The organism is Vibrio sp. YT-16, assembly GCF_033337405.1.
In the GTDB taxonomy this organism is placed as follows: Bacteria; Pseudomonadota; Gammaproteobacteria; order Enterobacterales; family Vibrionaceae; genus Vibrio; species Vibrio alginolyticus.
The window spans coordinates 57,672-114,174 of sequence record NZ_JAWOQQ010000011.1 but is presented as its reverse complement, the minus strand read 5'-3'; the positions used below and the strand labels follow the sequence as shown (position 1 = coordinate 114,174).

Genomic DNA, 56,503 nt, shown 5'->3' with positions numbered 1-56,503 from the left:
TACATATTCTCTGACAGCATCGCCTTATTCAGGCATATTCCAAAGGTATCGCGTTCCATGTTTGGTGTTCCTTCTAACTATAAATGCACCTCTGTTTATAGTTTTCCAGTTTTCAGATGGTGTCTAAGTGTTTGTCATATAGTCAGTATTTGTGTTTTGTTTTATTTTTGTCCAAACCACTGACATCAATGTTGAGCTTTTAATAGACTTCCAGCTTCACTGCTTTCAAACCGAAACTCTCATTGGTTTCGTTGATTAAAAATTATACGTTGTAAAATCTAAAAACGCCTCAAAAACCGCTAAAATCGATGTGATCGCGATCATGATTTTAAGGGCAATTTATGTATGGAATTGAGTATCAGAGAGGAATGCTAAATTTGGTGAATGGTTGTAATTTTATGTTTCAGCTCGTCGATTAATTAACCGTAAACTCTGCGGTTTGTTTGCCTTCCTCACAGATTTATCACCGCGACAACGTCATGCTGTTAACTGAGTGTTAACGTTACGCTCAAGAGTGAATCACAAGGATGTATCAATGAGTTGGAAAACCATCAGCTTTCGTAAGCGGATGCTCATTATCATGACGCTATCGGGGTTGATAGAGCTGTTATTGCTTGTCGCCGCGGGGTTCACTTATCTCAAAATCAATCAAGAGCAAGAAATGGGAGAAAAAGCACTGGGTGTTGCCCGTTTTTTAGCGGACTCAGCGGTTGTTCGTGAAATGATCGAAACCCAAAACCCCCAGCCATACCAACTTCGCTTTAGAGAATTAACCGAAGCCATAGGTGCTGCATTCATCGTTATTGGCGACCATAAGGGAGTACGCTTAATCCACCCTGTTGATGAGCGGTTGGGCAAGCCAATGAGAGGTGGCGACAATCGTCGAGCGCTAGAACAGGGGTTGTCTTATGTTTCGACGGCACAGGGCTCGTTAGGTTATTCAGTTCGTGGTAAAGCTGCGATTTTTGACGAGCAAGGGAACATTATTGGTGTGGTTTCAGTTGGCTATTTGCTCGACCGACTGCAAGACCGCATCGAACCATTTTTGGCCTTTTTGATTTTAATGGTCATCGTAGTTGTCGTCGCTAATGCCATTGTATCTAATTATGCGTCGAGAAAGTTTCAGCGCGCCATTTTAGGCTTTGAACCTGAAGAGATAGGGCGGTTGTACGGCGAATTAGAAGTGACGATGAGCACCATCAAAGAGGGCGTGTTAAGCATTGATGCCCAAGGGATACTTCGCTCGATAAATCGTAGTGCCTGCCAGATTCTCGGTATTGATAGAGAATCAGCGCTCAATAAACCTTTGACTGACACGCTGCGTGATAGCGATCTATATACAGTGTTAGAAAGCGGGCAGGAAGATCATGATATTGAAATATTCCTTAATCATAAGCGCCTGATTGCAAATCGCTCTCCAATTTATGTTGATGGAAAAATCGTGGGGGCGGTATCGAGTTTCCGTTTAAGGGATGAAATCAATGATCTAACCGAGCAGCTATCACAAACCAAGGAATATGCAGATTTGTTACGTTCGCAGACCCATGAGCATCGAAATAAGCTCAACACCATTAGTGGGCTAGTACAAATGGGTGAACTTGATGCGGTGCAAAAGTTAATTGGACAAGAAACCGCACACTATCAAGCAATGATTGAGTTTTTAAGAGATACCGTTAAAGACCCGCTAATTGCAGGTATGTTGCTTGGAAAAACTGAACGTGCTCGCGAGTTAGGCTTACAACTGGTGGTTGAGGAAGGCAGTCGTCTTGAGCCCCTGCCTGAGTGGCTAAATTCGGAAGACCTTGTCACAATTTTGGGTAATTTGATTGATAACGCTTTCGATGCCACGTTAACTTCAATTCGCGATGAATCAAATGTTGCGTCAGAACGCAGAAACATTGATGTGTCCGTTAGCGATTACGGAAATGAAGTGATACTTGAGGTGATAGATCATGGCTGTGGCCTCCCAAAAACAGTGGATCCACAAACATTATTTACAAAAGGCGTTTCGACGAAATCTCGTCAAAATCGAGGAGTTGGGTTACACCTTGTCAATCAGCTTGCTACTCGATATCACGGCCATGTTGAGATGATACCCAATACAAATTATGGGACAAGAATAACGGTGTACTTACCCAAGGAAGAACAATTATGAGTATGGCGACTCGCGTAATGATCATTGAAGATGATCTGGCTATTGCTGAGCTGCACCACAAATACTTAAGCCAACTGACAGGTTTGGAAGTGGTTGGAATTGCGACCACGAGAATGGAAGCGGAAATGCAACTCGACATTCTTAAGCCAGATTTACTATTGATGGATGTCTATCTTCCCGATGGCACAGGGCTTGAGATACTAAATACACTGCGTGCAAGTAACCAAACGTGTGATGTCATTTTGATTACAGCCGCAAGGGATGTCGATACGTTACAACAGGCGATGAGGGGTGGCGTTGTCGATTACCTGTTAAAACCAGTGATGTTTCCACGCTTAGATGCCGCACTGAAAAAGTATGTGTCCCAACGCCAACAACTAGACATCGTAGAGAGTTTGGATCAGAACCTCGTTGATAAAATGCTGCAGTCTCACGCCAATCAAGACAACTTGCCGAACCGATTACCAAAAGGGATTGATGGTGTAACCCTAGACAAGATCAGAGAGTTGTTCCTAAATGGCAGTGCGCTGACCGCTGATGAGGCAGGTGAAAAAATCGGAGTGAGCCGAACAACGGCAAGGCGCTATTTGGAGTATCTGATCAGCACTGGTGAACTAGAGGCTGATTTAAACTATGGCTCTGTTGGTAGGCCAGAAAGGTGCTATAAAAAAGTGACGCGGTAGCGTTTATATTGATGCTCTATGCAAAATAAAAAGCGATGGCTTATTGTAGAAACCATCGCTTTACAAATTACGGCTGTTCCGTTCTAAGAGGTTAGAAGTTGTATTCTAACTTCGCTTCGATAGAGCGCTCAGCGCCAAACCAACAGTTATTTTTGTCGTAACAAGAATAGTATTCTTTATCGAATAGATTGCTTGCAGAAAGCGTGACGCTAGCCCCTTTCATTGATTCAGATACCGTTGAGAAATCGTAACTTGCTGCTAAATCAAACAAGGTGTAGTCCGGTACTTTTTGACTATTCTGTGCATCAATTTGTGCTTCTCCGACATAGCGAACGCCAGCACTGGTACGAAGGCCTGAAAGATTTCCTTCAAAGAAGTAATTTGCCCATAGAGAGGCCGTTTGCTCAGGTACCCAAACCGGCGTTTTACCTTCTTGGTTGTAATAACTGTCCTCGGTAATCTCCATATCGGTATATGTATAGCCTAGAGTGAAATCAGCTTGTGCTGTAGCTTGCCATTTTGCCTCAAGTTCAATACCTTGTGATACCACTTCGCCCGCTTGATAGTTCGGTGCATAAGGATTATTCGGATCGGTCAAGATCGCGTTTTTCTTCGTGATATGGAAGAGTGCTAAGTTACCTGAGATATCACCAGATAATGGTGCGTATTTAAAGCCTAACTCCCATTGATGTCCGGTTGATGGCTCAAATGCTTTACCAGAAGAGTCGGCACCCGCAATTGGCTCAAAACTTTCCGAGTAAGTAAGGTATGGCGAGAGACCAAAATCTAGCTCATACAAACCACCGACTCGGAAAGATACGTTGGTATCGTCTAACTCTTCCTTGCTCTTGGATACTGTTCCTAGATAATCGCTAACGGCGTCTGTATTTGAATCGTATTTATCCCAACGAAGACCTGCAATCATTACAAGTTGCTCGTAACGAACTTGATCTTGGAAATAAACGCCAATCTGCTTCGTTTTGATATCCAAGTTTTGTTTGTATTGGAAATTCAGTGCATTACGATCAATGCTGTTGTGGTCAGGATTAAAAATGTCCTGAGTTAGCGAATACCCAAGCGTGTCTTTGTATTTTACATCTGAATCTAGATACTGATAATCAAGCCCGAACAATAAGTTATGTTCAAAATTTCCTGTTTTAACGTAGCCAGATAGTTGGTTGTCAATCACAAAGGATTTGGACTTTTCATCGGTTAAATAGGCATTTCGACCAACGGTACGGTTATCCGCTTCAAGTGCACCGTTATATGTGTTTTCCTGATAGGCATCGGCGGTCATGTAGCGGGCATTCTGTAGAAATTGCCAATTGTTGTTAAAGTCGTGTTGGACTTTGTAACCCATCATCAGAACTTCGCGTTCGTAAGTGTTCCAGTCCTCATCCCCTAAATAAGTGCTTGGTGACATCGAGCCAAGTGGGTTTTTAATCACTGAGCCAGACGCAGGCACAGTCGTGTAGATACCTGCTGATGGATCATTTTGATAGTAAACATTCACGTTCACTAATGTGCTTTCTGTCGCTTGCCAATTGAAAGATGGGGCGAGTACATAACGTTCGTCTTCAGACGTATCGGCTTGACCATCTCGCTGTTTTGCCAGGCCGACGATACGGTAATCCACATTAGAATCACCAATTTGTCCTGTGGTGTCGAACGTCAGTTCTTTTAGGCTGTTAGTCCCAGTACTAATCGATACAGAGTGCGAGGGTGTTGACTGAGGCGCCTTGGCGATAATATTGACCATACCTCCTGGTGGAATATTGCCGTAAAGAACAGACGTTGGCCCTTTAAAAACCTCGATTTGCTCAAGAGCAACGGAGTCGACCTGCGGTTGAAGGTTCCAACCGTTGTACAGCAAAGGAAGACCATCATAAAAGTTGGTGTAGTTAATAAAACCACGAATATTGAATAGGTCAAGTCGGGAAACGGCACCACCACGCAATTCTGTATTTACGCCAGGCGCATAACGCAATGCTTCGCTCACCGAGTTTACGCCGCGTAGGTCCATGTCATCTTTAGTGATTACCGTGATCGCTTGCGGTGTTTCCTCCGGTTCTAAAACGGTTTTAGTTGCGGTGTTTCGGTATGTTTCTCCTAGCACCGTAATCGTTTCGTGTTGGGATACGCTCTCAGTCGCATTGGCGTGGCCAGCGAGCAATGCGGATACGACGATAGCAACCGCTGAACGATGAAATCGAATCGGACTTTCCATATTTATAAATTCCACTACTTTTTCTATTTATTGATAATGATTGTTATTTGTATTCTATATTCAAAGAAATAGGAAAAGTTAACAATTTGGTGCAAAACACTAATCTTTGGAACTTATTCTTCTGTTCTTAGGTTTTAAAGATAGCGAGTCGTTTGGCTCGACAGGAATCCAATACTGCATTTGTGCTTGTTCGCTATCAACATCATAACCTTCTGGATAAAGCTCTAACTCATAACCATCGATAGCATGATAATTAGAGTAGGGTAGCCAATGTAAAATAAACCATTCCAGCGTTGAGGCGAGCTCTGATGCTTTGCCTATGTGTGTAATGACGGCGTAGGTTTGCTCAGGAACAGCCAAGAGGTCTAACCCCGAGTTGGAAGAGTTCGTTGATCTTGGTGCGTTTGCTGTTGGACTGCACTCATAACCTGCCCAATACTCAAGTTGTTGGTTGTTTGAATACGCTTGAGTCACATCAATCACGCCAAAGTAACTACTTTCCGAATTGTTAAGGTTTTCAGATGAATAAAGACGTGACCAAAGTGACGGTACTTTGGATTGGAAATCGGGCGTAGCGGAAAACAATCCGTGAATAGGTTCATGATAACCAGCAAGTTCAAAAGCCGGTTTTGTTTCTATTCGAACTTCAATAAAGCGCTGATGTTTTTTCTCTTCTTCTGGTGTCTTACGCAGCGTCAAAGGTTGCCTCAACCCGGAGAGTTGTTGCGTTTTTCGATATTCGCGGGGGCTTTTTGAAAACATATTCCTGAACGCTCGGCTAAATGCGTGTTCAGATGTAAATCCCATTTCTATCGCTATATCTAACGAGCGGTCAGAAGTATGGATTAAGCGCTCAGCCGCAAGGCTAAGTTTAAGCTCTCTGATGTAGTGAGCGACGGATACGCCAGTGTGTTGTTGAAATACGCGTTGCAGTTGCCAGCGCGACCAACAACTTGCTTTCGATATTTCATCTACGCTCAGAGTGCTGTCTAAGTTGGTGTGAATGTAGTCAAGCACCGATTGTATTCGGTTTATGGGATGTGGGTTAATGGCGCTTGATTTCATGGCGTTCTACTTTCACATTAATAGTGATTTCATTATCTTTAATTGAGTATCATTATCAATAGGGTGATGAAATAAAAAGTAAGTAACACAGATCACGATAAAACTGTAATGGATTGCAAGGATGAGTAATTATTGCCCATATTAGAGTTTTTGCTTAAATTTTGGAGCGTTCAGATGAAACTTTTTTTATCAATAAAATACAATCGCTTATGACGTTTTGTGCAACTTATTTAAACGTTTGCACTGGCAAGTGTTGATGTAAATCAAATAGTCGTAGACAATATTGCCCCGTGTCGGACTCTCCTCCAGCGAGTACAGTGTGTACTTTTGAGACATAAGTGACTTAAATGACCTCAATACGTCGTGTTTTCAAGAATCGGAAATGCAACTTCTTGAGGTTCTTTGGGCCCATAGACTTTACCTATCAACGTAATAGGTAAGACCAATTTTCTATTTTGAGGTGCCATTGATAGGGTTGGCTCATTCTCTAGCCGTATCCGGGCACACAATAAGTACCTCGTTTTTAAGGGAAAGATGATGGTAATACCAGAAAACAGCAGCATCGTTATTTTTGGTGCTTCAGGTGACCTTACGTACCGTAAGCTCATTCCTGCTTTATACCACCTCTACGCGAACAAGCAGCTTCCAGAGAATTTTGCCATTCTGGGTGTAAGTCGCACTGAATACAGTGATGAGTCTTACCGCGCGAAGCTGAAAAAATCGCTTCAGGAAATGGAAAAGACTGAGCCAGAAACGCTTGATGCATTTATTAACCATCTGCACTACCAAGCAATTAATACTTCTGACACACAAGATTACGGTAAGCTATCTTCTCGCTTAGACCAACTTGCGGACGAATATCAATTCGAGCAACGCAATACGCTTTTTTACTTAGCAACCCCACCAAGTTTATACAGTGTGATCCCTGCAAGTCTTGCAGCACATGGTCTTAACAGTGAAGAGGATGGCTGGAAACGCCTGATCATTGAGAAACCATTCGGCTATGATCTTGAATCGGCGCGTATTCTGGACAAAGAAATTCACGAGCACTTCCAAGAGCATCAAATCTACCGAATTGACCATTACTTAGGTAAAGAAACGGTACAAAACCTACTTGTGCTTCGTTTCTCTAATGCGATGTTTGAGCCGCTTTGGAACCGTAACTTCATTGATTACGTTGAAATCACAGGCGCAGAATTCCTTGGCGTAGAGGAGCGTGGTGGTTACTACGACAACTCTGGTGCTGTGCGCGACATGTTCCAAAACCACTTGCTACAAGTATTAGCAATGGTAGGTATGGAACCACCAGCGCAAATCAATGCAGACTCGATGCGTGATGAAGTGGTAAAAGTGCTTCAATGCCTAAAGCCATTAGACGAAAACGCTCTGCGCAACGATCTAGTATTAGGCCAATACACGGCGTCTGAAGTCCGTGGGCAAAGCCTACGCGGCTACCGTGAAGAGCCGGGAGTTGCAGACGATTCTCGTACAGAGACTTACATCGGTTTGAAAGCGTACATCAACAACTGGCGTTGGAATGGCGTGCCATTTTACGTGCGTACTGGTAAGCGTCTTCCAACACGCGTTACTGAGGTGGTTATCCACTTTAAACAAACACCGCATCCTGTGTTTGGTCAAAACGCACCAGAAAACAAGCTGATCATTCGTATTCAACCAGACGAAGGCATTCAAATGAGCTTTGGCTTGAAAGAGCCAGGCGCAGGCTTTGAAGCGAAGGAAGTGAAAATGAACTTCCATTACGCTGACCTGCAAGAAACGCAAATGCTAACGGCATACGAGCGTCTTCTACTTGATGCTTTGAATGGTGATGCTACGCTATTTGCACGTAGTGATGCGGTGGAAGCGTGCTGGCAATACGTACAGCCAATCTTAGATTTTAAGCAAGATCCACAATCCCTCTTCGGGTACGCATGCGGCACTTGGGGGCCTAAAGAGTCAGATGACTTGTTACAGCGTGATGGCCGTGCTTGGCGTTTCCCATGTAAAAACTTAACAGATACGGATTACTGTGAACTATGATCAACCATAAGATCTACCAAACAGCAGAACAGGTAGTTGAAAGCCTAGCTAACGATATGAAAGCGTTTAGCGAAATGGGCAGACCTGTTCACATCTCTCTTTCTGGCGGCAGCACTCCTAAAATGCTGTTTAAACTACTGGCTTCAGAGGCTTACGCAACCTCCATTCAATGGGAAAACCTCCACTTTTGGTGGGGTGACGAACGTTGTGTTGCCCCTGACGATGCAGAAAGCAACTACGGTGAAGCGAACACATTGTTGTTTAGCCAAGTAAATATTCCTGCAGAAAACATTCACCGCATCCGTGGCGAAGATGAGCCTAAAGCAGAAGCCGAGCGCTTTGCAAAAGAGATGGCAGAGGTAATCCCGAATGAAAACGGCACACCTGTGTTTGACTGGATCTTATTAGGCGTTGGTGCAGATGGTCATACAGCTTCTCTGTTCCCTGGCCAAACGAATTATGATGATGCGAACCTATCTCTTGTGGCGTCGCATCCTGAATCGGGCCAACTTCGTGTGTCGAAAACCGCACGCGTATTAGAAGCAGCGAAACGCATTAGTTACTTAGTGCTTGGTGCAGGAAAAGCGGACATTGTTGAAGAAATTAACAGTTCACCAGCACACGCACTGCCATACCCAGCGGCTAAGATTCAAGCGAAATCGGGCCTAACGGAATGGTATTTAGATTTAGACGCGGCAGCAAAAATTGCTTAAGACGCTGCTCGTCGATGAAATAAAATTGGAGAGAAACAATGAAAGGTGATATCGGTGTAATTGGCCTAGCAGTAATGGGTCAAAACCTTATCCTAAACATGAACGATCACGGCTTTAAAGTGGTTGCTCACAACCGTACTGCTGCTAAAGTAGACGAGTTCCTGGAAGGTCCAGCAAAAGGCACGAACATCATCGGTGCATACTCTCTAGAAGAACTAGTAGAGAAGCTAGAAACGCCGCGTAAAGTAATGTTGATGGTTCGCGCTGGTGACGTTGTAGACAAGTTCATCGAAGCGCTAGTACCTCTGCTAGACAAAGGCGACATCATTATTGACGGTGGTAACACTAACTACCCAGATACAAACCGTCGTGTTGCTGCACTACGTGAAAAAGGTATCCACTTCATCGGTACTGGTGTATCTGGTGGTGAAGAAGGTGCGCGCTTCGGTCCATCTATCATGCCTGGCGGTGCTGCTGAAGCATGGGAAGCGGTTAAGCCTATCTTCCAAGGTATCGCTGCGAAAACTGACGCTGGTGAGCCATGTTGTGACTGGGTTGGTAACGACGGTGCTGGTCACTTCGTTAAGATGGTACACAACGGTATCGAATACGGTGACATGCAGCTTATCACAGAAGCTTACCAGTTCATGAAAGACGGTCTTGGTATGTCTGCTGACGAGATGCAAGCAGTATTCGCTGATTGGAACAAGACTGAACTAGACAGCTACCTTGTTGAAATCACGGCTGACATCCTTGGCTACAAAGATGAAGACGGTGAGCCTCTCGTTGAGAAGATCCTAGACACAGCAGGCCAAAAAGGTACTGGTAAATGGACTGGTATTAACGCACTAGACCTAGGTATTCCACTAACACTTATCTCTGAGTCTGTATTCTCTCGTTGTCTATCTGCACTGAAAGACCAACGTGTTGAAGCTGAATCTCTATTCGGTAAGACAATCACTCCAGTTGAAGGCGACAAGCAAGAGTGGGTTGATGCACTACGTCAAGCGCTACTAGCTTCTAAGATCATCTCTTACGCTCAAGGCTTCATGCTAATGCGCGAAGCATCGAACGAGAACGGTTGGGACCTAAACTACGGTAACGTAGCCCTAATGTGGCGTGGTGGTTGTATCATCCGCTCTGCGTTCCTAGGCAACATCCGTGATGCGTACGAAGCGAATCCAGACATCGCATTCCTAGGTTCTGATGAGTACTTCAAAAACATCCTACAAGGCAGCCTAGCAGCATGGCGTAAAGTAGCAGCGAAGTCTCTAGAGTCTGGTATCCCAATGCCATGTACGATTTCTGCGCTATCTTTCCTAGACGGTTACACAACAGCTCGTCTACCAGCGAACCTGCTTCAAGCTCAACGTGACTACTTCGGTGCTCACACTTATGAGCGTATTGACCGTCCACGTGGTGAATTCTTCCACACTAACTGGACTGGTACAGGCGGCGACACAGCGTCTACAACTTACGACGTGTAATCGTTTTAAGTAAACCGACTAAATATAAAGATATAAAGGGATGCCCAAGTGGCATCCTTTTTTGTGTCTGTAAGATATTGGTAGATTTAAAAGTTACATTAAACGTTGATTCGTCACGCACTTCTCAGAAATGGGAGAGCATGCATTTGCTAGCAGTTTAATATTTCTCTTCGAAGAGTGAAGCTAAGCCGCTCTCTGCCGTCTCCTCAACTATAAGGTAATAGAAATGACACAACAGAAGCATCCATTTCACACAGCTTTCGTGTTGCTTATGTTCATATTACTGATTACTTACTCCATCTATCGCCTTTATCATCATTTCGTTTTCGAATCTCTACCGCTTCAGCTCAGTAGTGGTTTTCAAGTGGTCTACATTGATGCGTCATATGTTTTAAGTATCGCAAGCTTACTCTTGTGCCCTACATTATTGGTCTATATTTTATTTGATCGAATGACTCAGTTAGTCAAAGTGCCGATTAAAGTGATAACTATAACAATTGTCTTGTCCCTTATCGTTGCTATTCCAGGTCAAATTTTTGAATTTGGGCGATTGAAGTATATTGCAGAAAATAATGGTTACTCAGCGTGTCCACCTTTCACAATTGCATCAAGCGGAATGTTTGTAGAAGCTATGGTAAAAGAAGAAAAATACTGTATAGAACCAGAAATTAATCGTATTGGTATGTATGGTTATTTTCACGAACTCGAACGGATTGATAACTATATCAAGTCACACAGAAATGACATTCAATAGAAAAGAGCGCCTAGGCGCTCTTTTCAGTGGTCGTTTTCTTGTTTTGATAAAACCTGTCTTTTAGGTAGAGAATTGCACTGACCACAAGAGCCACTAAAGAAACAGTAAATAGGGCGTACATGCTGAGAATCCATGCGAATGTGGCCGTCAAGAATGCGATGAAGGAAAACATCCTGCTGAAAGACATCACATGGCCAAGTTTGTTACTTTTCATAAACGCCTCCCGAAGCTAAGTGGGGATAGACAATTGTGGTCATATGCCACACTTTTAATTGTCTGCTCTTTTGGGGCGTTTCACACAAAAAAGTGGCTAAAGATTTCTCAAAAAAGGTGAAATATTGAACTGGTAGACAAATCGTTAAACTGAGTTGCACAGATATGACTTCGGTTGTCTATCACTTCAAAGTTTTTAACTACGCAGATTAAGGGCATGTAGCGTTATTATTATCGTATTCGAACTCTACGATACACAATTGCAAGTGAACCTACACTCGTAAGCTCATCCCTGTCGTCAGTTACAGTAAAAGCTTTTTTCTCTTTTTAACAATACCTTAGTAATTACGGGCAACTAAATCCGTTTTTCGATCGAAACTCAGATTGCACAAAAGGTGAAAAAGAGTGCTAGGTAAGCCTTTAAACTACGCCTATAATTATCGCCCACATGGAGGATGTTTATTATATGAACATCCTTTATTTTTTGAAACTAGCAACAAGGATCCAGTAAAACATGTTTTTCTGGTTTTGTTTACGTCGACCAAGAAGGTAATTAACACAGCAAATTGAGGTTCTAAGATGACTCTTAACAAGTACTTTGTTTTCATTCCAGCAGAATTGGAACAGGAAATGCACAAGGACAATCAAGTGATCTCTGAGAAGGAAACTCAACGTCAGGCATTAGTAAAACAGGCGCAACAACAAGGCGGCCTGTAAGCTAGGTTTCAAAGAGAAAGAGCACCGCAACGGTGCTCTTTTTGTATCTGAGGTCGTAGAATTAACTTAATATGCCAAGGCTTTTCAACTTTCTGTAAATGGTATTTCGGCTCACACCAAGCATACGAGACGTTTTGCTAATGTTCCCCTGATTGGCTTGATATGTTTTGAGCAACTTATCTTCGACGGTTGCACGCAGTTCTGAAGTTGGTTCAGCGGATGCTGCCCCTTCTTGAGCTTGGCTGAGTTTCTTACTTAGGTGGGCTGGGACGTGTGTGAGTTCCAATATTTCTTCACCTTGCGCCATTAAGGCGGATACTTTGATTAAACTATCGAGTTCACGCAAATTTCCTGGCCATGAGTAAGACAGCATCAGAGAAAGGAGGTGAGGGCAAAGCTGTTGTTCAGATTCGGCGTGACGCCGATGAATGTTCTCAATCAGTTGTCGTTTGTCATCACGTTCCTCAAAGCGAGGTAGCTCAATGATCAAGCCATTAAGGCGATAATACAAATCTTGGCGGAACAATCCTTCGCTGACCAAATGTTCCAGATCTTTATGCGTGGCTGCAATGATTTGCGTATCGACTTGAATACTTTGGTTGGAACCCACGGGAAGCACGGTTTTATCTTGCAATACATGGAGCAATCGGCTTTGAGCTTCCAAGGGTAAATCTGCGATTTCATCTAGAAACAAAATCCCTTTGTGTGCTTGGCGAATTTTTCCCTGATAGCCTTTGCTGTTTGCGCCAGTAAAGGCACCGGCTACGTAGCCAAATAATTCAGATTCAACCAGATCTTTTGGTAGCGCTCCGCAGTTGACGGAAACTAACGGTCCCGTTTTTCTCTGGCTGTTTTTATGGAGCGCTTTCACAAACTCGTTTTTGCCAACACCAGTCTCTCCGAGAATCAACAAACTGATATCTTTATCGATGACGCGATTGGCTTGCTGCCAACAGTGCTCAACAGCGGAGTCGCCATAATGAAGATCATTGGACGCCGCTACAGCACGAGACTTGACCTTGCTATCTTTATCGGTAAGCGGTTTTGTTTTGAAAACGAAAGGGTGCTCATTTCCCCGAGTGGATAGAATGTCGTCTAAGGATTGCCCAATGATACTTTTTTGCGCAAAAAGTTGAGAGGCTACTTGATTGTGAGCCAAAACTTGTCCGTCTTCATTTGCAATGATAATTCCTTGCCAACCACTATTCAGTAAACCTTTTTCGCACGCTAAATCCACACGAATATGCCCTTGTGGAATCAAGTTAAGTAGTTGATTCTCCACTTGCTGGACCATGTTTTGTACTAGTACTTGCGTTGAGAAGTCATGTCTCTTTTGCTCGCTCGTAATATCTAATACGCCAATGAGGTTACCAAGATGATCGAAAATAGGATTAGCCGAACAGCTAATAAAACGATGGTGTTGGATAAAGTGCTGATCACCAATAACAGAAACGGGCTTTGCTTCAACCAAGGCTGTACCAATCGCGTTGGTGCCTTTGACCTTTTCTTGCCAGCATGCACCAGAGCTTAGCGAGATTTCCGTTAACTTTTCACGAAATCTAGGCTGTCCCCAACTGCCGATGATGACACCATCTGAATCCGTCAAAATTAAGCGACTGTCGCTATGAGCAAATAGCTGATTAAACAAAGGGAGCGCAAATTGAGTGACTGCCTCTAGCAAAAAATTGAGTTGGTGACGCCTATCTTGGAGCGTCGCTGGCGTTACTCGAATATCTTCAGGGCGTCGACGCTGTTTTAAACCCGCTTGTTCACTTCTGACCCATGAAGTTGAAAGCCAATTGTTATCGCTAATATGTTGAAGTTCCATGACTGTACCATTTTGTCACAGTGAGGGTGTGCCATTTTGGAACACTTGAACATTGGTGTTCACACCATACATCCGCTCAAACATCGCTCACTTGGTTTGTTATCGCTTGGTAATCATAGTTTTACATTTAATTAACAACAAGTATGGCGTAGTTGGCGTGTGACTTGCGTAATGCTCTTTGTGAACAGTGCGATACGACACTGCAATAACACATTGAACGAGAAACAAAAGGAAGAGTTATGATCTATGCACAGCCAGGTAGTGAAAATGCCATTGTTAACTTTAAATCGCATTACGATAACTTTATCGGTGGGGAATGGGTAAAACCAACGGGTGGTGAGTACTTTGACAATATCTCACCAATCAACGGACAAGCGTATTGTAAAGTTGCTCGCTCTGGCGAGGAAGATATTAATTTAGCACTGGATGCCGCGCACAACATCAGAGCAAAATGGGCCAAAACCAGCGTGACAGAACGTTCGAACATCTTGCTGAAAATTGCTGACCGTATTGAGCAGCATCTAGAAGAGCTTGCTGTTGCAGAAACTTGGGAAAACGGCAAACCAGTTCGCGAAACCTTGGCGGCAGATTTACCTTTAGTAGTGGATCACTTCCGTTACTTCGCTGGCTGTATTCGCGCACAAGAAGGCAGTGCGGCAGAACTGGATGAGCACACCGCAAGCTACCACTTCCCAGAACCGATTGGTGTGGTTGGTCAAATTATTCCGTGGAACTTCCCAATGTTGATGGCGGCTTGGAAACTAGCGCCGGCACTAGCGGCAGGTTGCTGTGTGGTATTGAAGCCAGCAGAGCAAACCCCAACATCCATTCTGGTTCTGATGGAAAAAATCGGTGACCTTCTTCCTCCTGGTGTCATCAACGTTGTAAACGGATATGGTTCTGAAGCGGGTCAAGCATTAGCAACCAGCAACCGCATTGCGAAACTCGCTTTTACCGGGTCTACGCAAGTTGGCAACCACATTCTGAAATGTGCAGCAGACAACTTGATCCCATCGACAGTTGAGTTAGGTGGTAAATCTCCAAACATCTACTTCTCAGATATCTTCGATTACGAAGATGAGTATCTTGATAAGTGTATCGAAGGTACGTTACTTGGTTTCTTCAACCAAGGTGAAGTTTGTACTTGTCCATCTCGCGTACTGGTTCATGAAGCGATTTATGACAAGTTTGTAGAGAAACTGACGGAACGTGCACAGCTGATTAAACAAGGTAATCCGCTCGATACCGATACTCAAGTTGGTGCTCAGGCTTCTCAAGAACAGTTTGATAAGATTTTAAGTTACCTGGAAATCGGCCGTGAAGAAGGCGCAAAAGTGGTCTTTGGTGGTGGAGTGTCAGAACAGCCAGAGTCTATCAACCAGGGGTACTACATTCAGCCAACCATGTTGGAAGGCCACAACAAGATGCGAATCTTCCAAGAAGAAATCTTTGGCCCAGTGATTGCTATCACCAAATTCAAAGATGAGGCAGAAGCGTTGGAAATCGCAAACGACACCGAATATGGCTTAGGCGCAGGTGTTTGGACACGTGATGCGAACGTCGCATATCGTATGGGCCGTAATATTGAAGCTGGTCGAATCTGGATTAACTGTTACCACGCTTACCCTGCACACGCAGCGTTCGGTGGTTACAAAAAATCGGGTATCGGGCGTGAAACGCACAAGATGATGCTGGACCACTACCAGAATACTAAGAACTTGCTGATTAGCTACAGCATCGACCCGTTAGGCTTCTTCTAGTGAAACTAAGTAATTAATAAAGAAAAAGCAGTATGAATCAAAACCCCGAATCTTCGGGGTTTTTTATTAGCGTGAGCTTGTCGGCTGAAGGTTAACTTAGATGTTTAACCCGTTTATATTGTGATATCAGGAACGTTGAATTATCGCCACTTTTCGTTCCATAAGCTTTTCTACGGCGGCGTTTTGCTTGTCAATATTGAGTTGCGGATCAAAGTCCAAAACGCGATTGCAAGATTCGAGACTGGCAAATTGATTTAAACATTCACCAAGCTCTCTTTTAGAGCTTGTTCGCGTCATACTGCTTTCTGATGAGGAGAGTAGGGTGACTTTACGGCCATGAAACGTTCCTTGCGGCACTGCATCACTTTGCTGCGCTTGTTGAACGTCATGAACCGATGAATTGGTGTATGTGGAGTGGATGTCATTGGACATAAAGACACCTAAACTCTCAAGTCTAAAGTTTGTGGCATCAGTGGTGCCTCATCAATGGTTACATGAGAAGACAATAACGCTTCCCACGACTCGCTGTGCGTCAGCAATTCTGCTAAAGCTGTTTCAAAATATTCGTAATCCAGTCGCCTAATGTTAATGAGTCGGTTTAAACATAGGACATGTCGGTGGTTATCTAAACTAAAAAATAACTGGTGCTCAGGCCAGTGATAATTAAAGGCCAAGAAAGAGCGATAGAGATCGGAATTTACAATTTGAAGGCCAACAATCTCAGCTTCGAGCTGCAGAGTTGTCGATTCTGGATGAAAGATGATATGCACCCTTAGATTATCATCAAAGGCTAAGCTTACTTCATTTTCCGTTAGATGCAGTGCAGGCAAGCCTATTTGATGAGCAAACTTTAGCAAAATCTCATCGATAGTTTGGCGTGCTGACATAGGAATAGTCCCTTTTGAAATTTTATCAAGGAAAATATTAGATGTATCTCTTCATGTTTATCAATATTAGTCGGTTGTTATTATATTTTGGCTTTTAAATGTGTTGAGAGAAATAGAAAGGCAAAAGTAAATGTGTTCAGATGCATATCTCAATGGCAATGAGATATATGAATATCATTTTTCTCTAATAAACTTCAATTAAGGAAGGAATGAAAGTGAGCAGAAACTGCTTTTGAAATTACAGTCCATGTTAACTACGTGTTGTTGAAAAATGCGATTTATTGTCCGCTTGTAGTATAAATATAAGTTGATCTTTTATATTTTTACATAAAGAATTGTGTGAATTTCAAATGAGCTAGATTATATAAAATAAGTTTATGGGGTCATAATGAACAATTCTATATGGGCTGGTTTTATTGGGTTATTCATACTGAGTGGGTGCAGTCAGACTGTGTCCGTTAATGGGGTGGATGGCTTTGATACACAGAGTCAGGCATCAGTCTATGGTTGGGTTTCTGTCGACGGCTACTTTCCACCTTCGATTACTTCTCTTGAAGTGGAAATATGTAAAATTATTGATAATCAATGCCTTAAATCGGCATCTCAGAGCTACCAAGGTGTTCAGTTGCCTGTGCAGTATTCGTTTTTAATTGCACCAATTCAAGCTGGTGAAGGAAAAATGAAGATTATTGGAAAGCTTTATTCAAACGGTGATCTCGTTGCGGAAAAAGAAAAGAACTATTTATTTTTTGAGGGAAATAAACAAGAAAACTTGATTCTTGTTCCAAAAATAAACAGATAAAATTTTAAATACTACATTTTTATTAGAGCTTTCTAATTTATAGAAATAAAGACTATATCTTTCCTGTTGTGAAAGGTTTGTTGTCTTTTATAAACATTAATTACATGACTTTGAAGTCATCGGGTCAGTTGTTTTTTAGACTCATACTTGTTGCAAAAACAGTATTTTTTATGATTATATCTCGCTCCTTGAACACGTTGGCTTGGCGTTTTAGGCTATAAAATATACATTTTTATGATTTTGGAAATTTAATTTTGTTCTCGAAACGATGCCGAAATCTATTTAATTGTATTCTAATGTATAACAAAACAACCAAACTTAAATAACGAAATGATATTTAAGTTTTGGCTAATGATAAACGCTATCTGATAAAAATAATAAAGACGGACAGCAGAAATTTACTAAGTCAAACTTTTACCTTTAGGTAAAGGTAATGCTTGGGTTATTCGCTAATTATTCGGGGGGTATGGTAAGTGATAGAACTTCTATGCTCTTTTCTTTGCTTCTTTAATTCATACAGCAGTACTTAGAAATAACAACAATCAAAGTAGTGCTTTGAAAGTTTCTCAACATTTGCACTGAGAAACTCAAAATAATGAAGGGTAGAAAATGGATGTGTCAGGCCAACTAAACTCAGAAAGGGTCGACTCGAGTTCACGAAAAATTCGTAGTTTTTCCTGCTATGAAAAATCTGACGAAGTATTTCACTCAGACCAGTCTCACATTGTTGTCGTTCACAATGGTCAGCTTCGAGTTCAAACAGGTGATTGCACAATCGATGTTGCTGCAGAAAATGGGGTATTTCTATCCCAAGGAGATTACTTGTTAGAGTACTCTCCGCTAGATGGGGCATACAAAGCGTCGATTATTGCCTACGACAATGAACTCGTTAGTCAGTTGCTGCAAAAACACAGTGATCTCTTGATGATGCTGCCTAAGGTAGACAAAGTTTGTTCTGGTTTGTTTACTTTTGGTTTGAACATACTCGTTGAACAAGTGCTTTCCAGCATGCAGACGCTTGAGCAACAAGCGTACCCTGATGCCATTATGTGCCTAAAATACGAAGAACTACTCATTCTCTTGCTACACAGCAAAGGAGGAGAATCACTGTATGCGTTGCTGTCACAACAAACAAACCGTACGTCGGAACGGTTACGTCGATTTATGGAGCAGCATTACTTAAAAGAATGGAAGTTGACAGACTACGCGCAGGAGTTTGGTGCCAGCTTAACCACTTTTAAAGAGCTTTTTAATGAGCACTATGGCATTTCTCCAAGAGCTTGGATCAGTGAGCGTCGACTACTGCATGCTCATAAACTGCTGTTGACGAGCAAGATGAGCATCGTAGATGTGGCGATGGAGGCAGGGTTTTCCAGTCAGTCTTACTTTACGCAGAGTTACCGTCGTCGTTTTGGAACGACCCCAAGCCGCGTACGTTCGGGAGACGATCAAGTGGCTATCGCGAAATGAAATGACTTGGGACTAAAATTTTCTGACTAATTTTGAAAGTCACTCACCAGTGTAAATTCTATTATGTATCGTGTAACAACGAACGATTAAAAATTATTACATCTCTTTCTTTCTGGATTGTTCGAAAGGGGTGCGGAGACGAACATAAATGAAAAAGCAGCATTGGCGACGCCGTTCGCTTTTTCCAGACAGCATAGTGACACAGCGGAAAGTGACTGTTTTACAAAGAGGAGCTCGTTATGAAAGCGCCTCGAAACCTACGCAGGATCTCAATGTTGTGCACGTCAATCACCGACAATTGTTGAGTGAAGGCGTCATAAATTATGAGCAGTTATCTTTACTTCAACGCTTGTTGGATAGAAATGTCGTCGATAGCCTATGCGCTAGCCAGTTAGTTAAAACGTATCAAAAACTTGGTGCTTCGATAGACCGGTTTGCCATGCGTTTATTTTTGGAAATTGGATCGCAGCTCAGTGATAGCAGCACAATCACAACGTTCGAACAAAGGCTGGACTACATCAACTCTCGTCTGGGCTTTCGCTTTAATTTGGCTGTCCCAAAAACGTTGATGCTTTGTTTCCATTTATCACTCAACGAGTGGATTAACCGACAAGTCGATCAAAGTGCTCTTCATGCTTCGATTAAAGTTGAACAACTTATCAATCAACTCGATATTCAGAAGGAATATTGGTCGAAGCTATCAGGGGAAGACACCAGTGCCGTCTTTGTTCAACAGCAACTCGATCTTATTAAGAGCCAGCAGCATCAACTTAAAAAGCAACTTGGGACGTTAAGCGAACAACAGTTGCAAGTGATTGAATGTCATCGTTTGTTAATTGAGAAGTGGCAACCGTCTTTAGACGAGCTGAAAGGGTTCGCGGAGTACACCTCTACAACCGAACAATTTATTTCTGAGTGGAAAAATTGGTGTTCGGAAGTGCGACTTGAAGCCCCTGAGCTGAACGAAGTTTGGGATGCATGCGATGTGGTTTACAACGACCAAAATGCGGTTGCGAAAGTATGGCAATGGTTCAAGAACATGCAAACTGTTGGTGATATCGATCACTACTATTTTGATACTCAAAGTGGTCAGTGCGGCCAGGCTTGCAATCACCTCAGCCAGATCTAAATAGGGCGTTAAATGTTAGATAAGATGATGAAATCTTTAGCGGAAGCGCTAAAGGTAGGGGATTTTATTGCCTCAGAAAATGGTTCTTACAACATCGAGGTTGACCAGTTATCACTGACCATCAAGCAACATGCGTCATGGATTTTATGGGAAGCGACGTTACCCTTCCAGTTTAAAGAGCATCTAGATTATCAACAAGAACAAGCGTTACAACGTTGCATGCAGCTCTCATTAAAAACCATTCGTGAGGATGGCGGCGTACTGACAACCAATGATGATCAGCAATTGATTTTGCAAAGTAAAGTACGGGTTGAGGACTGTTCGGTGGAACGGTTCTCTGCTTTGCTTTCTAAGCACGTCAATCTCTGTGAGCGTTACATTGCATTATTGGAACAAGAACGTGTGAACCACACAATCAACCATACAGTGTGGTTACCATGATGCTAAAAATCTTTCCCAACATTAGACGTGCTGCAACAAAGGCATTGTTATGCGCAGTGAGTGTTGTTCCTTTGGGATATGCGCAAGCAACAGACTTACACTGGCCCGAACAACCGTTCCGCTACTATGCAGATAACGACTCATTAAAAGAGTTGTTGAATAACTTCGGTGCAAATTATCGTGTCTCGGTTTCTGTTAGTGACAAAGTCAACGATCGAGTGAATGGGCGTTTTACCCCTGAAGATCCGGCGGAATTCCTCGATTACTTATCGCAAGTGTACAACTTGATGTGGTATTTCGATGGTGCCGTCTTACATGTCTATAAGGCGACAGAAACTCGCTCACGTTTACTTCAATTGGAATTACTTACGGCTAGAGAGCTACGCAGTACGTTAATTTCCACCGGCGTTTGGGATTCTCGTTATGGTTGGAGAGCTGCTGAGAGCAAAGGGTTAGTCTATCTTGCGGGTCCTCCACGTTATGTCGACTTAGTGGTACAAACGGCGGAGGCATTGGAAACGCGCTTGCTGCAGAAGTCGAATTCAACCGACGAATTATTCGTTGAGATAATTCCTTTGAAGTACGCTTCTGCAACGGATAGAGAAATTGCATATCGAGATCAGACAATTACGGTCCCTGGCATCGCATCGGTGTTAAAACGGGTCGTGTCTGGTGTTCAAACGCAAGTGACGAGTGCGTCTAGCAAAGAAGTTACCAGTTCAGATAAGCCTGTAAAAAGTAATAAAACCGCCTCAGTTCATGGTGGCGCAACAGTTGAAGCAGAGCCGGGCCTTAATGCGATTATCGTTCGTGATACTCAAGCACGATTACCGCTCTATCGTAAACTGGTTGCGCAATTAGACCAGCCGCAATCAAGAATTGAAGTCGCGCTATCGATTGTTGATATCAGTGCCAACGATTTAAGTCAGTTAGGCGTGGATTGGCGAGCGGGAGTGTCTGTCGGAAACAACCGCATTGTCGATATCAAAACAACAGGTGATGTGAATTCGGGGGATGTGACGCTCGGCAGTGGACAGAACTTTAAGTCCTTGCTTGATTCAACCAACCTAAATTACTTGCTGGCTCAAATTCGTTTATTGGAATCCAAAGGCAGTGCTCAAGTGGTTTCAAGACCAACATTGTTAACTCAGGAAAATGTCGAAGCGGTACTGAACAACAGCAGCACGTTTTACGTCAAGCTGGTTGGTAAAGAAACCGCAGCGCTGGAAGAGGTCACGTATGGCACGTTACTGAGAATTGTCCCACGTATCGTTGGTGATAGATTTGCTGCACGACCTGAAATTAACCTGAGCCTTCATCTCGAAGACGGTGCAAAGATCGCTGATGGTGGCGTCGATGATCTTCCTTCCGTTCGTAAAACTGAAATCAGCACCTTAGCGACGGTTAAACAAGGGCAAAGCTTACTTATCGGTGGTGTGTACCGAGATGAAGTGAGCCATCAGTTACGTAAAGTGCCATTGCTAGGAGACATCCCATATTTAGGCGCGCTGTTTAGAAGTAATACCAATACTAAGCGCCGCACAGTACGAATGTTTATTTTAGAACCTCGAATTGTTGTGGATAGTATTGGCGATAGTGTGTTGATTGGCAACGAATATGACTTGCGACCAAGTATCGGCAAGCTTAACAACATCTCCAACAATAGCGCTGAATTTAAATCGGTAGTGGAAGTATATAGCTGCACATCGAGGGTTCAAGCCGAGCGCTATCAACAAGACTTATTGTCACAGCAAAAGTCGTCTCAATTAACGCAGTGCCGATTACCAACAGGGCAAAAGGGTTGGCGGGTGAAAGTATTGGAATGTGATGACTCACAAAGTGAGTGTGTGCGCCCTTCAGAGGAGTCTTAACCGCGATGCAGCAATGGAAAATTCGTATTTTATCAGGCGTGCATACCGGAGTAGAAGTCACCTTACCTGAAGGTGCTCTCGTGCTTGGCAGTGACGACTTTATTGCTGATCTTGTACTGTCTGATGCTGGGGTCGAAGCGAACCATTTCACCCTCGTTTGCCAGCAAGACTCGGTCATTTTACGAGGCTGCGAAGAGGCAAATATTAACAGTGAAGACATCGCTGTTGCAGGTGATGGTATCGAGTTGTCACGCCATGCTGTTGTCTCGGTCGGCGTTGTGAAGTTCGCTCTGGGATACGCGGAAGATGCGTTAATTGTGAGTAACGTCAGCGACGAATCTAGCCAACAGAATACACCTGTGGTTGCTGTGCAACGCTCTAGCTGGAAAAAAACAACGCTCATCGCTTTGCTTTGTAGTTTTGTCCCGAGTGTCATTTTTGCCGGTATGTGGTACAGCCAAGCTAACGGAAACAACAATGAAATTGTTACAGAAGCAGAACCCATTGTTTTGGTACGTAACATCTTAGGCGAGCTCAAACTTAGCGACGTTCGTGTGGAATGGAATGCCGCCGCACGCCAAGCAGTCTTAGAGGGCTATGTTGAAGACCGAACACAGAAACTCGATCTGCTTGGTCGAATTGATGTATTGGGCATCAATTACAAAAGTGACTTAAGAACGATGGAAGAAATCCGTCGCGGGGTTCGATTTATTTTGCGCAACCTCGGCTATCACCAAGTGAAAGTCGAAAATGGCGATGAGACCGGAACACTGCTGCTGACGGGCTATATCGATGATGCAAGCCGCTGGAACCAAGTTGAACAAATCTTGGAGCGAGACGTGCCGGGTCTTATTGCGTGGAAGGTTGAACTGCAGCGAGCGGGTGCCTACATGGATACGCTAAAAGCGTTATTGACGGATGCGGAGTTACTGAAAAAAGTCCAGTTGGTCACCAGCGGTGATCGCATCGAAGTTCGTGGTGAGCTTGATGATATCGAAACGACTCGATTTTACGGTGTGACCCGAGACTTCCGGGAACAATATGGTGAGAAACCGTACTTAGTTTTGAAATCCATACCTAAGGTGAGTAAAGGCACCAATATCGATTTCCCGTTTCGTAGCGTTAACTTTGGCCAGGTTCCATATGTGATTCTGACCGATAACGTTCGCTATATGGTCGGTGCAAGAACGCCTCAGGGCTACCGAATATCCAGTGTTACACCTGCTGGTATTGAGTTGGTTAAAGGCGGGCGGGTGATAACAATAGAACTCGGATATGAAGGCGAGACGAACAATGACAAATCTTGAACAAATTTTAAATAACGACACAAACGGTGCGGAAGTGCACAAGATTAAGAGCAAGCTCTTAGAAGCACAAGCGGTGGTGAAACGTCAGTTGGATTTAGGGTGCTCACCACAGCAGTACCAATTGCTACTCAAACAGTATGAAGCTTACACAGCCGCCCATGCGGTCGTTGAATCATACGAAGCTAACTAAAAAATACGAGGAAGTCTTATGTCATTTTACGATGCTAGTAACAGTGTAAACCTTGATGATGTTAAAGCTAAGTTAGAACAACAAGCGAAAGATGCCAACACAGAAGTGACGGCAGCCATCAAGAACCTAGAAACCAATGCCGATGATCCATCAAAGCTTGCCGAGCTTCAGCACGCGATCAACAAATGGTCTGTTGTTTACAATATCAATGCGACCACCACTCGTGCGATTAAAGATGTGATGCAGTCGATTCTCCAGAAGGTGTAAAGCATGGAACGAGAAACGCGCCAACTGCTGGCTGAAATCGCGCTGATGGCAACAGGTATGCATCGTCATCAAGAAGCCAACACCATTGCAGATGGCCTTGAAGCAAGCTCAGGTTCTGAAGAGACCGTTGCGATGATTCGTGCAATGAGCCTCATGAATAAAGGCTTGTATGAAGAGGCTCATCAATTACTCGAACCACTTTGTAACGCCTATCCAGATCTGATCAGCTTAGCGGCTCTTGCTTCTGCCAAAGCCGGTTTACTGAGCAAAGCGGAAAGCTGGGTAGAACTTGCGTCACAAGGAAGCGAAGAAAGCCAAGCATTTGCTGCGAGCTTTTCTCAGGACATTAGGAATCTTGGATGATCATTGATTCAAGTAACCTAAGTCTTCAACACCAATCTTTGCGTCAGTCGGAGTCGCGCCATTATGAGCGGAGCGATGAAGACAAGATGAAAGCACTCATGGAGCGAAGTAACAAGCAAGAGCAAGTTTCACATGTTTCTCCAAAAGAGACGCTAGAGAAAACAGAAGCCAAACTGGCGGAGATTAAAGCGTGGTACGAATCATTAAAAGACGCAGAGGTTGTCAGTAAACAAAGTGTCTTATCATCGTTAAATGAAGTGTTCTCCGACCCTCAAGTTAAACGAGAGGCAATGTGGTACGCCTTTCATGAGGCGAAGAGTGCAAAAGGCAACGAGCAGCCACAATCTGATTTGTTAAAGGTGTTGAAGCAGGAGTTACTAGGGAATTTTTCGGGACAGCTTATTGCCGAACCACCTGCTGATAAAACAGCACTAAAAGCAATGCTAGCGCAGCATTTTCCACTGGGTGCCCAGAAAGAACAAGCCTTATGGCATTGCTGGGCAGAGTTGAAGTCGTTACCTGATATGGCATCAACACTGGACATGGTTCGTGATGAACTTAGCTTCATGATCCAAAAAAATGCGATGGTGAAAAACATCATGACTCACAGTCACAAGTTAGATTTATCTTAGGAGTACATATGATAAACACGCAGTACACCGAGGTGATGCAAACCAACATTGATAAGTTACAGGATGCGCAAGTCGAAGACGGTTTAAGCGAACGTTTTGAGCAAGCCATGTCGGTTCCCGAGGCAAGTAATGGCCTGGAGGGAGGTTTGCTAGAAAACATCAGCGAGTTGAAAAACACTATCGATAACGCGAAAAGTAACCTGCAAGACAACATGAAGATGGTGGGTGATGATCCGGCGCAATTACTGCAAATGCAGTGGGCGCTGACACGCATTACTTTTCAAGAAGAGCTGATCGCGAAAACCGTGGGTAAAACCACACAAAACGTAGAAACCTTATTGAAGGCACAATAGTGATGATGAATAAAATGAGAGCAGTTTTCATCATGCTCACGTTGTTTCTGGTAGGTTGTCAGACCGAGTTATACACCAACGTTACTCAGAAAGAGGGTAATGAGATGTTGTCGATCTTACTATCCGAAGGTGTCGTTGCAACAAAAGAACCTGACAAAGACAACACCGTCAAGTTAATGGTAGACAGTTCTCAAATCGCCTTCGCGGTAGATGCGCTAAAGCGAAAAGGTTATCCAAGAGAGCAGTTTTCCACACTGAAAGAAGTGTTTCCCAAAGACGATTTGATCTCGTCACCATTAGCAGAACGAGCACGTTTGGTATACGCGAAATCTCAAGAGCTCTCCTCAACCTTATCTCAGATTGATGGCGTGCTAGTGGCACGTGTTCATGTTGTTTTGGAAGATCAAGATCTGCGTCCAGGAGAGCGTCCAACTCCAGCTTCTGCCTCCGTATTTATTAAACACGCAGCAGATATTGCGCTTGATTCATATGTTCCGCAGATCAAATTATTAGTGAACAATAGCATTGAGGGGCTGAACTACGATCGAATCAGCGTAGTGATGGTACCCTCATCAGAGGTTCGAGTTGCTACTCAAAACAATCAATTTAAAAGCATTTTGTCGGTTCAGGTCACCAAAGAGACGGCGAATAATCTTATCGCCATTTTGGTGTTCTTGGTAGCGGCACTCATCGGCTCGAATATCGCTACTTTTACATGGTGTCGTAGGAACACGAAGCGTGGTTAAACCAGAAACACCACTCGCGCAGGTACAACACCAGTTTAACTATGCGCCTTGCCAGTACATCCATAGAAGTTGGATAGAGCAAAAGCAGCCTTGGTTACTAAATATCGAAGGCTGGAGAGATAACCCCATGTTTAACCAATGGTGCATAAATGAGTGGGCGTTATCTCCCGTTCCTGAGACGGCTTTTAACAAACCTTGCCATAGCTTGGCGTTGCTCCCAGCGGATGCGTTGAACCAACTCGTATTGATGGTGGGCGGAGCTTTACATTGTGTGGCAATGCGAGGCGTTGTTTTAAAACGCCCGAAACAGGTTCTGAACAACGTTTTTGGTTTGGAAGGCGCTCGGTTCTTAATTCAAAACGGGCCTATGCTGTTATCCAGCTGGCCGCAAGGCTGGCAGCGTTCGTTACCAGAACTATTGGATGAAAGGTCTGTTGAAGCAAGTATGAGGGCGCTGGGATATTTTTGGATGAGGTTTATTTTGATTAACTCACCGGAAGATGTTGTTCTTCGTTGGCAATTCAAATTAGAAAAGCAACTTAGCGAAAACGCAGAAACAGCTAACTGGTTGGAAGCGGATCAACGAGATCTGGCGTATCGACTCACAAAAAAAATCGCAAAACAGGTTATTCCTCAATGGTTTCATTTGTTGAAATAAAAACAGACAATTTGCAGCTAGCACCTGGCTTAAAGGTGCTGAAAGCGAAAGATTATGCCAGTTATCTGGATTCGCAACACTTAGTTGAAGCCGCGAACTCCAAAGCTGAAAGCATCATTGCTAATGCCCAACAAGCCTACGAAACCGAAAAACAACGTGGTTATCAAGATGGCCTTGCACAAGCCAAGATTGAAAATGCGCAAACGATGGTTGAAACCTTAGCACGTTGTAATGACTACTATCAGCAAGTCGAAGAAAAAATGACAGGTGTGGTGTTAGAAGCAGTACGTAAGATCATCGATACCTTCGATGATGTCGATACCACGGTGAGTGTAGTTCGAGAAGCGTTGCAACTGGTGAGTAACCAAAAGCAGGTCATTTTACATGTCCACCCAGAGCAGGTTGTTGAGGTGAGAGAAAAGGTGGCTGGTGTATTAAGTGATTTCCCTGAAGTCGGTTACGTTGACGTGGTAGCAGATGCGCGCTTGAAAAATGGAGGCTGCATTTTGGAAACAGAAGTTGGGATCATCGACGCCAGTATTGATGGACAGCTGCATGCATTAAAGCAAGCCATGGTGAAGCAGCTCAGCGAGCGTAAAATTACGATTCATGAATAAACCTCAAAAACTCAGCACTTGCTGAGTTTTTTCATTTTAATGCCTTTAAACAAAAAAAATCCGACCATTTCTAAAATATTCACTGCCATAAATCCTTAAGAATACACCTAAGAAAGCTGCTTAGTTGATAAGTGTTGCAACCAAGCAGCGCCTCTAAAACAACAAAAATAGGATTATTTAGTCGAATGGCTAATGGATTTATAACTTCTTTACTGACAGATTTTGCCAGCCGCTGCCAATTGGAGCCGTTGGTTTTTGATGAGGATGATTGTTGCCATCTACTCGTTGAGCAAAACACAGCAATCACAATTCGTGCACAAGAAGATCGTGTGACGCTTATCGGGCTAATTTCAGGTGATAAACCGAGTGCTGATATTTTGCATCAACATATGAAAGGTGCCTTAACGCAAGGCTCTCCAGCGGTATGCTGGGAGGAAGAGACCGGATATATCGGTTTCATACACCTGCCTCAGCAACTGCTAACTGCATCTTTTTTCGATGAGTCATTTGCGAATTTCATCGAGTGGTTAAAAAGTGCGAATACACAAGAAGTAACCAATAAAACAATCGAAGTACCGGAAACGAATACCACTCATTTTTCCACATTAAGGGTTTAAAGCATGATCAGTTTTGGAAGTGTTAGCGCGTTGCAGGTCGCCATGCCGCAAGCTCGTAACGAGATACTTAACGAAGGTAAGCTGAGTATTGGTGGCAAAGAATACCAAATCAACGCAGCGACCCAAGAATTTACTCGCGCCAATCCTACGAATGGTGCGGTAGCGCGATTTTTTGAAGCGACAGGAAAACTGTTTCGCGAAGGTAGCCCACAATCGGTAGCGAAAGCCCTTACAAAAGCCGTATTTGATAATGAGCAAGGACAAGCTCAGCGTTTACAAGCTGCTTCTTCTGTTGAGCATGGACAAATGTTCTTCAAAGATGGAAGCATAAAAACCGCATCAGATGTCTTAAATGCCTTTGCGAAGTTAGACAGTAAATCAGTTCAGTCGAACTCTGCTGAGCTAAACCAGTTAGCTGAGCGAGCGATGACAGAGGCAATGTTAGAAACCGATTCTGGTAAAAACCTCACATCACTGATTGGCGAAAGTGCAGCGAAGTTGCTTGCTGGACGTGTAGTAAAAGACTACGGCGGTGGTGTATCTGCAGCGCAGAAAAACCCGGCAGGTAGCATTAATCAAATGCAAGCGGTGTTTGATATGGAGGTGATGCATCTTAAATCGGCGCAACGTCATATCGAAGGTCTAGCAAGCACCGATCTAAGCCAAGGTGTATACGCTGAAGGACTGGCAGAGGACGCGTTTAACAAAAGTGGCGTAACCAATAATGTTGAAAGAGCTGCGGCGTGGATCATTAATGCTTCTAACTCTAAAGGAAACGATGCCGAAAATATTACGTCTTTACTGAAAGAATACGCGTCTAATGGTAAAGATTTATTGAATATGGAAAACCTAAAAGAGCTACACGCTCGATTGGTGCCTAATGTTGAGCGTGATTACCGAGGGCCAAATATTTCGGGTGGCACTTTGCCTTCAAGTATTGGCGGTGAGGGCATGTTAAAGCAGCACATTGAAGGCTTTTTGAAAGAGAACCCTGTAGAAGATAAAGACTTAGGTAAGCATTTGTTCGCCGGAGTTATCGGGTACCATGGCTTTACCGATGGAAATGGTCGCATGGGTCGCATGCTATACGCGATAGCAGAACTTCGTAACGACTCGTTCAATCCTTTAGCTATGGATGCAGAAAATAGCCTTCACGGTATTAAGTGATTTTTTACTTCTATTTAATTTTTGGAGCGGCGATTGCCGCTCTTTTATTTTCCAGCTTAACCTTAATTTTTCTTCTCAATAAAACGGCTAATAGCAATAAAAATGAGACGTTGAAATAAAGTGTCGGTTTCTATCTCGCCATAAAATCTCTTTTATCCTTATTCGCTTATTTAAATGAGCCGTTATACCCAAGTGGCTTCGCTGCAATAAATATATCGATGTCACTTAGTTATAATAAATTAGACAGGACACAACATGGATACAGGAAAGATTAATATGCTTCTCTCTGAGCTAGGAGAAGTGCTGAACCTTGAGCGCGTGACAGCGTATGACAATCAAATGTGGTCACTGCATTTTGCTGAAAACAACAGTGTCGATGTTCTGCTCGTAGAGGAAAAAGGCGAGTTATTGATTTCCAAAAACCTGCTTATAGAACAAGATGATATTACGCTAGATAAACTTCAAGTTTTACTTGAATACAACTTCTTGTATCGAGAAACAGGTGGTGTGCAGTTTTGTGTGAATCCAACACGCAAAGACGTTGTTCTTCAAGTTGCTATCGCGGCTGGAAGTGAACTCACCAACATTGCTAACTTAATCATTCAGTTGAACGAATTAGTTGATACTTGGGGACAGTTATTTCAAAACAACACGGTTGTAGATTTTAGCCAAACAGACGTACACGCATTTATTCAAGTTTAAGGCATCACACATGGTCAATATTAATACATCGCAAATGCACTCGTTGAGTCAGTTAACGTCACATTTGGCGACACAAAATCAAGCTGACGACAAAGAGGTTCGAGCACACAACGGTAAAGATATTTTTGTTAAAGAGGGCGCACCAAAAAATAAAAGTATCAGCGCGCGTATTAGCCACCAGAATAAAGCGAAAGATATTGTAGTGAACCTGCTTACTAAGCAGGGTATTCCTAAAGATGTTGCGAAGCTGATGCTGAAAAATGTGTTGAACGGTGAAAACAAGTTAACGCTTGGGAGCCTGAAAAATCTTGAGAGATTGTCGTCTGGTCCTAGCTCAAATTGGCCCACTTCACAAACGGCAGCCTCTTCTTCCAAAACCAATAAAGCCTCATCGAGTGTCGCGCTTATCAACGAACATAAAGCCAACCTTCAAAAGCTTGGTGATTTTGCCTGTACGGACTTAAATACGTTCGGTGTTAAGGGGTCACAGTTTTATGAAACAAAAGGAAAGCCACGACTAAAAGAGCTTCACGCGGATCAAGCGCGAATCATGCAAGATCACAGAGCGACGATGTCCGCAAACGGAGTTCAAGCTGCAGCACAAAGAGGAACCGCACCGCAATTAAGCACTCTACAGAACATTGCTAAGGCAGTACAAACCGCGAAAGCTGGCTGCTGTACTACATTTGCCTTTGCTGCCGCCGCTGAGATGATTCAAGGCATGTCAGGAACACCTGAAAGTGAACCCAAAGTAGAAGTGGTTGCGTTTAAAAAGGGTCATTCAGGTACACACCTTTATGTACTGGTTGGTCGACAAGAGGGGAGCGACATAAAAGATCCATCAACGTGGAGTAAGGATGTGAAAATTGTTGACCCGTGGGCGACATCTGCATTCGGTGCACCAATGTTTGGAGATGCACAACGACCACCTGTTTCGAATATGTTCCCGCCAACAGAAGTCATTTTTGATAGCCATAAACTGGGTTAGTCACTCTGCAAAAGAAGTGAGCAAATACACCATGCTAAGCATCTAACCTTTATTGAAAGAGCAGCTCTGAGCTGCTCTTTTTTATTACTCTGGCAACTCGATTTTAGAGCGAGATTTCTGCGGAAAACCTCACAATGAAGGCGAAAAAGTGACAAAAATAAAGCCATTACCGACATCGTTCAATCTGCAATCGTTGTTCAATAGAGTTATTGAAACAAAAGGAAAAAGTTATGAACACGATTCAACAACTGCTCTTGGAGTTTTGCCAACTCAATGAGTTGCCCGAACTGAATTTTGAAGAAAATGAACGTTGTCAGCTACTGGTCGATGATCGCTACATGTTGTATTTCATCGCGACAGATACGGATGATTTGATGTTGTCTGTAACGTTCGGAGGGTTAGAAAAATCCGGTGAACAACGACTAAAAGGTTTAGAGCTTCTTGCTCATGCTAACTATCAAGGAATTGGTAGTGGCAACCTCGCACTTGCTTTGGCTCCAAACGGTCGACAGCTTGTCTTAGCAGGACGTAAACCCGTTGAGCATCTAAATACGACGAACCTTACCGCTTGGTTTCACGAAGTTATTGAACAGGCCGAGCTGTGGCAAGCGCGTTTCGCAATGTTGGATCAAGCGATTCCAACCACCTCTAATCATGAACAAGCTCATGTTCAATCACTTCGTGTGTAGGAGAGAAAAATGGTTAATACAACACAAAAAATCAGCCAAAGCCCAGTACCTGATCTAGAACAGTTTCGTGCAGTTGCTGCGCAAAAAGATGATCGAGTGATCAGTAAAAGAGGTGAAGTAAAAGAACCTTCCACATTCCACAAAGGTCATAAGTTTGCTTCTATTCACGAAGGCGTATTGAGAAGCAAATACACTAAGTTTTTCCAAGAAAACATCAAAACTCACCTTGATTTAAAGCAGGCGCTACTTAAGCAAGAAAAACCTGAGGTTGCGCTGTTGGCATACTCCCTAGTGAGTCCTTCAGGCTATCGCGGTGAGCCACTTACTGAGCGTAAAATCTTAGAAGTTGTCAGCCTATTGGATGAAATAAAAGTGAGCAGCGATGCGTACCAGCAGCTTAAAAATACGTTTGATGCGATCAGCAAAGATCCGCGTATGCAGGTGAGTTTAGAAGCCCAGTATCCAGGAAAAATGGATGGCTTCGCTGCTGAACTGTTACAGATGGGCAAAGAAAAGCTAAAAGGTTCTGGTGTGAACGCCGTTATTAACTTGGCATTACCTGGTGTTGGCTTATTGATTTCTACAGGTCGAGAGCTGCACAAAGCGGCCGTAAATGGTGATGCTGAGGCTTACCATCATCAGTTAGAACAAATTTCACAGCTGCCAGGGCGAGATCAACGTCTTTCTATGCCGATGCAGCAAACCTTGGCTCAAGGTCATGCGATACTGTCGGCTGAAGGTGGCATTGGAGCTACGTTAGGTATGGCGACGGGGAGCCTGGGCACGTTCGGTGTTAGCTCTGTAGCAACGGTGGGCGTCACACCGATAGCAAAAGAGGCAATCGGTTCTGCGGCAACGACTGCTATCATGAGCGGCGGTGGCTTTGTGGCGAACCAAGCTGGGGCATACGGGTTAAATACGGAAGTAAAAGAGCAACTTATGCAAGGCGAAATGTCTGGTGTTTTACCTAGACTTGAAGTTTCCAATGCAAAAGGAGACTTTACCTTCAGTATGCAAGATCCGGCTTCTGTCCGCGCATTAATGGCGTACCTTGGCCCTAAGGAGGATACTGCAATGACTTCTCCTCAAGCGCCTAAAGAGGCACAAGAGATGGAAGCCGCTCGATTAACACTGAAAAAGATGTTGGGTTCAGAGCCAAGTGAGCACTTGGTTCCTGACGTAGATTCTATCTTGAAGCTAAGCCCAGAGGATGCACCAAGTAAAACCGAGTCTATTGCTAACGGGGCGTTTAAAAAACTGTTAGGAGAAGATTGGGATTGGCTCATGCCAGCTGTTCGAGCGATTGATAAAGGGGAAGCAAGTAAAATAAACGAAAAGCTAACCTACAAGCTCCCCCTAGATGCAGCAAACGGACGAGTTTATCTTGATAAATGCCCAAACCTGAGTGACGTCCAATTAGATGCGCTAGAAAAACTAGGCTCACCAAGTCAATTGCGATTGATGTACTTGGCAGAAGGCTGGGTGTAATTTCAAATGGTAAAGTAGGGAGTAGGTGCTGCTCCTTACTTTATCTACCGTCAGCGTTCCTTTTTGGGGCTGGCTAATATCGGTTTAATTTAACTTTTCGACTGAAGAAACAAACACACAAGTGTCAACGTTATACCAACCCAACCAATGAAAGAAATTTCTTCCCCAACAATCGCAACTGCTAGTGCTGCTGCGATAACAGGTTCAAATAGCGTGAGTATGCTAGCTCCACTGGCTGTAACAAACCGTAGCCCAAACCCAAAAGCGACGTAACCTAACCCCATTGGAATCAAGGCCATGTAGAGCATGACCGCCGTATTAGTTGACGATGCAAATAGATTATCACCCGTGATGAAAAGTGTTGGTAGAAGCAAAACTCCACCAATACCAAAAACACTTCCCATGGCCGTTTGCGATTCAATGCCGTGGTCAATCATAGCCTTTACTCCCCATGAGTAAATGGCGTACGTCAAACCTGCCAATAGGCCAAGTAATACACCCCAATGCTTCATATCCTGATCAAATAAGCTATTTGCGGATGACTCAGAAGCCAGCAACAAGGTAATGCCAATGACCCCGATTGCGAAACTCATCATCCAGCGCTTGGTTATGGTCTGATTTCGGCTAAAGAGACACTCTAACAAAGCAGAAAAGAAAGGAGCAGTGGAGATAGAAATAACCGTACCAATAGCCACACCAGCGAATCGCATTGATGAATAAAAAGCCAGTGGGTAGGTGGCTAAGGCGATAATACTAATCAGTAACGTTTTCTTCTTATGTACGACTTTTCGAAAATCTCTCTTCAGTGACTTCGCAGATAGACATGCTTGCATAAACCCACCAATACCCATAGAAAATGCGCCAATGGCGAGAGCACTGACATCCGGTGCCAAGCTGGCAGCGGTGCCCGTCGTTCCCCACAGGGTTGAAGCAAAAAGTATGGATAAAGTTCCTAATTGATAGTCGGTGAAATGTTTTTTTAACACTGTAATTTCTACCTAGTGAATGGCTGTTTTAGGGTAGAAAGAATAAAAGAAAGCGATAGAGATTTTTGTGCTGAAAAGACGGAATACTTGTTCCAGAAGACTATTTTAGTGACTATCGGGAAAACTCTCTAGGAGACATACCAAAATGCATTGAAAACCGTCGACTAAACGCGGAAAGGTCACTATAACCAACTCGTTCAGCTATCAACTGAACTGGAAGGTCTGTATGAGTCAGTAGTGCTTTGGCTTTTTCCATACGTTGTAGTGTAATGTACTTATGGACGCTCACTTTTAGCTGCTCTTTAAAAAGCTTTTTAAACTGCGTCGGACTCAAGCAAGCGGCATTCGCTAATGAGGCAATGGTGAGTGGCTGATCAAGCTGCTCCGCGATCACAACCTGTACATCTCGAATACGCAAATCCACGGAGCGAGACCGCTTTTGCTGCTCCAGCAACAGATAGAAGGTTGCAACCATTGAGTTTTCAATTTCATCATTAACCTGATACTCAAGTTGCTTTTCGACAAACTGGATAAAGCTCAGTAGAGGCGGGCTAATCGAAAACACAGCCACACTATTATCCATCAAATGAGTGGGCAAAGTGGTCATATCCGCAACAATAAAGCGTGATGACTCTTCGGCATTAAACCCGTGAGCACAACTTTTGGGGATGACTATGCAGTCGCCAACCGCCACCTTTCCGACATAGCTATCCATATCAATATGTATGTTGCCCTGGAGAGGAAGCACCAGTTGATGATAATCACTATGAGTATGTCGGCTCATACGTTTCGTGTAGGAGCGAATGCTTAAGCTAGATTTCATAAAAACAACATACAGTTAAAGGATACCGCATTATAGCGTTGAAAGTATCGAGGTTGAAAGCTGGGCAGTTGTAAGCCCAGATCTTGAATGGGATGTGGTTTGTTAGTCCGCCTCGGACTCTAACGAAGCCAACCAACGAAGCACTTCCGCAGTTGCCTCAATAAGATCGCTTGGGATGTACTGGTCGACGTTACCGTCGGCGTATAGTGCACGAGCAAGAGGGACTTTTTGCATCACAGGCACGCCTTCCTCTTTAGCGATTGCGACCATACGTTTGGCTACCGCATCGGTTTCCATCAAAGTGATGACGGGCAGGGGCGTTTCGCCTTTCTTGTAATAAAGGCCAACCGCGATATGTGTTGGGTTTGTAACTAATACATTAGAACGTTTAACGTTTTCACGTTGATTAGAGGCTTGTAGCTCTTGGTGTAACTGACGACGTTTGCTTTTTATTTCTGGACTGCCTTCCATCTCTTTGTATTCGCGCTTCACTTCGTCCTTGCTCATTTTGAGCTTTTTCGTGTGATCAAACTTCTGGTACGCAAAATCTGCGGCAGCGATGACGATGAAGCCTACCGAAGAGATAATCATTAATTGTTTAATCATGACGCCAGTAATGGTCGGGACACATTCTAGCCCACAAGTTGGAATTTGCATTAAAGCGTTGATGTTACCGCGTAATGTCACCCAGATAATGCAGGAAAGAAGAGAGACTTTAAGGATCGACTTGATAAACTCAATCACACTCTTGAGGGAAAAAATGCGTTTGGCACCTTCGACGGGATTGATCTTTTTGATGTCGGGTTTAACGGATTCACCACTAAATAGGAACCCGAACTGCCCCATATTGGAAAAGATGGCGACGAGTGCAGCAACCAGAATAATCGGAGCGAGTAGATAGGCAATTTCTTTTGCGATGGCGATAGCGACATCGACTAGCGCATCTTGGAAACCCTGATAAGCAAGCTTACTTGGTAGGAGAATAAGCGCTGAGATGTGCGACATGTAATAATCGGCGAACGCAAACAGTACAATTATGAGCGCCAAAATTAATGCAGACGATACGATTTCTTGGCTTTTGGCAACCTGACCTTTCTGTCGAGCATCGCGTAACTTTTTTGCGGTGGGTTGCTCAGTTTTTTCTGCACTCATAAAGAATCCTAAGCGTTATTGCCAAATGGTATTGAGTTGTTCTGCGAATCGGGTAATGCCGTAAAACTGTACTTCAAAGTGATCCATCATTATTCCGAGATACACGATCAGTAAAACACTCGCGATGGCACTTTTTATTGGCATGGCAAGGAAAAAAACATTCAATTGCGGTGCAAAACGACTGATAAGCGCCAGACCAAACTCAGCAAGAAACATTGCCAACACTAGTGGAGCGGACATCAACACACCAAGCCACATAAGCTGTTCAAATTGCGCGTAGAAGAAGCTAACCCATGCGTCGCTAACGGTTGGGAAAAAGTCCACGATCGGCCAAGATGTATAGCTTTTGAATAACGCATAGATAAAAGTGACAAAGCCCCCGCCAGAGAAGAACAGGGTAATCAACGTTTGGGTCAGCAACACGGCTGTTGGTGTGGATTGTGAGCCTAGCGTTGGGTTAAACATACTTGCCATGGCAGCACCACGTTGGTTGTCGACCAGAAAACCGGCCGCTTCTATCGCCCAAAAGGGGATAGCAGCAACAAACCCTATCAATAGCCCAATTAATACCTCCTTACCCAAAATCACTATCAGCCAAATGCCGTCGGTTTCTGCGGGCAAGCTTTGCTGATTAATCATCGGAAATATAAACAGCGCGAGTGAGCAAAGCACACCATTTCTCACCATGGTGCCGCCTAGCATTTGCTTGCTCAAAATAGGCAAAAAGATGAAGCATGCCATTACCCGAGGTAACGTCAGACTGTACAAAAATAAAACCTGGTGTAAGTCGTGATAACTCATCGTATTTGAGGAATTTTATCCATAGCAAGCGAGGCGAAGGCGTGGAGCTCTGCCCCTAGCCATTGCGTTGTGACGAACAGTGTAATAATGACCGCGATAAGCTTGACCACAAAGCCTAACGTTTGTTCTTGGACCTGAGTTAACGCCTGAATAAGCGACACCAATGTACCAACCAATGCTGCGACTAAAATCGGCGGTAATGACAAGTACAACACTAGGGTTAATGCTTGAGTCGTGAAATGAATGATTTCAGCAGAATGCATACTTTCTCCGTGATTAACCGTAACTCAACACTAAGCCGTGGGTGAGCTTTGTCCAGCCGTCAAGCAAGACAAAAAGCAACAATTTGAAGGGGAGGGAAATCGTCATTGGCGATACCATCATCATCCCCATTGCGAGTAGGATATTCGACACAATTAGGTCAATAGCGATGAACGGTAAGTACAACAGAAAGCCAATTTCAAAAGCGCGAGTAAGTTCGCTGACGGTAAATGCGGGCAGTAAGAGCAATAAACTGTCCGACTCTAAACGGTCTACGTACTTCTGTGGCCACAATGTGCGTGCAGCATCAGTGAAGAATATGGCTTCGGTTTCCCGAATATGCTTTTTCAAAAATTCTCGATAAGGCTGTAAACCGCTTTCAATGAGGCCTTCTACACTTGCAGAATCTTCAAGGGAGATATCATGCTGCTTTACGTAGTCGTAGGTTTCAAACCCGACGGGAGCCATGATGAAAATTGACAGAATGATGGCCAATCCGTAAAGCGCCATATTCGGCGGAATTTGCTGTACACCGAGAGCGTTACGCAGCAGTGAGAATACAACGGCCAGTTTCACAAACGACGTCGCCATCATGGCGATAAATGGGATCAGTGCCAGCAGTGCTAAGCTGACAATGAGATTGAGCTCGTCGGGTAACTGGATCATGCTGGCTCCTGCGTGCCACCGAACAGCTCCAGTACGCGCACACCTAAATGTTCGTTAACATTAACCAGTTCACACTCACCAATGATTTTGCCGTTGGCACGCAATGTTACCGGTTTAGATACAGGCTGGTTTAGCTCGAATACGTACCCTGGCTGAAGCTGGTTAAGCTGCTCTAGCGTGATGGTTTGATGGCCGATATCAAACGTGAGTTCCACAGGCAGTTGCTGGTGGTCGGTTAACATTTCTGAAGTGTTTACGTCATTCATATTGGTTTCTTTTTCCATAATGTGAAGAGTTTGGTCATCCAGTTGGCAGCGCCAGAGATTCTGGTTAGATACTTGAAAAATGGCTTGTTGCTTGGCGATGTAACCATCGTCAAAAAAGATGACATCTCCCAGCTCGAGCGAATTAAATTCGCTTAACGTCAAATGGGTCCTTCCAAGACTTAACCACACAGGTAAAGCGAGGTGTCGAGCTTGTAGAGCAGCGCTGTTTGGTAGCGCATCCAACAACACGTCTGATCCTTCGCTAACCCACAAACAAAGAGAGCCGTTAGGCTTATTGAGGGTTAACATTAAAGTATGCTCTTGGGCCTGGCTCGCCTCTAACGGCTGTAGTTGACTAAGAATGGGTAACTGACCAAATAGCGCTTTGATTGCCTCACTATGCGGTTCTATCTGTGAGCTCAAAAGTGCTAACTGGAGGGAGTTAGGCAGGGACTCAAACGCAGTAGCATTTAAGGTCGATTTCAGCCAATGTTGGAGCTGCGCACGAGAAAAGTCTACTTGTAGGGTTTGCCCTCCAATCAACGTGGTTAAACGGAACCCTTCAAATGAAGGGATTTGAGCAACAGTAATCGATACGCTCTGACCATCAGTCCCTTGGAAGTGGCACTGTTTTGCACAAAGTTGATTGCTGAGCGCGATACTTTCTGCATCCACTTTGGGGATTATTAACGGCGTCATAGGTCATTCTCCGCTTGCCATTCTTCATACACGCTGCGTTGTTGGCGTGAGTGTTGTTGTTCATGTTGTTGTTGATCGAGCTGTTGAGTTTGTTCGCTGATCGCTAAGCGAAGTGGCTGCTCACCACCGAATCGGTTTAGCCGTTCAGCAAGATCTTGTCTAGCTTGCTGGCTAATAATGGTAAGGGCATGCTCTTGTCGAATCGTCACGCTATACCCTTGAGCGTCCAACTTGATGTGGATTTCACCACCTTTTAATTGTCCTTCACTTAGAAACAGCCGAACCTCTTTGTTGTCCGATGCGGTTGGCAGAGCAACATAGATTTTGTCCACCAATTGCTGGAGTAATTGGTTTACGTCTCGCGTTGGGCTTGGTTGAGCCTGCGAAGCAACACTTTTTAGGATGACATCGCCTTGTGTTACCGCACTTGCAAAGGGCTGAGAAGGGACTTTTTCTTCATCCGTTTTAACGGCGACTAGTGCGCTTTTCGTCTCGATTTTTTCAAGAGGCTTGGTTTCAGGCAGGCCACCAGTTTGGTTTGGTCGTTTGCCTGTATTCTGTAGTTGCTGTGTTGCGCGTTGATTGTGCGCTGTTTCAGTTTGCTTTTTTGTTAAGCCAACAATGTTAATCCCATCTTGAGCGAGCTCTGTCGCTTTCGCACTTTGGGGGAGCAAGCCAGATTCAAGCGTAGAGAGACAATCCGGCGAGGTATGTTTATCCATCGGCGTCGGTTTATCATCTTTCAAATGAGCTTGAGCTTGAAAGTGAGGATCAACACGCTCGGTAGAAGGGGAGCTTAGAACTGTGTCGCCATCGCTTTTTCCATCATTTTTAAGCAGTTTATTGTTTTCGCTAATTATTTCTTCGCTATTTGCTGCGTCGTCTTGCGATTTCTCTATGTCTCTCTTAGTGACGACGTCACTTTGACCTTTTAAAGTGGAGATGTTTTTGTCAGCGTTGGCTTCTTGGTTCGATAGGTTAAGTTTCTTATCTAGACCTTGAGATGTCTTATGCCTTAGCGGTATGTCTTCTTCGCCAGTATGATTTTTTTGGGGATTCCCAACGATAGACTCCTTTCCCTCGCTAGGCTTCTTCGTCATTGCATGCTCGAATTGTGATTGAAGCTCGGCCTCCTTCTCGAGAGGCGCTTGTTCCGGCGTTGATTTGTGCAGCGTATTCGATGTTTCAGTTGTTGGGGTAATGCGCATAGTGAACCTTTAGATAATGTCGACAGTGCGAAACTCTTCCTGTTCGAGTTCTTCTTGGTATTGCCTTTCTCGCGATTTTTCCGCGACTTCTTGTTGCTGCAACTGAACGAATTTTTCTTTGGTTTTATGGGCTTGTCGCGCCTCTTTTTGCTTTTCTTTAAGTGCCGAGCGTTCGATTTCAAGCGCTTTTTTTGACTCGGCCACACGTTGTTTAAGTTCGGCTTCTCTCTCTCTTAACAACGCGATTTCTTGTCTTAATGTTTCCAGCTCTTTGAGAACGAGCGTTTGTTGTTTTGCTTTAGCAAAACGTCGCTCTTCTTCTTCCTGGCGCCAAACGTGATAGTCCGCGACAGAACGTTCGGCCTTTTGAACCTGTGCTGCGGCGTTTGACACTCGGTATTCTTGACGCTTGACGGCTTTATCCGCACGGTCAGCGCGAATTTTTTTGATTTCTAATAAGCGTTCTATCATTGTTTCGCCATCCCTTTAAGTTGAGCGATAGCGCCATCAAGATCGCTTGGTTCATGCGTGCCTTGGCGTAAAAAGGCGCATATATCATCACTTTGTGCAATGGCCATATCCGCTCGGCTATCTGCGCCATGTTGGTATTCGCCAATTTTGATTAGCAGTTCAACTTCTTCATACTTAGCTAACATTTCGCGAATATGAGCAGCAGACGCCTGATGATCGGATTCAACGATTTGATTCATCACTCGGCTTGCTGACCGAAGTACATCAATCGCAGGGTAATGGTTCATTGCGGCAAGTTTACGCGAGAGAATGATGTGCCCATCTAAAATGGAGCGAGTTTCATCCGCGACAGGCTCTGTCATGTCGTCACCTTCCACCAACACGGTGTACAGTGCTGTAATTGATCCTTTGTCTGATTGTCCAGCTCGTTCCATCAGCTTTGGCAAAGCGGCAAAAACAGAAGGCGGATAGCCACGTCGTGTTGGTGGCTCGCCTGCGGCTAGTCCAATCTCCCTCTGTGCGCGGGCGAAACGCGTTACAGAATCCATCAGCAGTAGCACGCGTTTACCTTGGTCACGAAAATATTCTGCGATAGAAGTGGCAACAAAGGCGGCTTTGGCGCGCTCCATTGCTGGGCGATCAGAGGTAGCGACCACTAAAACCGATTTGGCCATTCCTTCTTCGCCTAGGTCATGCTCAATAAACTCGCGCACTTCGCGTCCGCGTTCACCAATTAAGGCGAGAACGGTCACGTCAACTTCTGCGGAGCGAATCAGTTTTGCCAGTAGGGTACTTTTACCCCCGCCAGCCGCTGCAAAAATACCCATGCGCTGACCTTCACCACAGGTCAGTAGCCCATCAATGGATCGAACGCCAAGAGAGATTGGCTTTTCAATCAGTTTACGTTGCATTGGTGGTGGCGCATCGCGATAAACAGGATACCAAGCACTTGGTTCCTGACTTTGCGTACCATCGAAAGGACGTCCAAGCCCGTCAAGCGTTGTACCTAACAGGTGGTCGCCAACACCCACTTCGTGCATTTTACCCATTGGGCTTACTTCTGTATTTGAGGAAATCCCAAACATATTTCCTAACGGAGTGAGCAAAGCGTGATGCTGCTGGAAGCCAACCACTTCCGCTAACAAAGACAGAGTTTGATCGGGATTACGCAACTCACACAGTTCACCTACACGAACGCCAGGGACGACAGCTTTGATAATGGTGCCGGTGACTTGTGTAACGCGCCCGCGAATTTGGATCAAACGCGTGTGTTTAATCGCAGATTGTTGGATATCAGTGATGTATGAGAAATCGTTCAAGGTAAAAATATGCGCAATGATTGATGCTGAGAGGATAGAAAGTATAAGAATCAATTTATAGTGAATATCAGTCGGGAGTTTTTAGAAAACTGAAAGTGCACTAAAAAAACACGTCTGATTTTGACAGCTTCAACAAAGCGCACTTCCTATAATTCGCCTGTATTGTGCGGAAGGAGTGCAAGTGAATGAGTATTATCAACAATCATATCGCAACAAATCCAAAGTTTGATGCGTCTATCCAAAACGGGTTGGAATCGTCTCGCCCCGACGTTTCACAAAAAGGCAATTATCGCGGTGAAACCGTCCGTGTTCACAATGCCACACAATCACTTTTTGATGCGATGGAAGAACTCACTTCACTCGGTTCCGAAAAAGCAGAGAAAGATCTGACCAAGCGCAAAGTGAAAGACAGTGGTGTTCGAGTTAATGAAGCACATGAACTCGTTTCGGACTATTTAAGAAAAGTCCCTGATCTTGAAAAGAATCAAAAGATCAAAGATTTGGCTACAAAAATGGCGGGAGGAAATATCTCGACCATCGCGCAATTACAAGCCTACTTGAATGGGTTTTCCGAGGAGAAAAGCCATCAATACCTCGCCCTAAAAGCCGTTAAAAAGTTTTTGAGTGCGAGTCCAGAAAGTAAACACCTACTAGCGCTGATTGACCAAGCACTTCTAAGAATCGAGCAAAACCCAGATACATGGTCTCAAATTGATACGGAAATCCGTGTCTCAAATTTTGCTGATGAATACAGCCAAGAGCAAGAGTTTAGCTCTTTGCATCAGCTGCGCGGCTTCTACCGCGATACCGTTCATAGTTATCAAGGGCTCGGCGCGGCTTATCAAGATGTAGTGGCGCGCTTTGGTGAGCAGGAGGTATCGACCGCTGTTGACTTTATGCTGCAAGGCATGAGTGCAGATCTTAGTGTTCAAGGTAGCAGTATCGATTCGGTTAAGTTGAAGTGGTTGATGTCCGATATGCAAAAACTCAAAACTCTAAATACGTTGCAAGATCGTGTGAGTCAGCTGTTCCAAATGTTTAAACCGGAAAGGACGAATTATGGCTTATCAAGTTTCTAATTTGATGGCTGATGTGATTGCGTTGGTAGAGCAGCGATGGGTAAGCAGTGATGAGATATGGAAAGTCGCCAACGCTATGGAATTGACGGCGGTAGAACAAAAAATCGATTTTTTTCGAGAGTTCCATAAGTTAGTTCGCGCAATCCCAATTGACGTATTCGCCGATGAAGAACAACGACAGAATTTAATCCAAGCGGTACAAAAGGCGCTAGACGAAGCCATTGATATAGAAGAAGAGGAAGCGTGGGAAGATGAGTTGGATTGATGCATCCGTCGATGAATTTTGCCGAGGAATGGGGCTCGATGCCGTCGATTTCTCATCAGCTGGACGGGTGCAGCTGGATTTTGAGCAAAGTGGTACGCTGCATATTGAGCGACAGGGTGAGCAGTTATTCTTGATGTTGTCTCGAGCGTTATCTTGGCATCAAACCAGTGACATGATTCAAAGTGCACTGTGTTTGTGTCATGCCGATCAAGGCTGGCCTTTCGAAATTAAAACCGGCTTGTTAGATGAACAAACTCTGGTTTTTTCAGCAAGGCTAAAAGGAGAAGAAGTAACACTTCCGACCTTAGAGCAAGCGTTTACGCTTTTGGCTCGTCTGCATAACGATGTGGCAGGCTCATGACTCGAGTCAGCACTTTAAACGTAGGCATCGAAGCCTTTACGCATGTTACTCATAGTGAAGTTAAGGCCGATTTCCCAGAACGATTTCAATTGCTTCCTGATGGGCAGGCGGTCGCTACACATTTAGAGAAGCTCTATGACCTCCGGCCTTCAGACCAATATCTCATCGCGTTAACTAAGCCCAAGCTGCTGCACTCAGAGTTGTTGCGTCCAGAAAAGTACCGCCAACAGTTCGATGAAACGTTGGCTCAGCTGCAAGTTCTTGCACAGGACTCAGGCTCCGTTTCTTTTATCAAAGCATCCGAAACGCTACAAAGTACACAACTTGATCAGCGTTACCTCACTATGGCGCTCAATCTCCTTATTCAGGTCTAACCAACATGTTGAGATCCAAAGACATTGAACTCTTACTTGTTCACGCTGCGCTACAAGTTCAATACCAAAAGCCAGAGCATGCCATTTCTATTCTCGATGCGGTTCTAGAAGTAGAACCGCAGCACAAAGAGGCGATGCAAACACTTGCTGTGGCGTGTTTACAAAGTGGTCGATATACCCGGGCGATTGAGGTGTGTGAGCACCTATTAAAATCCGACCTTCATCCTGACTCGGCAGGACTCTGGTTTTGTTTAAGCCAAGCGCGTTGGAAACAAAATGACGTCGATGGGGCACGCCAAGCGCACCGACGCTATCTGCAATCTTTAAATAGTGAATCACATGAATAAGTTGATCGATATTCTAAACAAAGTAGGGCAACGCAAAGACATCATGCTTGCGGTGATGTTACTCGCGATCGTCTTTATGATGATATTGCCACTTCCTACCGCACTGGTGGATGTGCTGATTGGCACCAACATGAGCATTGCGGTGGTGCTGCTTATGTTAGCGATTTACATCACCACGCCACTTGAGTTCTCTGCATTTCCTGCGGTGCTATTGATCACGACATTGTTTCGTCTGTCTTTATCTATCACGACAACCCGCTTGATCTTGCTACAAGGCGATGCTGGTCAAATCGTTTATACATTCGGTAACTTCGTTGTGGGCGGTAACTTAGTGGTCGGTATTGTTGTGTTCCTGATCATTACCATTGTTCAGTTTATGGTGATCACCAAAGGCTCAGAAAGGGTAGCAGAAGTTAGTGCGCGCTTCTCACTCGATGCGATGCCTGGTAAGCAGATGAGTATTGACGGTGACATGCGTGCTGGAGTAATTGACGTACACGAAGCTAGGCACCGACGATCACTGATTGAAAAAGAAAGCCAAATGTATGGCTCGATGGATGGCGCGATGAAGTTCGTTAAAGGCGACTCTATTGCGGGTCTGGTCATCATTGTGGTCAACATCTTAGGTGGCGTCACGATCGGGGTAACGCAAAAAGGCATGAGTGCTTCTGAAGCACTTGAGTTATTTGCGATTTTGACCGTTGGTGATGGTTTGGTGTCGCAGATCCCGGCACTCTTTATCGCGATTACCGCCGGTATTATCGTGACGCGTGTTTCTCATGAAGATTCTTCTGATCTTGGGTCGGACATTGGTGGGCAGGTCATTGCTCAGCCACGTGCGCTTCTTATTGGTGGTGTGCTTTTGGTGCTGTTCGCACTCATCCCTGGGTTTCCAAAAATCACTTTTTTGGTCTTGGCCGCCGTGGTTGGTGGTGGTGGTTTCTTCCTTTTCTATCAACAGAAAAAACAAGCGGAATCAGATAGCACCGACTTATCAAGCTTTGTTTCGCAAGGGGCCGGTTCGCCAGCAGCGAAGCCAAGCAAACCTACGCCTTCTAGAAACAGTAAAGGTAAGTTAGGTGAGCAAGAAGAGTTCGCCATGACGGTCCCGCTGTTGATTGATCTTGACGCGAGCCTTCAGGAAAGCTTGGAAGCGGTCGCATTAAATGAAGAGCTAGCAAGGGTGAGGCGCGCACTATATCTCGACCTCGGCGTGCCTTTCCCGGGTATCCACCTGCGTTTTAACGAGGGGATGCAAAATGGCGAATATTTAATTCAGTTACAAGAAGTTCCGGTTGCACGAGGACGAATTGTAAAAGACCAACTCTTGGTGACAGAAGGGAATGAGCAGATCGACTTATTAGGCGTGCCTTATGAGCAAGATGAAGATTTTCTACCCGGTATTTCTAGCATTTGGGTGGCACAGAGTTATGAGCAAAAACTCGTAGCCAGTCATGTCGGTTTTCTCACACCCGACAGGATTTTAACGTACCACTTGTCTCATGTTCTCAAGGAGTACGCACAAGACTTTATTGGTATTCAGGAGACGCGTTATCTGTTGGAGCAGATGGAAGGCAGTTATTCGGAGCTAGTCAAAGAGGCCCAGCGTATTGTTCCGTTGCAAAAAATGACGGAAATCTTGCAACGCTTGGTTTCTGAAGACATTTCTATCCGAAACCTTCGCGTGATCTTGGAAGCGATGGTTGAGTGGGGCCAAAAAGAGAAAGATGTTGTACAGCTGACGGAGTACATTCGTTCTAGCTTAAAACGTTACATTTGCTACAAATACGCGAGCGGACAAAACATGTTGCCCGCTTACTTATTGGATCAAAATCTCGAAGACACGATACGCAGCGGTATTCGTCAAACCTCAGCAGGGAGTTACTTGGCGTTAGATCCGTCAATAACGCAACAATTTGTCAGTGATGTGAAACAGACCATTGGTGACTTAAGCCGCATGCCGAATAAACCTGTGCTAGTTGTGTCTATGGATGTACGCCGATATGTGCGAAAGCTTATTGAATCGGAATACTACGATCTGCCCGTTTTGTCATTTCAAGAACTAACCCAGCAAATCAATATTCAGCCACTTGGAAGGGTGGGGATGTAATGAAAACAAAACTAATACTCTCGCTGGCGCAAGCGGGGATCGAAGTGACGCCATACTTTTGGCAACAAAGTGAAATTCAACTTGGTTATCGAATTGAAGTTGAAGGCTTAGAGCTCGTTTTTCGGGTGGAGGACGGTGAAATCATCATCGTTCTTCTGAAACGCGTTCGTCCAAAATTGGGGTTGAGTAACCCCTTTGCCGGCTTATTTCTCTTGGCTGAACATGCCATTCAACTTTATCCCTCCGATTGGGTCATTCGCGGCAACGTCGATGTGTTACGTGGTAGCAACATGAGCAGCCAGCGATTGGCACAGTTCTATCTAAAAGCATGCGGTGCAAGCCATGATGAGCTAGAAGACTGGTACTGTTTACGCCTAGCAGATTATAGACCTTTGAAAAAGTTGAAAAAGTAAAAACTCACGACTGTTACTGACAGCACCGATGAGATGACCCGCTTTAAGATAGGAATCAAGATGAAGCAACCGTTTACCGATGCGATTGAGAACGCTGAGCTTGCCATTAGAAAAGCTGAAGACAGAACCGATATTTTTAACGAGCTATTGGAAGGCTTAGGTGTTGGTCCTGTTGCGGGGGATGTATTACTTGGCGGCATAAAAGCGCCAGTAGATACCATGAAACGTGCAGAGCAAGAGCTAATAGACGAAGTCCAGCGCCGCCGGCAACAACAAACTCAGCTACAAGGTACGTCAGGTAAACGCAGAAAGCGTCCCACAGTGATGCGCGGCATGATGATTTAGAGGTTTGGAAATGACGAATATGAAAACGACTGGCTCTACGACAGGAGCAACAGACACAGCTGCGAGTAGTGCACCATTACCCACTTTCCAACAAAACTTGATAGAGGCATTTACCCCTGTACTGGGTGAAGCAGAGACTCAGCAACTTGCCTCGATAATCTCTTCATTGCCAACTATCTCGGGACAAACGGAATCACAAAGCATCGCGCTTTATGTTGATACGCTTGAAAACCTAAAAGCGAAAAATAACGCGTTTGCTGGTATATCATTGACCGACACCGCATCTGTTTGGCTAAAGTCGCTACAAAGTGCTAACTCAGATGGTGAATTAACCGCAGCCGAGTTTAATGCTCAAACAAACCAAACGCTATCAAATCAGTTTCAGGCTTGGTTTAGTAAGTTACTGACGGAAAACGTAGATAGCTCGTTATCTACTGAGTTTGTTAGTCAATTTAATCTGGGCACTCAGAGTAACCAAGCGGAGCAGATCGCCAACCTCTCCGAGACAGGTCTGGCTAACGCCACCAAAGAAATTTCTCTTTTTGTTGCAGAGCTTGCTAATCAAATGGGCTCCCGTGAAGTGAGAGATGCTTCTATTTCTTTTCTTCGCAATGCGTTTAGTAGCTTAGGTTCCGTTAATCTCGCGCAACTGAAGAGCTCGGATTTTCTGTTGACTAAAGAGAGTTTCGCCCTTCAAGTCTCAGCTCAATTAAAAAGTAGTTTTCAAGGCATTGGTATTACTTTAAGCACCGATGACGCAAGTGCGCTAGCTAGCAGAATTACCTGGACTCCTGGTATTTCTAAACAGCAGCTTAAAGAAGCGTTAGATGAAATGGCCGCTCAAGTGAAAGGCCAATATAGTGCAGCTTATGGTGAGGCGACTGGAACGAACAATCTAAAAGCAGCACTTAACACTGTTATTGGTGGAACTGAGCCTTTGACCCTTTCTAGCTTGTTCGCCAACTTCGCGGTGAGTTTAACAAATATAGAAATCGACGACTTTTACCAGGACAGCGCGATAGCCGATGTCCAAAAGACACAAATAACGGCAGCTCAAGTTAATTTGATCAAAGAAAACACCGAACGAGATATCCGATTACAGTTTGAAAAAATAGTAAAAGGTGAATCTACCGGGGCTTCATTTACTGAGCGATACGAGGCATTGCGCAAGAACTTAGGAGCATTGAAAGGGCGTCTACTCAATATCACCGATAAAGAGAAAGCGGATCGCGAGGTGAGAGCAGAGCACTCTCTAACGGCTCGTGATTTGTTGGCCGTTGTTGAGTCCAGCATTGGAGACCGTTTTGATGAGCAAGTGCTGCTTGCGCTAAATGAGCGTCGTGTTAACCGTTTAGAGAAACGTAATGACCAGAAAGAGGCATTAGAGGATCTCACAATACAGCTTAAAGTTTTTGGTGTTGTGCAATCAAAAATTCACTCTACGCAAAGTGTTGATGGGGTTTATAAACCGGGATATCCAGAAAGTAACTTCAAAGCGAGTGACTTTAACTACAGTAATCAAACGGATTTTGAAGCTTCACCTGAGTACAAGTATTTGACGGATAATAAGATAACAAACCATCGAGACTTCCTTCAAACACAAGGTATTACTATCGGTGATGGTGCGTCGTACCAAGACGAAGAGAAGTCGAAAAAACTGTCTAATTTTTCTAGTTCTGTCAGTGCTAAATCCAAGTTGCTTAACGATGAAGTGCAAATCAAAACCACTGAGCTGAACGACACCAGTTCTCAATACAACTCGACCGTTGAAGCGATGAACAAGTTTGTTCAGAAGTACCACAGTATTTTACAAGAAATCCTACGAGCCATTTAAGGATAACCAACCATGACTAAAACAAACGCGACCGATCCATCCCAAATGCAAGCAGAAGAGCTGCTGTCTTTTCTGGAAGAGGGAGGCACGCTAAAAATGTTGCACGATGTGTCTCAGGACACCATCGAACACATTTATGCCGTAGGTTACAACTTTTTCCAATCGGGAAAGATTGAGCAAGCAGCGAAAGTATTTCAATTACTCAGCATGCTTGATCATTATCAGGCGCGATTTTTCATTGGCCTTGGCGCGGCTCGTCAGGAGTTGGGTGAGTATCTGCAGGCAATAGACGCCTACAGCTACGCAGCGCTAGTGGACGTAAATGATCCACGCCCACCTTTTCACTCTGCTGAATGTCACCTGAAACTGGAACAACTGACAGAAGCAGAGAGTGGGTTTTACAGCGCGAAGGAGATGTCTGCCGGAAAATCACAATATGCAGATTTGCATGAGCGTGCAGGCATCATGTTAGAAGCGGTGAGAAATAAAAAGGAGTAATTAGACTATGAGTTCTATTGCACTTGACCGCATCCAGACACAGGTTTATAGCCCTGAATCTGGCCAAGCCACGTTAGATAACGTGCAGAAAACGGCGTCTACAGCGACGCCTTCTGTGACGGTAGAAAACGTGAAGAGTAAAGATGCAGATGTACTGAACATCGGAAAAGTAAAAGTTCAGTTAGATGCACCTAACGCAGCTGTTAGTGACAAAGTGAATGATTTGACGCTAAAAGCCATGGCACAGCTGCAAAAGATCGTCGATACCATTGCAAAATCTCTCCATGCAGTTGCAGACCAAACAGGTTCGATTGCCGTCAAAATCATCGCAGGATCTGCTGATGATTTTGAAGTAGAGCTTGCTGCTATCACGGATAAACTGAAAAGTGCTCAAAACGAGCTGAAAATTCAGGAAGTGAAGGTCGCAAAAGCTAAGCACGAAAAAGAGATGGTGGAAAACCAAGACAAAATCAAAGAATCGGAAGCCGCTGCAAAAGAAGCCCAAAAATCAGGCTTAGCAGCGAAGATCTTTGGTTGGATCAGTGCGGTGGTTTCTATTGTTGTTGGTGCCGTAATGGTGGCAACGGGTGTTGGTGCAGCAGCCGGTGCACTTATGATCGCTGGTGGCGTCATGGGAGCAGTGAGCATGGCGTTGCAAGAGCCAGCCGTTCAAGATGCGCTAAAAGAAGCGGGCGTAAATGTCGATGTGCTAAACAAAGTCGTAATGGCATTAGAAATCGCCGTCGCGGTTATCGGAGCTGTTGTGACGTTTGGTGGTGCAGCAGCTGGCGGTATCGCGAAACTTGCAGCGAAAGGTGCTGGTAAGGTAGCTCAAAAGGTCACGGAAATCGCTACTAAAGCCGCTGCAAACATGGCGAAAGTGGCGGATATGGGCACAAAAGCTGCGACAACAACAGCGAAAGCGATTCGTTATGGCGCAGAAACCGTCGATCTTGCCGTCAACGTGGGTAAAGGCGCAACGGACAGTGTTCACGCTGCTAACAATGCTCACGTGACAGAGATTCAGGCTGATATCACAGACCTTCGAGCCAAAATGACGTTAAGCCAGGCTGTCATTGATAAGCTCAAAGAAGAGATTGGTAAGTTGATGGAAGACTTCCAAGAGCTGATGAGCCTCATCATGCAAATGATTCAAGCGAAAAGTGAAACTATGCAAACGGTGTTAAGCCGTCCTGCAACGGTATAAGGAGTTTATTATGCTAGATAAAGTAGGCGGAACGGGTCGTGGTGAACTATACGGTTTAGGCGACACCATTAAAACCAACAAAGCAGAAAAAGCGCCGGAAACAAAGCTTGAAGCGGGCGCCGTTAAAAGCCAAAGTGAGTCAGGTGTTTCTGGTGCAGCACGCTACCAGTTAGAGACACCTAAAGCTCCTACAGTGAGTAATCAAGCTCAAGTTGTTGCAAACTTAATGAGTGCTCTTGCGCCGACGGTGAGCTCATTAATGAGCACAACGATGAAAGCACTTAACGGTGAGGAGGTGATCAAGTCACCATCAGATGCGGTATCACAATCGTTGACGCTATTAACATTGTTGTATCAAGTATCAAAGCTGAGCCGTGAGCAGCAAGTGCTACAACGTGAAATTGCTGTTGAAGCAAACGTCGCGAGTTTAGAAAGCCAAGCGGCAGAACTCAACAACTCGGCAAGCGCAATGATCGCGATGGCAGTCGTTTCGGGTGTATTAGCGGGTGCTACCGCAATTATTGGTGCCCTTGGTTCTTTCAAAGCAGGGAAAGAAATCAAGAATGAAATGGCGAGCAATAATGTACTGAAAACGCAAAAAGCTGGCTTAGATCAAGCAGAAGAGTTATTAAATAACAATAGCTTGTCTAAAACTCAGCAAGATCAGGTTAAGCGTGCGCACTCACTAGCGAAAGACAATATCGCAGACACGACAGCGCAGCTGACAAGTGGTGGCCGTAAGTTCGATAAGTTGATGAGCTCAAACCAAGCAAAGAACGCGATTCTTCAAGCTTTGGGCCAGATGGCAAACTCAGCATCGAATGTAGAGCAAACCAAAGCGCAAGCGCGCAGCAAAGATGATGAAGTACAAGCGACTCGCGCACAAGCAGCCAAACAGAAAGCCGATGAAAACATTGGTTTCCAAGAAGGCTTATTGAAAGAGCTACGTGACTTGTTCCGATCTATCTCAGATAGCCAGAACCAAGCGTGGCGAGCATCAGTCCCAACGGTGTAACCATCCGTTTCACTAACTACAAAGCGTTGTTTATACAACGCTTTTTTTATGGGGTTAAAGTATAAACACTATTTATCAGCAGGTTAAGTTGATAAAAAAGTATATATCTATAAATCAACCTCTAAGGATGAGAACTCAAACGTTATCAAATTGTTAACGGTTGCTATACTTAAACGGTCATCAACACAAGTAAAAGGGATGTTCAATGTTTAAGTTTAAGCAAATCGCACTTGCGGCTTCTTTGGCGGCACTCACAACAGGCTTTTCTGCGTCTGCGGAGGAAACGTTTGTCACGATTGGTACCGGTGGCGTAACAGGGGTTTATTATCCGACTGGTGGCGCTATTTGTCGCTTGGTTAACAAATCGCGAGAAGATCACGGTATCCGTTGTTCGGTAGAAAGTACTGGGGGATCGATTTATAACATCAACACTATTCGTGCTGGTGAATTGGACCTCGGTATCGCGCAATCAGACTGGCAGTATCATGCTTACAAAGGAACCAGTAAGTTTGAAGAAAGCGGGCCTTTTAAAGAGCTACGCGCCGTATTCTCCGTTCATCCAGAACCGTTTACTGTCGTTGCACGTAAAGACGCGAACATCAAAACTTTTGATGATTTGAAAGGTAAGCGCGTTAACATTGGTAATCCTGGTTCTGGTCAGCGAGGTACTATGGAAGTACTAATGAACCAGTATGGTTGGAGTAACGACGACTTTAAGCTTGTCTCTGAGTTAAAAGCAGCAGAGCAATCAAAAGCACTTTGTGATAACAAAATTGATGCGATGATTTATACCGTTGGTCACCCAAGTGGAGCGATTAAAGAAGCCACTACGTCGTGTGATAGTAATATCGTAACGGTAGCTGGACCTAATGTAGAAAAACTGGTTGCAAACAACAGCTTCTATCGTGTCGCAAATGTCCCAGGTGGTATGTATCGTGGCACAGATAGTGATGTTCAAACCTTTGGTGTGGGCGCGACGTTTGTTTCTTCTACTGCGGTACCAGAAGATGTGGTTTATAACGTGGTTAAAGCGGTATTTGAAAACTTCGATGATTTCCGCCGTCTCCACCCAGCGTTTGCAAACTTGAAGAAAGAGGAAATGGTAAAAGACGGTTTATCTGCGCCTCTTCACCCAGGTGCGCTCAAATACTACAAAGAAGTAGGGCTGATTAAGTAAGCGTTACTTTCTCTTATTATTGATGTAAAACGCCATCTTTCTCGATCAATGCCACTCGTTTAACCGCGAGTGGCATATTTCTATTTCTCGTCATCCTGTACAGCGACGAAGGAGCGTGATACAGGATCTTCTATCCGAGCACTTTGTGATCAAAATGGTTTCATTAGCCGCTCAGTGTAGTGCTATTAGATTCCTAACCTCGCTGGAGTGACACAAAAAATCGTTAAGCTATCTGCATTAATCTTTCGCGCTGGTGTTTTTGTAGGAGTGTTATCCACTTGTACAAGTTTTGCTTAAACATAAACATCAATGAAAAAGTAGATAGTGATGAGAATAGAAGAAAGAGCAACAAACCCTTTAACATGATTGGGATTCAGTTGACGAGATACACGAGCTGCAAGATACCCACCTACCAACGTACCGACCAAAACAACACTACCTGTGTGCCAATCAATGGAGCCATTGGCAACAAAAATCACGATAGCAATGAGTGAAACACACGTAGATACGAGCAATTTCAAACCGTTCATTAAATTAATGTCTTGGTGACCAGCTACTACCAGATAACTCAGAACAATAACCCCTAAACCTGCGTTGAAAAAACCACCGTAAGCAGAGACACCAACAAGTAGTAAACCCAACGCGATTGCTCCGAGTATGCCAGCATGTTTGTGCTCTTTCGCGACAGTTTTGATTAGCATTGTTAAACGAGAACCGGTGAGAAAAAGCACGGTGGCAAATAAGAGTAACCAAGGGATGGCTTCCATAAATAGCGATTCTGGCGTGTTGAGCAACAGATATGCTCCGACAGCGCCGCCGACTAAACTGAATGAGACTGTGAACAGCAGTTCATGCTTGTTCTTCATGATCTCTTCTCTGAACCCGACGGCTCCACTAATGTAACCCGCACATGAAGCATATGTGTTTGTTGCGTTAGCCATAATAGGAGGAACACCAACTGCCAATAGAGCCGGAAAAGTAATAAAGCTTCCGCCTCCCGCTATGGAGTTAATGATCCCACCAATTACGCCAGCAATGAATAAAAGTGAGAGTTCTAAAAGCATAAACAATCCTTGTTATGTTCTTTTTCATTGTTAGAGCTTCAGATGATCTAACCTACATGCTCTAATGTTCTGATATGAGGTTTACTTTACCCGCTCTAAAACAAAATTGTTCAGTTCTGTAACGTTTTTGATGACATGAACGGCTTTACTTTGAGAGTACCCTTCGAGGCGATACATAAAGTCATCATTCCAGAATGCGGGGCATTGCTGAAGAACTTTGTAGCTTTGTAACGTTCCTTTCAGTACCGAACTACCATCAGGCCAACCTTCAGGTTTTATGAATAGTCCTTTAAGGAGACGTTTCGTCACAAACCAATAGCTTACGGAGTATGGTAGATCAATATAAATGAGAGTATCGGCTGCATCTAAACGAGCGTTGAAAGAGCTGATCGGTCCAAGGCCATCTATAATCCAACGATCTGAGCTTAGTATATTGCTATGGGCTTCATCAAAAACGTTACGCTCGACGGGATCACCGTTTGGTTTATAGACTATTGAATCTAATTGATGAAGAGGAAGACCGGTAGCAGACGCGATTGCTTTACTTACCGTCGATTTTCCACTGCCGGGTTTACCAAAAACTGCTATTTTTTGCATTGTGACCGCCTCCAAGAGAGCTTTTCCCATACGGTAGAGACAGAAAACCCACCGCTATGGGTGGGTTCGATAAATACTGAGCGCATCAAAAAATCCCACCATTCCTATGGAATGATGATAATTCGTTGGTTAAGTTGCGCTAAGTGTGTGTTCATACAATCACCTTCATATAACGACAGTGATTTGTCAATACCATCTGCACAATAAGCGAACGATTTGGAGGGCGGAAGATAAAGCCATCACGATGGATGGCTTTATCTAGGTTGAAAGAGAAAGCGATTACTGCTCAACGCTGACTGGCTGTGCTTTAAACTTTTGAATCAGCTTTACGATTAGTGGACTTGCCAATACCAATACAGCTAAAACAGTAAAGGTAAGGGTAATAGGACGCTCCCATAGGAAACTCAGTTCTCCATCTGAAATCATTAATGCGCGGCGTAAGTTCTCTTCCATTAATCCTCCAAGGATGAAGCCCAGCAATAAAGGTGCGAGCGGGAAGTTAGCGAGCCGAAGTGCAATGGCAGCCATAGCCACAATCAGCATCACGAACACATCCATAGTGTTAAAAGAGACCAAATAAACCCCGGTGATTGAGAAGAATAAAATCATCGGTAGAAGCACCGTTCTTGGAACCGCCAAAAGCTTTGAAATGTACGGAATCAATGGTAAGTTCAGGATCACAAGTACGATGTTGCCGAAGTACATGGAAATGATCACTGACCAGAACACATCTGGGTGTTCAACAAATAGGCGAGGGCCAGGTTGAATACCATAAGCGATCAGCGCACCGAGCATTATTGCTGTTGTACCAGAGCCCGGAATACCAAGCGTTAATAGCGGTACAAATGAACCACTAGATGCTGCATTGTTCGCAGACTCTGGCGCAACCAAACCACGGATACTGCCTTTACCGAACTCATCCTTTTTCTCTTTAGGTGCGAGGTTGCGCTCCATACCATAGCTTAAAAAAGCAGCAATGGTTGCCCCTGCGCCAGGAAGAACGCCAGTGAAGAAACCTAATATTGAAGAGCGAATTGAAACAGGCGCAACATCTTTGATTTCTTCCTTGGTCACTTTCATTGAGCCAATGTTGCTCAGCTTTTCTTGTTCTTCATCGCTGGTGTCTTTTGATGGTTTAAGGATGCCCATCAGTGTCTCACCCAGTGCGAATGTCGCCATTGCAAGCAACAAGAAGCTAAAGCCATCCATTAAATCCGTTAAACCGAAGGTAAAGCGTTCAACGCCTACGCCTTTATCGATTCCAACTGTAGATAGCATCAAACCAAGAATGGTCATCATCCACGCTTTGATTACCTGACCTTTCCCCGCAAAAGCCGCGACTGCTGATAACCCAAGTAGCATCAACGCAAAATAGTCCGACGATTGGAAGCTAAGGGAGACGCTAGCCAATGCTGGTGCGGCAACAAGCAACATAATGGCAGATAGCGTACCGCCAGTGAAAGACGAATAAGCTGCCAAAGCTAATGCTTTACCTGCCTGGCCTTTTTGAGCCATTGGGTAGCCGTCGAATGCTGTGACCACGGTTGAAGAACAACCCGGCGCGTTAATTAAAATCGACGATGTAGAACCACCAAATACCGCACCGTAATAAACACCCGCCATTAAAATAAGGCCAGAGGAGGGCTCTAGGCCATAAGTAATTGGGATCATCAAAGCAATGGCTGAGATCGGCCCAAGTCCAGGTAACATGCCGATAAATGTACCGACGAAGCAACCAACGATCACCATCATAATGTTCATTGGCATTACTGCGGTGGATAAACCTTGTAGAATTCCATCTAACATAATTCAGTCCTTTCTTTGACTACCAGATGGTGAAAATCAAACCCGGTTCGAGATAGATGTCCAAACCTTGAGTGAGTAATAAGTAGAACGCGATCACGAATGGAAACGAGGCGCCAAACAGAACGGGTTTACGTCTTTCCCCGAGCAGATAAAAGCCAGCCAATAAAAAGAAGCCAGTAGCTATCACAAAACCTAGATAAGTCAGGCCCACGCCGTAGAGCGCCATTAAAATTAAAAAGGCAATCAGTAACTTCCAATTGAAGGTCAGCACTGCGCCACTTTGTTTATCTGGTTGTCCTGTCACCAGCAGTAGCAAAGAAAGGCCGACACCAA

At 44.3% G+C, this 56,503-nt stretch carries 62 protein-coding genes (2 of these 62 only partly in view); 41 read left to right on the top strand and 21 right to left on the bottom strand.

Annotated features, from left to right (window positions below; translation table 11 throughout):
- Positions 1-59, bottom strand: the start of a protein-coding gene (locus R7F07_RS17450; protein WP_005377125.1) for a hypothetical protein. Its footprint begins 169 nt before the window's first position; only the first 59 of its 228 coding nucleotides appear in the window; its start codon is at positions 57-59; its stop codon lies off the left edge, out of view.
- A gap of 476 nt (positions 60-535) precedes the next feature.
- Between R7F07_RS17450 and R7F07_RS17445 the strand changes: the two genes are divergently transcribed.
- Positions 536-2,155, top strand: a complete 1,620-nt coding sequence (locus R7F07_RS17445) for a sensor histidine kinase (protein ID WP_025768107.1) — start codon at positions 536-538, stop codon at positions 2,153-2,155.
- A complete protein-coding gene (locus tag R7F07_RS17440) occupies positions 2,152-2,838 on the top strand; it encodes a response regulator (RefSeq protein WP_005387163.1) in 687 nt (228 codons plus the stop codon). The genes R7F07_RS17445 and R7F07_RS17440 overlap by 4 nt, the downstream gene beginning before the upstream one ends.
- Before the next feature lie 91 nt (positions 2,839-2,929).
- Here R7F07_RS17440 and R7F07_RS17435 read toward each other — a convergent pair whose 3' ends face one another.
- Positions 2,930-5,065, bottom strand: a complete 2,136-nt coding sequence (locus tag R7F07_RS17435; RefSeq protein WP_054575048.1) for a TonB-dependent siderophore receptor — start codon at positions 5,063-5,065, stop codon at positions 2,930-2,932.
- 99 nt (positions 5,066-5,164) lie between these two features.
- Positions 5,165-6,130 (bottom strand): helix-turn-helix domain-containing protein, encoded by a 966-nt coding sequence (locus R7F07_RS17430; RefSeq protein ID WP_005387160.1) that lies wholly within the window; start codon positions 6,128-6,130, stop codon positions 5,165-5,167.
- Between the two features lie 537 nt (positions 6,131-6,667).
- On the opposite strand from R7F07_RS17430, the gene zwf reads away from it, so the two are divergent.
- The 4 genes from zwf to R7F07_RS17410 all read left to right on the top strand — a co-directional run bounded on the left by zwf (position 6,668) and on the right by R7F07_RS17410 (position 11,124).
- Positions 6,668-8,170 carry a glucose-6-phosphate dehydrogenase gene (gene zwf, locus R7F07_RS17425; RefSeq protein ID WP_017634563.1) on the top strand — a complete coding sequence of 501 codons (1,503 nt, stop codon included), beginning with the start codon at positions 6,668-6,670 and terminating at the stop codon, positions 8,168-8,170.
- A complete protein-coding gene (pgl, locus tag R7F07_RS17420; RefSeq protein WP_005387158.1) occupies positions 8,167-8,883 on the top strand; it encodes a 6-phosphogluconolactonase in 717 nt (238 codons plus the stop codon). Before zwf ends, pgl begins: the two co-directional genes overlap by 4 nt.
- 38 nt (positions 8,884-8,921) lie before the next feature.
- Complete coding sequence (gene gnd, locus R7F07_RS17415; protein WP_005377160.1) at positions 8,922-10,370, top strand: decarboxylating NADP(+)-dependent phosphogluconate dehydrogenase; 1,449 nt, start codon at positions 8,922-8,924, stop codon at positions 10,368-10,370.
- A 226-nt stretch (positions 10,371-10,596) separates the two neighbouring features.
- Complete coding sequence (locus R7F07_RS17410) at positions 10,597-11,124, top strand: hypothetical protein (protein WP_005377161.1); 528 nt, start codon at positions 10,597-10,599, stop codon at positions 11,122-11,124.
- Between the two features lie 10 nt (positions 11,125-11,134).
- Here the strand turns inward: R7F07_RS17410 and R7F07_RS17405 are convergent, their stop codons facing one another.
- Complete coding sequence (locus R7F07_RS17405; RefSeq protein WP_005377162.1) at positions 11,135-11,338, bottom strand: hypothetical protein; 204 nt, start codon at positions 11,336-11,338, stop codon at positions 11,135-11,137.
- Between the two features lie 578 nt (positions 11,339-11,916).
- On the opposite strand from R7F07_RS17405, the gene R7F07_RS17400 reads away from it, so the two are divergent.
- Positions 11,917-12,054 (top strand): hypothetical protein, encoded by a 138-nt coding sequence (locus R7F07_RS17400; RefSeq protein WP_005377165.1) that lies wholly within the window; start codon positions 11,917-11,919, stop codon positions 12,052-12,054.
- Between the two features lie 61 nt (positions 12,055-12,115).
- Here R7F07_RS17400 and R7F07_RS17395 read toward each other — a convergent pair whose 3' ends face one another.
- The gene (locus R7F07_RS17395) at positions 12,116-13,882 is read right to left on the bottom strand and encodes a sigma-54-dependent Fis family transcriptional regulator (protein WP_005377167.1); all 1,767 of its coding nucleotides are present in this window, start codon (positions 13,880-13,882) and stop codon (positions 12,116-12,118) included.
- A gap of 239 nt (positions 13,883-14,121) precedes the next feature.
- On the opposite strand from R7F07_RS17395, the gene R7F07_RS17390 reads away from it, so the two are divergent.
- Complete coding sequence (locus R7F07_RS17390; RefSeq protein WP_005377169.1) at positions 14,122-15,642, top strand: aldehyde dehydrogenase family protein; 1,521 nt, start codon at positions 14,122-14,124, stop codon at positions 15,640-15,642.
- A gap of 126 nt (positions 15,643-15,768) precedes the next feature.
- On the opposite strand, the gene exsE2 is transcribed toward R7F07_RS17390, so the two are convergent.
- A complete protein-coding gene (exsE2, locus tag R7F07_RS17385; RefSeq protein ID WP_171343273.1) occupies positions 15,769-16,074 on the bottom strand; it encodes a T3SS regulon translocated regulator ExsE2 in 306 nt (101 codons plus the stop codon).
- A gap of 8 nt (positions 16,075-16,082) precedes the next feature.
- Entirely contained in the window at positions 16,083-16,529 is a 447-nt protein-coding gene (gene exsC, locus R7F07_RS17380) for a type III secretion system regulatory chaperone ExsC (protein ID WP_171343274.1), read from the bottom strand.
- A gap of 388 nt (positions 16,530-16,917) precedes the next feature.
- On the opposite strand from exsC, the gene R7F07_RS17375 reads away from it, so the two are divergent.
- The 20 genes from R7F07_RS17375 to R7F07_RS17280 all read left to right on the top strand — a co-directional run bounded on the left by R7F07_RS17375 (position 16,918) and on the right by R7F07_RS17280 (position 33,026).
- Entirely contained in the window at positions 16,918-17,331 is a 414-nt protein-coding gene (locus tag R7F07_RS17375; protein WP_054575044.1) for a YscW family type III secretion system pilotin, read from the top strand.
- Positions 17,332-17,940: 609 nt separating this feature from the next.
- Positions 17,941-18,801 (top strand): AraC family transcriptional regulator, encoded by an 861-nt coding sequence (locus R7F07_RS17370; protein WP_005377191.1) that lies wholly within the window; start codon positions 17,941-17,943, stop codon positions 18,799-18,801.
- 148 nt (positions 18,802-18,949) lie between these two features.
- Positions 18,950-19,930 carry a T3SS regulon anti-activator ExsD domain-containing protein gene (locus tag R7F07_RS17365; protein WP_005377193.1) on the top strand — a complete coding sequence of 327 codons (981 nt, stop codon included), beginning with the start codon at positions 18,950-18,952 and terminating at the stop codon, positions 19,928-19,930.
- Positions 19,931-19,942: 12 nt separating this feature from the next.
- Positions 19,943-20,371: a YscB family type III secretion system chaperone gene (locus R7F07_RS17360; protein WP_005377195.1), complete on the top strand. Its 429-nt coding sequence runs from the start codon at positions 19,943-19,945 to the stop codon at positions 20,369-20,371.
- The gene (gene sctC / locus R7F07_RS17355; protein WP_216624940.1) at positions 20,368-22,242 is read left to right on the top strand and encodes a type III secretion system outer membrane ring subunit SctC; all 1,875 of its coding nucleotides are present in this window, start codon (positions 20,368-20,370) and stop codon (positions 22,240-22,242) included. The genes R7F07_RS17360 and sctC overlap by 4 nt, the downstream gene beginning before the upstream one ends.
- 5 nt (positions 22,243-22,247) lie before the next feature.
- A complete protein-coding gene (sctD, locus tag R7F07_RS17350) occupies positions 22,248-23,549 on the top strand; it encodes a type III secretion system inner membrane ring subunit SctD (RefSeq protein ID WP_005377197.1) in 1,302 nt (433 codons plus the stop codon).
- Positions 23,536-23,739: an EscE/YscE/SsaE family type III secretion system needle protein co-chaperone gene (locus R7F07_RS17345; protein WP_005377198.1), complete on the top strand. Its 204-nt coding sequence runs from the start codon at positions 23,536-23,538 to the stop codon at positions 23,737-23,739. Before sctD ends, R7F07_RS17345 begins: the two co-directional genes overlap by 14 nt.
- An 18-nt stretch (positions 23,740-23,757) precedes the next feature.
- Positions 23,758-24,006 carry a type III secretion system needle filament subunit SctF gene (gene sctF, locus R7F07_RS17340; RefSeq protein WP_005377199.1) on the top strand — a complete coding sequence of 83 codons (249 nt, stop codon included), beginning with the start codon at positions 23,758-23,760 and terminating at the stop codon, positions 24,004-24,006.
- Positions 24,007-24,009: 3 nt separating this feature from the next.
- The gene (locus R7F07_RS17335; RefSeq protein ID WP_005377200.1) at positions 24,010-24,369 is read left to right on the top strand and encodes a YscG family type III secretion system chaperone; all 360 of its coding nucleotides are present in this window, start codon (positions 24,010-24,012) and stop codon (positions 24,367-24,369) included.
- The gene (locus tag R7F07_RS17330; protein ID WP_054701663.1) at positions 24,366-25,001 is read left to right on the top strand and encodes a YopR family T3SS polymerization control protein; all 636 of its coding nucleotides are present in this window, start codon (positions 24,366-24,368) and stop codon (positions 24,999-25,001) included. The genes R7F07_RS17335 and R7F07_RS17330 overlap by 4 nt, the downstream gene beginning before the upstream one ends.
- Positions 25,002-25,009: 8 nt before the next feature.
- Positions 25,010-25,354 (top strand): type III secretion system inner rod subunit SctI, encoded by a 345-nt coding sequence (gene sctI / locus R7F07_RS17325; protein ID WP_005387149.1) that lies wholly within the window; start codon positions 25,010-25,012, stop codon positions 25,352-25,354.
- A complete protein-coding gene (gene sctJ / locus R7F07_RS17320; RefSeq protein WP_086012989.1) occupies positions 25,354-26,100 on the top strand; it encodes a type III secretion system inner membrane ring lipoprotein SctJ in 747 nt (248 codons plus the stop codon). The genes sctI and sctJ overlap by 1 nt, the downstream gene beginning before the upstream one ends.
- The gene (vscK, locus tag R7F07_RS17315; protein ID WP_005387147.1) at positions 26,093-26,758 is read left to right on the top strand and encodes a SctK family type III secretion system sorting platform protein VscK; all 666 of its coding nucleotides are present in this window, start codon (positions 26,093-26,095) and stop codon (positions 26,756-26,758) included. Before sctJ ends, vscK begins: the two co-directional genes overlap by 8 nt.
- Positions 26,737-27,375 (top strand): HrpE/YscL family type III secretion apparatus protein, encoded by a 639-nt coding sequence (locus tag R7F07_RS17310; protein ID WP_005387146.1) that lies wholly within the window; start codon positions 26,737-26,739, stop codon positions 27,373-27,375. Before vscK ends, R7F07_RS17310 begins: the two co-directional genes overlap by 22 nt.
- 185 nt (positions 27,376-27,560) lie before the next feature.
- On the top strand, positions 27,561-27,992 hold the full coding sequence (locus R7F07_RS17305) for a type III secretion system chaperone (protein WP_054575038.1): 432 nt from the start codon (positions 27,561-27,563) through the stop codon (positions 27,990-27,992).
- Positions 27,993-27,995: 3 nt separating this feature from the next.
- Positions 27,996-29,159 carry a VopS family T3SS effector adenosine monophosphate-protein transferase gene (locus R7F07_RS17300; protein ID WP_017821339.1) on the top strand — a complete coding sequence of 388 codons (1,164 nt, stop codon included), beginning with the start codon at positions 27,996-27,998 and terminating at the stop codon, positions 29,157-29,159.
- Positions 29,160-29,414: 255 nt separating this feature from the next.
- Positions 29,415-29,861 (top strand): type III secretion system chaperone, encoded by a 447-nt coding sequence (locus R7F07_RS17295; protein WP_021707758.1) that lies wholly within the window; start codon positions 29,415-29,417, stop codon positions 29,859-29,861.
- 10 nt (positions 29,862-29,871) lie between these two features.
- Positions 29,872-30,849: a type III secretion system effector VopR gene (gene vopR, locus R7F07_RS17290; protein ID WP_005377210.1), complete on the top strand. Its 978-nt coding sequence runs from the start codon at positions 29,872-29,874 to the stop codon at positions 30,847-30,849.
- Between the two features lie 230 nt (positions 30,850-31,079).
- Positions 31,080-31,538, top strand: a complete 459-nt coding sequence (locus R7F07_RS17285) for a CesT family type III secretion system chaperone (RefSeq protein ID WP_005377211.1) — start codon at positions 31,080-31,082, stop codon at positions 31,536-31,538.
- Between the two features lie 9 nt (positions 31,539-31,547).
- Positions 31,548-33,026, top strand: a complete 1,479-nt coding sequence (locus tag R7F07_RS17280) for a CesT family type III secretion system chaperone (RefSeq protein WP_151514830.1) — start codon at positions 31,548-31,550, stop codon at positions 33,024-33,026.
- An 89-nt stretch (positions 33,027-33,115) separates the two neighbouring features.
- Here R7F07_RS17280 and R7F07_RS17275 read toward each other — a convergent pair whose 3' ends face one another.
- The 10 genes from R7F07_RS17275 to vscN form a co-directional block, all read right to left on the bottom strand.
- Positions 33,116-34,018: a DMT family transporter gene (locus R7F07_RS17275; protein ID WP_373417447.1), complete on the bottom strand. Its 903-nt coding sequence runs from the start codon at positions 34,016-34,018 to the stop codon at positions 33,116-33,118.
- Between the two features lie 106 nt (positions 34,019-34,124).
- A complete protein-coding gene (locus R7F07_RS17270) occupies positions 34,125-34,835 on the bottom strand; it encodes a helix-turn-helix domain-containing protein (RefSeq protein WP_021707757.1) in 711 nt (236 codons plus the stop codon).
- Positions 34,836-34,937: 102 nt separating this feature from the next.
- Positions 34,938-35,987, bottom strand: coding sequence for a SctU family type III secretion system export apparatus subunit VscU (vscU, locus tag R7F07_RS17265; RefSeq protein ID WP_005387129.1), 1,050 nt, complete (start codon positions 35,985-35,987; stop codon positions 34,938-34,940).
- A 15-nt stretch (positions 35,988-36,002) separates the two neighbouring features.
- Complete coding sequence (gene sctT, locus R7F07_RS17260; RefSeq protein WP_158159675.1) at positions 36,003-36,788, bottom strand: type III secretion system export apparatus subunit SctT; 786 nt, start codon at positions 36,786-36,788, stop codon at positions 36,003-36,005.
- Positions 36,785-37,051, bottom strand: coding sequence for a SctS family type III secretion system export apparatus subunit VscS (vscS, locus tag R7F07_RS17255; protein WP_005377227.1), 267 nt, complete (start codon positions 37,049-37,051; stop codon positions 36,785-36,787). Before vscS ends, sctT begins: the two co-directional genes overlap by 4 nt.
- 13 nt (positions 37,052-37,064) lie before the next feature.
- Positions 37,065-37,715 (bottom strand): SctR family type III secretion system export apparatus subunit VscR, encoded by a 651-nt coding sequence (vscR, locus tag R7F07_RS17250; protein WP_005377232.1) that lies wholly within the window; start codon positions 37,713-37,715, stop codon positions 37,065-37,067.
- Positions 37,712-38,680 (bottom strand): SctQ family type III secretion system cytoplasmic ring protein VscQ, encoded by a 969-nt coding sequence (gene vscQ / locus R7F07_RS17245; protein ID WP_017634547.1) that lies wholly within the window; start codon positions 38,678-38,680, stop codon positions 37,712-37,714. Before vscQ ends, vscR begins: the two co-directional genes overlap by 4 nt.
- Positions 38,677-39,888 (bottom strand): type III secretion system needle length determinant, encoded by a 1,212-nt coding sequence (locus R7F07_RS17240; RefSeq protein WP_171343276.1) that lies wholly within the window; start codon positions 39,886-39,888, stop codon positions 38,677-38,679. Before R7F07_RS17240 ends, vscQ begins: the two co-directional genes overlap by 4 nt.
- Positions 39,889-39,897: 9 nt before the next feature.
- Positions 39,898-40,359, bottom strand: coding sequence for a type III secretion protein (locus R7F07_RS17235; RefSeq protein WP_005377236.1), 462 nt, complete (start codon positions 40,357-40,359; stop codon positions 39,898-39,900).
- A complete protein-coding gene (vscN, locus tag R7F07_RS17230; protein WP_171343277.1) occupies positions 40,356-41,678 on the bottom strand; it encodes a SctN family type III secretion system ATPase VscN in 1,323 nt (440 codons plus the stop codon). The genes R7F07_RS17235 and vscN overlap by 4 nt, the downstream gene beginning before the upstream one ends.
- 185 nt (positions 41,679-41,863) lie before the next feature.
- Between vscN and sctW the strand changes: the two genes are divergently transcribed.
- From sctW to R7F07_RS17165, 13 genes are all read left to right on the top strand, one after another.
- Positions 41,864-42,757, top strand: a complete 894-nt coding sequence (gene sctW / locus R7F07_RS17225) for a type III secretion system gatekeeper subunit SctW (protein WP_064376729.1) — start codon at positions 41,864-41,866, stop codon at positions 42,755-42,757.
- Entirely contained in the window at positions 42,738-43,022 is a 285-nt protein-coding gene (locus tag R7F07_RS17220; protein ID WP_005377239.1) for a TyeA family type III secretion system gatekeeper subunit, read from the top strand. Before sctW ends, R7F07_RS17220 begins: the two co-directional genes overlap by 20 nt.
- Complete coding sequence (sycN, locus tag R7F07_RS17215; protein ID WP_005388159.1) at positions 43,009-43,383, top strand: type III secretion chaperone SycN; 375 nt, start codon at positions 43,009-43,011, stop codon at positions 43,381-43,383. The genes R7F07_RS17220 and sycN overlap by 14 nt, the downstream gene beginning before the upstream one ends.
- Positions 43,380-43,757: a type III secretion system protein VscX gene (gene vscX, locus R7F07_RS17210; protein ID WP_064368455.1), complete on the top strand. Its 378-nt coding sequence runs from the start codon at positions 43,380-43,382 to the stop codon at positions 43,755-43,757. The genes sycN and vscX overlap by 4 nt, the downstream gene beginning before the upstream one ends.
- Before the next feature lie 5 nt (positions 43,758-43,762).
- Complete coding sequence (vscY, locus tag R7F07_RS17205; protein WP_171343278.1) at positions 43,763-44,104, top strand: type III secretion system chaperone VscY; 342 nt, start codon at positions 43,763-43,765, stop codon at positions 44,102-44,104.
- Positions 44,088-46,214, top strand: coding sequence for a SctV family type III secretion system export apparatus subunit VcrD (gene vcrD / locus R7F07_RS17200; RefSeq protein ID WP_284694804.1), 2,127 nt, complete (start codon positions 44,088-44,090; stop codon positions 46,212-46,214). The genes vscY and vcrD overlap by 17 nt, the downstream gene beginning before the upstream one ends.
- On the top strand, positions 46,214-46,627 hold the full coding sequence (locus R7F07_RS17195; RefSeq protein WP_005377252.1) for an LcrR family type III secretion system chaperone: 414 nt from the start codon (positions 46,214-46,216) through the stop codon (positions 46,625-46,627). Before vcrD ends, R7F07_RS17195 begins: the two co-directional genes overlap by 1 nt.
- Positions 46,628-46,687: 60 nt before the next feature.
- Positions 46,688-46,972, top strand: a complete 285-nt coding sequence (locus R7F07_RS17190; RefSeq protein WP_005377254.1) for an LcrG family type III secretion system chaperone — start codon at positions 46,688-46,690, stop codon at positions 46,970-46,972.
- A 10-nt stretch (positions 46,973-46,982) separates the two neighbouring features.
- Complete coding sequence (locus R7F07_RS17185) at positions 46,983-48,806, top strand: virulence-associated V antigen (protein WP_025998613.1); 1,824 nt, start codon at positions 46,983-46,985, stop codon at positions 48,804-48,806.
- A 12-nt stretch (positions 48,807-48,818) separates the two neighbouring features.
- A complete protein-coding gene (gene vcrH / locus R7F07_RS17180; protein WP_005377258.1) occupies positions 48,819-49,304 on the top strand; it encodes a SycD/LcrH family type III secretion system chaperone VcrH in 486 nt (161 codons plus the stop codon).
- Positions 49,305-49,311: 7 nt separating this feature from the next.
- Positions 49,312-50,511, top strand: coding sequence for a type III secretion system translocon subunit VopB (gene vopB, locus R7F07_RS17175; protein WP_171343281.1), 1,200 nt, complete (start codon positions 49,312-49,314; stop codon positions 50,509-50,511).
- Between the two features lie 10 nt (positions 50,512-50,521).
- Positions 50,522-51,526 (top strand): type III secretion system translocon subunit VopD, encoded by a 1,005-nt coding sequence (vopD, locus tag R7F07_RS17170; RefSeq protein ID WP_171343282.1) that lies wholly within the window; start codon positions 50,522-50,524, stop codon positions 51,524-51,526.
- A 205-nt stretch (positions 51,527-51,731) separates the two neighbouring features.
- The gene (locus tag R7F07_RS17165) at positions 51,732-52,703 is read left to right on the top strand and encodes a TAXI family TRAP transporter solute-binding subunit (protein ID WP_017821698.1); all 972 of its coding nucleotides are present in this window, start codon (positions 51,732-51,734) and stop codon (positions 52,701-52,703) included.
- Positions 52,704-52,996: 293 nt separating this feature from the next.
- Here R7F07_RS17165 and R7F07_RS17160 read toward each other — a convergent pair whose 3' ends face one another.
- The 4 genes from R7F07_RS17160 to R7F07_RS17145 all read right to left on the bottom strand — a co-directional run.
- Positions 52,997-53,767 carry a sulfite exporter TauE/SafE family protein gene (locus R7F07_RS17160; RefSeq protein WP_047102688.1) on the bottom strand — a complete coding sequence of 257 codons (771 nt, stop codon included), beginning with the start codon at positions 53,765-53,767 and terminating at the stop codon, positions 52,997-52,999.
- A gap of 81 nt (positions 53,768-53,848) precedes the next feature.
- On the bottom strand, positions 53,849-54,364 hold the full coding sequence (locus R7F07_RS17155) for an adenylate kinase (RefSeq protein WP_054728525.1): 516 nt from the start codon (positions 54,362-54,364) through the stop codon (positions 53,849-53,851).
- A 279-nt stretch (positions 54,365-54,643) separates the two neighbouring features.
- Positions 54,644-56,170: a tripartite tricarboxylate transporter permease gene (locus R7F07_RS17150; protein WP_005388177.1), complete on the bottom strand. Its 1,527-nt coding sequence runs from the start codon at positions 56,168-56,170 to the stop codon at positions 54,644-54,646.
- A gap of 19 nt (positions 56,171-56,189) precedes the next feature.
- On the bottom strand, positions 56,190-56,503 hold the 3' portion of the coding sequence (locus tag R7F07_RS17145; RefSeq protein ID WP_171343283.1) for a tripartite tricarboxylate transporter TctB family protein. It continues 181 nt past the right edge of the window; 314 of the gene's 495 nt are visible here — the last part of the coding sequence; its start codon lies beyond the right edge, outside the window — the gene reads right to left on this strand; the stop codon is at positions 56,190-56,192.

What these genes read in the sequence shown, in the direction of transcription:
- vscR (WP_005377232.1), bottom strand. Translation starts at nt 37,715, where the DNA reads ATGATCCAGTTACCCGACGAGCTCAATCTCATTGTCAGCTTAGCACTG.
- vscQ (WP_017634547.1), bottom strand. Translation starts at nt 38,680, where the DNA reads ATGACGCCGTTAATAATCCCCAAAGTGGATGCAGAAAGTATCGCGCTC.
- R7F07_RS17430 (WP_005387160.1), bottom strand. Translation starts at nt 6,130, where the DNA reads ATGAAATCAAGCGCCATTAACCCACATCCCATAAACCGAATACAATCG.
- R7F07_RS17165 (WP_017821698.1), top strand. Translation starts at nt 51,732, where the DNA reads ATGTTTAAGTTTAAGCAAATCGCACTTGCGGCTTCTTTGGCGGCACTC.
- R7F07_RS17305 (WP_054575038.1), top strand. Translation starts at nt 27,561, where the DNA reads ATGGCTAATGGATTTATAACTTCTTTACTGACAGATTTTGCCAGCCGC.
- R7F07_RS17160 (WP_047102688.1), bottom strand. Translation starts at nt 53,767, where the DNA reads ATGCTTTTAGAACTCTCACTTTTATTCATTGCTGGCGTAATTGGTGGG.
- R7F07_RS17155 (WP_054728525.1), bottom strand. Translation starts at nt 54,364, where the DNA reads ATGCAAAAAATAGCAGTTTTTGGTAAACCCGGCAGTGGAAAATCGACG.
- vopR (WP_005377210.1), top strand. Translation starts at nt 29,872, where the DNA reads ATGGTCAATATTAATACATCGCAAATGCACTCGTTGAGTCAGTTAACG.
- vscX (WP_064368455.1), top strand. Translation starts at nt 43,380, where the DNA reads ATGACTCGAGTCAGCACTTTAAACGTAGGCATCGAAGCCTTTACGCAT.
- sctD (WP_005377197.1), top strand. Translation starts at nt 22,248, where the DNA reads ATGCAGCAATGGAAAATTCGTATTTTATCAGGCGTGCATACCGGAGTA.
- R7F07_RS17150 (WP_005388177.1), bottom strand. Translation starts at nt 56,170, where the DNA reads ATGTTAGATGGAATTCTACAAGGTTTATCCACCGCAGTAATGCCAATG.
- R7F07_RS17435 (WP_054575048.1), bottom strand. Translation starts at nt 5,065, where the DNA reads ATGGAAAGTCCGATTCGATTTCATCGTTCAGCGGTTGCTATCGTCGTA.
- R7F07_RS17295 (WP_021707758.1), top strand. Translation starts at nt 29,415, where the DNA reads ATGGATACAGGAAAGATTAATATGCTTCTCTCTGAGCTAGGAGAAGTG.
- vopB (WP_171343281.1), top strand. Translation starts at nt 49,312, where the DNA reads ATGAGTTCTATTGCACTTGACCGCATCCAGACACAGGTTTATAGCCCT.
- R7F07_RS17330 (WP_054701663.1), top strand. Translation starts at nt 24,366, where the DNA reads ATGATCATTGATTCAAGTAACCTAAGTCTTCAACACCAATCTTTGCGT.
- R7F07_RS17270 (WP_021707757.1), bottom strand. Translation starts at nt 34,835, where the DNA reads ATGAAATCTAGCTTAAGCATTCGCTCCTACACGAAACGTATGAGCCGA.
- gnd (WP_005377160.1), top strand. Translation starts at nt 8,922, where the DNA reads ATGAAAGGTGATATCGGTGTAATTGGCCTAGCAGTAATGGGTCAAAAC.
- R7F07_RS17395 (WP_005377167.1), bottom strand. Translation starts at nt 13,882, where the DNA reads ATGGAACTTCAACATATTAGCGATAACAATTGGCTTTCAACTTCATGG.
- vscY (WP_171343278.1), top strand. Translation starts at nt 43,763, where the DNA reads ATGTTGAGATCCAAAGACATTGAACTCTTACTTGTTCACGCTGCGCTA.
- vscU (WP_005387129.1), bottom strand. Translation starts at nt 35,987, where the DNA reads ATGAGTGCAGAAAAAACTGAGCAACCCACCGCAAAAAAGTTACGCGAT.
- R7F07_RS17445 (WP_025768107.1), top strand. Translation starts at nt 536, where the DNA reads ATGAGTTGGAAAACCATCAGCTTTCGTAAGCGGATGCTCATTATCATG.
- R7F07_RS17190 (WP_005377254.1), top strand. Translation starts at nt 46,688, where the DNA reads ATGAAGCAACCGTTTACCGATGCGATTGAGAACGCTGAGCTTGCCATT.
- sctW (WP_064376729.1), top strand. Translation starts at nt 41,864, where the DNA reads ATGAGTATTATCAACAATCATATCGCAACAAATCCAAAGTTTGATGCG.
- R7F07_RS17195 (WP_005377252.1), top strand. Translation starts at nt 46,214, where the DNA reads ATGAAAACAAAACTAATACTCTCGCTGGCGCAAGCGGGGATCGAAGTG.
- vopD (WP_171343282.1), top strand. Translation starts at nt 50,522, where the DNA reads ATGCTAGATAAAGTAGGCGGAACGGGTCGTGGTGAACTATACGGTTTA.
- R7F07_RS17375 (WP_054575044.1), top strand. Translation starts at nt 16,918, where the DNA reads ATGAACAATTCTATATGGGCTGGTTTTATTGGGTTATTCATACTGAGT.
- vscS (WP_005377227.1), bottom strand. Translation starts at nt 37,051, where the DNA reads ATGCATTCTGCTGAAATCATTCATTTCACGACTCAAGCATTAACCCTA.
- sycN (WP_005388159.1), top strand. Translation starts at nt 43,009, where the DNA reads ATGAGTTGGATTGATGCATCCGTCGATGAATTTTGCCGAGGAATGGGG.
- R7F07_RS17235 (WP_005377236.1), bottom strand. Translation starts at nt 40,359, where the DNA reads ATGATAGAACGCTTATTAGAAATCAAAAAAATTCGCGCTGACCGTGCG.
- R7F07_RS17240 (WP_171343276.1), bottom strand. Translation starts at nt 39,888, where the DNA reads ATGCGCATTACCCCAACAACTGAAACATCGAATACGCTGCACAAATCA.
- pgl (WP_005387158.1), top strand. Translation starts at nt 8,167, where the DNA reads ATGATCAACCATAAGATCTACCAAACAGCAGAACAGGTAGTTGAAAGC.
- R7F07_RS17400 (WP_005377165.1), top strand. Translation starts at nt 11,917, where the DNA reads ATGACTCTTAACAAGTACTTTGTTTTCATTCCAGCAGAATTGGAACAG.
- R7F07_RS17405 (WP_005377162.1), bottom strand. Translation starts at nt 11,338, where the DNA reads ATGAAAAGTAACAAACTTGGCCATGTGATGTCTTTCAGCAGGATGTTT.
- exsE2 (WP_171343273.1), bottom strand. Translation starts at nt 16,074, where the DNA reads ATGTCCAATGACATCCACTCCACATACACCAATTCATCGGTTCATGAC.
- R7F07_RS17410 (WP_005377161.1), top strand. Translation starts at nt 10,597, where the DNA reads ATGACACAACAGAAGCATCCATTTCACACAGCTTTCGTGTTGCTTATG.
- R7F07_RS17360 (WP_005377195.1), top strand. Translation starts at nt 19,943, where the DNA reads ATGTTAGATAAGATGATGAAATCTTTAGCGGAAGCGCTAAAGGTAGGG.
- sctT (WP_158159675.1), bottom strand. Translation starts at nt 36,788, where the DNA reads ATGAGTTATCACGACTTACACCAGGTTTTATTTTTGTACAGTCTGACG.
- sctF (WP_005377199.1), top strand. Translation starts at nt 23,758, where the DNA reads ATGTCATTTTACGATGCTAGTAACAGTGTAAACCTTGATGATGTTAAA.
- R7F07_RS17300 (WP_017821339.1), top strand. Translation starts at nt 27,996, where the DNA reads ATGATCAGTTTTGGAAGTGTTAGCGCGTTGCAGGTCGCCATGCCGCAA.
- R7F07_RS17285 (WP_005377211.1), top strand. Translation starts at nt 31,080, where the DNA reads ATGAACACGATTCAACAACTGCTCTTGGAGTTTTGCCAACTCAATGAG.
- sctC (WP_216624940.1), top strand. Translation starts at nt 20,368, where the DNA reads ATGATGCTAAAAATCTTTCCCAACATTAGACGTGCTGCAACAAAGGCA.
- R7F07_RS17280 (WP_151514830.1), top strand. Translation starts at nt 31,548, where the DNA reads ATGGTTAATACAACACAAAAAATCAGCCAAAGCCCAGTACCTGATCTA.
- R7F07_RS17220 (WP_005377239.1), top strand. Translation starts at nt 42,738, where the DNA reads ATGGCTTATCAAGTTTCTAATTTGATGGCTGATGTGATTGCGTTGGTA.
- vcrH (WP_005377258.1), top strand. Translation starts at nt 48,819, where the DNA reads ATGACTAAAACAAACGCGACCGATCCATCCCAAATGCAAGCAGAAGAG.
- R7F07_RS17335 (WP_005377200.1), top strand. Translation starts at nt 24,010, where the DNA reads ATGGAACGAGAAACGCGCCAACTGCTGGCTGAAATCGCGCTGATGGCA.
- R7F07_RS17310 (WP_005387146.1), top strand. Translation starts at nt 26,737, where the DNA reads ATGGTTTCATTTGTTGAAATAAAAACAGACAATTTGCAGCTAGCACCT.
- R7F07_RS17390 (WP_005377169.1), top strand. Translation starts at nt 14,122, where the DNA reads ATGATCTATGCACAGCCAGGTAGTGAAAATGCCATTGTTAACTTTAAA.
- sctI (WP_005387149.1), top strand. Translation starts at nt 25,010, where the DNA reads ATGATAAACACGCAGTACACCGAGGTGATGCAAACCAACATTGATAAG.
- R7F07_RS17440 (WP_005387163.1), top strand. Translation starts at nt 2,152, where the DNA reads ATGAGTATGGCGACTCGCGTAATGATCATTGAAGATGATCTGGCTATT.
- R7F07_RS17345 (WP_005377198.1), top strand. Translation starts at nt 23,536, where the DNA reads ATGACAAATCTTGAACAAATTTTAAATAACGACACAAACGGTGCGGAA.
- R7F07_RS17365 (WP_005377193.1), top strand. Translation starts at nt 18,950, where the DNA reads ATGAAAAAGCAGCATTGGCGACGCCGTTCGCTTTTTCCAGACAGCATA.
- R7F07_RS17370 (WP_005377191.1), top strand. Translation starts at nt 17,941, where the DNA reads ATGGATGTGTCAGGCCAACTAAACTCAGAAAGGGTCGACTCGAGTTCA.
- zwf (WP_017634563.1), top strand. Translation starts at nt 6,668, where the DNA reads ATGGTAATACCAGAAAACAGCAGCATCGTTATTTTTGGTGCTTCAGGT.
- exsC (WP_171343274.1), bottom strand. Translation starts at nt 16,529, where the DNA reads ATGTCAGCACGCCAAACTATCGATGAGATTTTGCTAAAGTTTGCTCAT.
- R7F07_RS17185 (WP_025998613.1), top strand. Translation starts at nt 46,983, where the DNA reads ATGACGAATATGAAAACGACTGGCTCTACGACAGGAGCAACAGACACA.